Consider the following 57,671-nt stretch of genomic DNA (forward strand, 5'->3'; position numbering starts at 1 on the left):
TTTGACGATTCTGACGATTGCTTGACAACTTTTTGTAAGTCCCGCGAGTAATGTCAACAATGAATCGTCAATGACGATTCAGAATCGTCAAAGCTATTACTGACGATTGAAATGCTTACGGGGCAAGAGTTTTAGGGAATCGTCAAATCGTCAACACAAAAATAGGAGACTATAGGCGCTTGATGTGATTACCGTGAGTAACGTCAACAGTGAATCGTCAATGACGATTCAAAATCGTCAAAGCTATTACTGACGATTGAAGTGCTTACGGGGCAAGAGTTTTAGGGAATCGTCAAATCGTCAACACAAATTTTGGTGTTCTGCGAGTTTTCTACGATTCTGACGATTTTGAAAAGTCCAGCTTGGCAAACTAGCAGTTTGTAGGTTGCCGCTGTTACCAGTACGCTGACCTGCGGGCGATCGTAAATCTCTTGGGATGTGCCCAGGAATCGTCAATGACGATTTTCAATCGTCGAAACTGCTATTGACGAGGGAACAGCTTGTTCTGCGGGAGTTTCTTTCCTATCGTCAAATCGTCAACGCAATTTTTAAACTAGCGGTAATTAGGTATCCGGTGACAATTGCGATCGCCCACAACCGACTGGGCTTTATTGTCTTCCGCTCTTCTCTCAACACAGCTTCTTTCTGGAGGCAACAGACGAAGGTTTCAATGCTCAGCTTTAGCCCTGGCTGCCAACAGTTACAAATTTCGCCCAACGTGCAAGACGATTATAGTGAACTGTTCTCTCTGTAAAGGTTTTAGCTTTTAAGAATCATTGGTGATTTTTTACAAAATTTTTGACCACGACTCACTCCGCGACAAAAAATGTGGTGGTTTGATGCGTTACGCTATCACTTCGCACCTTACATATAGAGGTTTTGCGTAAGTCTGGTTGACGATTCTCGCGATCGAGTTCACTCCACATAAGGCAAGAGGGATGCGCTACCTGGTTTTGACGATTGAAGTGCAAGTACCCGCTAAGGTCAGATTTCTATCATGCGGTTTGAGGAATGCCCTACCTGGTTTTGACGATTGAAGTGCAAGTACCCGCTAAGGTCAGATTTCTATCATGCGGTTTGAGGAATGCCCTACCTGGTTTTGACGATTCTGACTCCGGTACGAGCAGCCCCACCGTGTAGAGCGCTCCAGGCGGGAAGCGCGATCGTCAATGACGGTTGAGAATCGTCACAACTGTCATTATTGATAACGTAATCGCTTACTCTGGAAGACTTTGGAAGAATCGCTGCTGTCGGAGGACGGCATTTTTTGCAAGTTGCCACAAATACCCTGGACTGCACTTGCAACTCGGTTCGCGCGATCGCTCTGCGGGCTTGCAACTAATACCATTTCCGAAAAATTCTGCAACAGTAGCAACTTTTTTGTTGGCTTTGACTTGCGAATCAACCCAACGCTCGTGTTTGTAGCAGGGTTTTTATGAAATGAGATAACCGCCAAAACGTGGCCGAGCAACAATTATCTTAAAATCCGCCACTTGAAAGACTTGCCGACCTTTTTCGTTTCACCGAGGTTCATCGAAACCATTTGATTGAAGACCGCAGCCGTAAAGTCGGTGTTCGACATCTGGCGCAGTTTAGCTCCTGCAACGAGTTCGCGACAGTTGCGGTATGCTTCGCGGGTGCTGATCCAACCTTCAGCAACCGTGTCCCGCAACTCTTCTGATTTCTGAATCAGTTTCTGGATGACCGGGACTGTATCGTCCTCATCTTGCTGCTGCCCTTTGTAAAGCACTTCAGCCTGGTTGATGTAGAAGTAGCTGGTGGCGATCGCCTTTTGAATGATGTCGGCCCCAATCGAGGTAGGAATTTCAATCTCAAAAGGCTTGTCGGAATGTTCCCCGCCTGAGAGCTTCCACTCTTCTTTCAACTGCAAGTAAGTTTTGAGGGTGCCGTCCGGGTTTTTTAACTTGCAGATTTCGTGCAAGCAATGCAGGATGAGGGCAATCCGCAGGCAGTACCCGCTCCACTTGGACATGGCTAGCTGGAAGCCTTCATTCAGTTCAGCTTCTTCGCGCTCGACCATCGGGTTGAAAAAGTGCTGTTCGTAGTAGTCGGCTGCCGAGTCGCTGAGGTGGTAAGTGATGGGAAAACCCTGGTAAACAGTGCGGTTCGTTTTATCTTTGAGCACTTCGCCTGTCTCCTCATTTTGAACGGGACGATAGTGCATTTTGAGGACGGAAAGTTTGTGGTAGATGTCTTTGAGAAAGGCGTCAATGTCGGGGTAGGGAAGTCGCGTCCGTCGCCGTTTGGGCATCTGGGCCAAGCAGATTACCCACCGGGCCATCCAGCCGCTGGAAATTTTGCGGGGCGTCATCTCTTCGTCAAGCGTCTTGCGTTGGATGGTGCCGGTGATGGGGACGCACGACCTCTCCACCTCGACTCGACGATCGCGGTCAATGAGGATGACTTTGGGACCGCCACCGTTGTTGAGGGTGAGGTAAAAGGCTTCGTCGTCCCCCTTGCCAGCCCGATATTTGTTGAGGGCTTTGAAGAAGCCGTCGATTTCGTCGCGGTGGACGAGGAAGCCGCGCGGATTTTCGTTGATGGTGCGGATCAGGGCTTCTACAGTGATGTGTTCAACCCAATACTCGCGGGGCACGGGTGGGGGCGGGAGTTCTTCTGGCGGCCCGATGGGGTCTCGATTTTGCTGGGTGGCTTTTTGTGCTTCTTTGTAGCTTTTGAGGGCAATGCAGTATTCGCTGTTGGCGTCCTGCTGCAAGAGCCGGATGGGGTTGACCATAACTTCTTGAGTTTGACTTTTGAGCTTCCCCGACCGGGCGGTGCTGATCGTCCACAGCACGCAGGACTTTTGTCTGAATCCAGGCCAAGCAACAATTTCAGCGGCCGTGCCGATCGCGCAGCCGAAGGTTGACCAACCTACTGTCATCAGGTGTTCGGCGCTGGTAGGCATTGCAGCAGCGATTTGTGCCAGGATGGAGGCAATTTCAGGCGGTAAAATTTGGTGCAAGTCGAGACTCTGCTTGCGCTTGCTAACTAAATCTTCAATAAGGGTTTTTTCGCTTTCGACTTCTGCGAACTGCCATTCTTGCAGTCGGGTTAAAACGATTTGTTCGACGTATTTGGGGTCGAGTTCCAAAGCTTGAGCGATTTGGGCACACTCGGATCTTCTTTCTGACAGGGGAATGTTGCCCCGTTCGAGGAGCCGATCGATATATTTGAGGAGCTGGTTTTCTTTCTGTTTACTGTCAGAATCCGGCGGGTAAAAATTATCTGTAACCTCACCGTTGTTTGGCGGGATGCTCTCTGGCGCATCTGCTTGTAACTTTTGAGAATTGAGCTGCTGCTGGCTCGCTGTCGGTGATGCCCTGGGGCGCTTGTCGATACCCCATTCTCCTAAAATCCTGTCTTTAATGTGAGGGGGGCATTTCGCCTGGAAGGTTTCTGGCTCCAGCCGGTAAATCTTTTTCCAGCAATTGTCAGAGTCTCCGCTGCGATATTCGGCGGCGGTTTGGCAAGCGGAGGGGCTAATGGTTTTGAGGATGCGCTGCCATTTGTAGGGATCTCGGCTGCTGTCTTCCATTTGCCCCCAGGCGTACTCGGCTAAAATTTCAGTGGTGTCGGAGTAGGAGATACTGTAGCGGTGGCAGAACTCTTGCCAGCCGTAGCATTCGGAGGCGAGAGCGGTCAGGGCGTCGGAGCGATCGCCTGTTTTGGCACCACCTGTCAGAATTTCAAGGGTGCGGGGGGAGATGAGGTCTTCTAGGCGAATTGCGCCGGGGACGTAACTTCCTACAGAACGGGGCGAGGTGTTGGCAGGAACAGACGGGTGCTGTTGCCGTGTTGGGTAAATACCAACATCTTCCGGTTTGGCAACTGTAGGCGGATATGCAACAAAATACTCCCAGCGGTATGGGATGCCGTTCGCGCCGACAGTAGGGGGCAGCAGGGTGTGACCGCCGTTTCGGGCAAGCAGTTCGCCCATTCGGGACCTGTCTCGATCTAGGCTGAAGGCTGTCCAATCTGGTTCTTCTGTGAAGGCGAGGATGACTCGGTATCCGCCCGAAGGGGTGCGAAATCGAGGGGCGACATTCAGGAGGGGGTAGTCGTTGAACCACTGTTCAAGGCGCGCCTCAAAAGCTTGTGGCGAGGAGAAGACTTTTTCTTTGCGATCTAGATCGACAAAGGCGATGTAGTGGCCCTGTGTATTAGGTCCGCCGCCGAGAGTGCCGATGCCAGTGGTGTGGGCGAACCACTTCGCTAAGTTTGCCTGAGTTGGCAATTGCTTTTGATAGGGTTTCCAACTGACTTTGACTGCTTTTCCTTTCTGGTTTATCCAAGCAGGCGCTTTGCCTCCGGGAACGTTGCAGTCCCTTTCGCATTCCTTGGGACATTCCGGCAGCGCAGGTCTGCCCAAGCAATTGTGGAGCCAGTCGATTGTCTGGGCGATCGTCTGGGGAGCCTGATTAATGTCGCTCATCGGTGCACCTCCAAGCGATATGAGAGGAATTGGGCGATGCCTGTTTTGACATCTTCCAAGTCCCTGCGAGGGTTACCGAGAAGTTTTTGCTAAAAATTTGGCAATCTGTGTTGGCAAACCTCCTAATTTTGCTAAAGTTAAATAGCATCCAATTTTGCCTCCCCAGCCAAAAAGCTTTATGCAGCTGTGGATGCAGGTCAGTCTTCATCAAAAACCTCCATTTTGACCCCAATCATTTACCAATAGTAAATCTAGATTCACCCACAGTGAATTAAGGTGACAAATCTTAATGCTAATTTATGAAGCCTTCCACAATACTTTGAAACGTTATGACATCAGTGGCAAAGCCCTAGCTCGAGTTGCTGGGGTCAGCGAGAGTCTTGTGTCGCAGTTTAGGCACGGCAAGAAGGGTGTAACTGACGAGATGCTCGACAACCTGTTGCAGGCGATGCAGAAGATTGCTCCGGGAGCACGCAAACATTTTTGTTCGCTGGTAGCTGGGGAGCTGGTGGAAGGAGCGGGTGTGGAGAATGCAATTAAGGAGATTTCTGCTGAGGATATTCCTGAATTGTTGATGGCGATCGCGCGTTGCTGCAAATCGGGTGAGAGTCAAGTTTTGCAAGTGTAGTAACGCAGCACTTTCGATCTTCATTGTGACAGCTTAAAATACATCTGTTATAACCCTGTCAGCTTTATTGGTTTAAATATTATTCCTACATATATAGATATATCTTCCCTGTGGCATAGGCAGATTTGATGGCAGAGTAACACATCGCAAACCTGCACTTTCTATCAAATTTTTCATGTGAGTATCTTTAACAGGATAGAGACGCCAACCGAACAAATATTCTTGTTGCATTTGAGATGTTGGAATGAGTTTAAAATTTTCCTGATACGCACCATTTTCCCATTTGCCTTGAGCTTGTAGTATCCATTCATGGTTAAGTTGTTCTGATTTTTCTGTCCTGTTGTACTCAGATTTTTGCGAGAGGTTTGAATTGGATATAACTATAACACCTTCGTCAGCAAGCAAACAGCGACTATTGTTCAAACAAGAAAGCCTTTGCTCGTCGGTACTGAGATGCAGAAACTGACTACCGCCGAAAATAATTAGGCAAAATTTCCTTCTATTAATAGGTGGAGCCGTCATATCGCCAAGTATTAATTGAACCTTCTCTTTCAATCCGGGTTTGGCATTATTGAGTTTTTGCTCAAAGACGCCCAACACTTGATGGCATTACGGCAGAAATCTAGGGCATTGTTACCCACATCCCGCACCCCAACTGTCACAACACCGTTCACCGATGTTGAAAGTCTTGCGTACATCGCGTTCGTAAGCACGGTCTTTAAGTAAAAATACGCAGTTCTTTGAGGTAACTCGCGATCGATCGGGACTACCACAAATACCTCCACTTGACAAAAAGGATCGAACTGCTGCTGAGTAATGCCTCCCCTATCGGGGAATAGTCACCAGAAGTATTCTAACCACTCAAAATGTACCAACCACTGCACCTCAAATACCGACCCAAAAACCTGCAAGAATTAGTTGGTCAAGACACCATCAAAACCACCTTGACCAATGCCATCACCGACTCTAAAATTGCTCGAGCTTACCTGTTTACCGGACCCAGAGGCACAGGCAAAACCTCAACCGCTCGCATCCTTGCTAAATCCCTCAATTGTTTGAATAGCAAAAAACCAACCGCTACTCCTTGCGGCGAATGTTCAAACTGCAAAACTATTGATTCCAGTTCCAACTTAGACGTAACTGAAATCGATGCTGCCTCTCACAATGGCGTAGATGATGCTAGAGAATTAATAGAACACAGCAACTTTGCTCCAGCAATGAGCCGCTACCGCATTTGGATTTTAGATGAGTGCCACCAACTCAGTACCAGCGCTCAAAATGCTCTCCTCAAATGCCTTGAAGAACCTCCGGCTCATGTGGTATTTATTCTCTGTACGACTGAAGCACATAAAGTGCTGCCGACAATTATCTCCCGCTGCCAAACTTTTAACTTCCGAGCCTTACCAGTTGATGCTATTGTCGGACAATTGCAGAAAATTAGCGATGCTGAATCTATTGCAATTACAATTGATTCAATGCGCGCGATCGCTCGCATTTCTGACGGGGGGTTAAGAGACGCCCTGCAATTACTTTCTCAGCTTTCGTTACTCCATTCAGAAATTACCCTAACTCAAGTTGCAGAAGTATCTGGCAGCATCAGCGAGCAAGACTCGATCGCCCTTCTTAAAGCCATTTATTCTGGCGATACCTTAAGCGTATTGCTATCTGCGAGAACCCTCATTGACAGCGGCAAAACCCCGAAAATTATTCTCAGTAGTTTGCTAACAGTAATGAGAGATTTGCTCGTTGTCAAATCAACGCGCCAATGCCAGAATTTAATTGCAGGAGCGGTAAGCTACTCACAACTGCGATCGCTCGCTCTTCATCTTGATTTTGAAACAATTAATGCGGCTTGTACGCAATTGCAAAAATCGGAAATTCAATTGAGAACTAGCACAAATGCAGCGACTTGGCTAGAAGTTTGCTTGCTGAACTTGATGCTATCCAACAAGTCCACTGTTAAGGAAACGATATCGCCGGCAACTTCCCAATCTAATCGGCATGACAAATTCGATCGAACCCCTCAAAAACTAGAGGCAGATTCTCCCGACTTCGATACAACTTGGGCGCAAGTAGTAGCAGCAGCAAAACCAGGCAATCGCGCCCTCTTAAACCGCGCTAAGATTGCCGAACTTTCTGCTGATTCGTGCGTGTTAGCAGTAGAAAGAAAATACGCGAATAAGTTTCAGAGTCACCTTGAATCCGTGCAGCGGATCGTTACTAAAGCTTTAGGTCGTTCTGTTACTGTAACTGTCAAACAGCAGGAGAAATTAGCAGCATGATTAGCATCCTAATTGGAAATGATGCCTACGCAATTGAACGAGAAGTTGAAAAGTTTAAGACTCAAACTCATTCTCTTTGGCGAGATTTCAACATCCACCGCTTCGATGCTTCTTTCCTAGATGCAGCCCTTTCTGCTGCTGTTTCAGTTCCTTTCGGCGGCGGAAGCAAACTTATCGTTGTTGAAAATTGCGATTCAAGCATTTTGGAGAATTGGGACTAGAATTGCTGCAAATCTTGCCTCAGTTACCTACCACAACGCACTTAGTCTTCACTGCTGCTGTTATCGACAAACGGCTTAAAGCAGTCAAGCATTTGTTGCAGTTTGGTAAACTTCTGGAATTTAATCTCATTCCCCCTTGGCGTACCGATTTAATTGAAAGTGCGATCGCTACTACTGCTAAACAGATGAATCTCTCAATTGCTAGAGATGCTGTCAGCTATTTAGCAGTAGCCATTGGCAACGATTCTGCTAGAATGGTCTGTGAATTGGAGAAATTAGCTATTTATGCAGCGGGAGCTCGCATTACGAAAGAAGCTGCTTTTGCCCTCGTTGCAGCCACTAAAGCCAGCAGCTTTCAACTTGCGGAAGCTCTTTTAAAAGGTCAAGCATTGGCGACAATTAAGCTGCTTGATGAATTGCTGTCTCGGGCCGAATTTCCTTTGGCAATTATTGCGACTCTCCAAACTCAGTTTAAAACTTGGCTGTGGGTAAAAGCTACTCTGAATTCTGGCGGCAAACTTTCTGATAGTGAAATTGCCAGTATTTGCGGAATTAGTAATCCTAAAAGGCTGTATTTCCTCAAGCAAGAGGTTAAGGAAGTATCAGCTAACTGTTTAAGTCGATCGCTCTCGATTTTGTTTGATTTAGAAATCGCTCTCAAAACAGGAGATAAGCCTGATTCGATTTTGCCTGCTTTGCTCGGGATTACTCAACTCACTCAGCTTAAATAACAGGAAAGTGCTGCCGAGTTAATTCGGCAGCCTTTCATTAACAATCCTGAAAGTTGCGATAAACATCTGCTGGTACAGCCCAATACAAAACTCGTTAGGGTTCGAGTTTTTCCAACGCTATCCGATAGTTATAGAACTGACCGACAGCCGTATGTAATTCTGAGAGTGTCGATAAACTGACAGGGAAAAATAGTCAGAACTCCAGATAGATTTCCGGTGTTTAAACAGCCTAAAAATTGGGTAAATTAACCGTTTAAGCTAGCCAGCAAAGCAAACCTCAATCTTGCTTCGGATGGAAGAGGTTGCCCTGATGAAGCCATGCCCGAGAAGCCGGATCTCGCCGCTTGCTCCATTCCAGAAGTGTGATTAAAGTCAACAGGAGATTAAGTGGTCAAGACCGGGAGTAGCTCGCTATCACTGCGGTGGAGATTTTTGTAATGCTTCAGTCTCTGTGGCTGACTCATCCCAGATTAATTTGTCTCGCTACTTATACACTATCGGATCTGGTTAAGGTTGGGGTTAGCAGAAAATTTCATTTTTTAGGTAAAATGTGTCGGAAAATTTCATTATCTATGCGAATTCTCAATTTGAGGCAACCCAATTTCATTTTAATTTCATTTGATCTGCAAAATGCAAAGGCTGGAACCCTTATGGTGTCATTACCTGAATTTCATCTTTTCTGCAAACCCACAATTACGTCAAAAAAATTTCACTTATTCTGCAAACCCATATCAAATTGGAGACTAATCTTAATCGTTGATTCTCAGGATAACTTAGGACTTTTACCGAGTTTCGACTCAAGCGTCCCCGGCAGCAGATATCTGACCCAGTTCTGTCTTACTCCTGTCAAGAGCGATCGCAATCTTTCAGTTTTAACTTCTGGCGATCGCCGCTATTGCGAGCGCCTTTTATGCTCGCTCGCAATGTATCTTCTTACTCTGTCCGATCTCGATCGAACTATTAATAGCAACCAACTACAAGAGCCACCTCTTGTCCCTTACTACATACAAAAACGCTTGCAACTGCTTGTCAAGCAAAATTTAATGGGCTTACCTGTCGAGCCAATTCTCAACAGTTACCCCCAGTTCAAGCAGTGGGTTTTCCAGCTCAAAGAACTATCGCCCTCACTATTTTTACCGCAGCGAAAACTGTTTGTTGACATTCCTATTCAAGCAAAAATAGACCGAAAAAAAAGGAAAGTAACAGAAGAAAAGTCTGCCCTTTCTCCTCTTTTTAAAGCGATCCAAGTCCGTGCAAATGTGGGTTTAGTCAAAGGAACACCCAAACTAATTGAATGGGCTATTCGCCATCCTGCACTGACTTGGCAAGACCGAGTAAAGTTATGGGTAGCTGCCGAATTCTTCGAGCTTGAGCCTCACAAGCTGCAACTGATTGTTTTGGCACTGCACCCGACTCAAAGAGCACAAAAAGTTCAGTTTACCTGGAATAGCAAGCAACACCGACAAACTCAAAATTGGCTTGTGACTGCCATTGAACGAGAGACAGAACAACCATCGATCGAGCTCAATGCTTATCTGAAATCTCAACCGAAGAAAGTAGCGACAGCTATCAATTTGGATGCGATCGATTTGGATGAAATCAACGAAGTATCGATCTAATTTGTTCAGAATTGACTCAAAGCTACCCCCTAACGGGAGAAGTTAACCGATAACCAACTTCTTGCCGTTATGGACGCTAACAACCCCATTATAAACCCCCACGACACCTTTCCTGAATCAGCCAGCCAGCACTCCGCTCAAATCCAAGAAGTGATTGCAGTAATTTTCCCTTTCCTCGCGGACGCACCTGCTGAAGAACATCCCTTCAAATTAAACGATATCGTAAAAACAGGCAACCAATACGGTATTGTTACTTCTCTCAACAAAACTGAAAAACCTGTGACAATTACTTGGGACGCAAGTTCCGGCACAGATTCATTTTCTTGGACTTACAACCTCGACGAAATCCGCGCCCTCAAAATCTCCATCGTCCCTCAGTTTATCCCTCAAAAAACGGCTGGAGAACTTCCAACTTGCACAACCGTCGTACTCGCTAATTCCGAGCAAATACAATTTAGTAATGCAACTCCTTTCAAAGTAGAATCGCTCACTGAAGAACACATCCTCATCTCTACTCTCGATCGATCTTATCTCTTTCCCATCAACTTGTTTCCCGGCTACCCGACAAGTTGTACTATAGATATTCCTGCACCCCAGCAATTAAAAGCTGCCAGCTATTTGTCTGTTACTGACCTCAGAATCCGAGCTAAAACGCATTTAGCTCTCGAAATACCCGACAACTTCTTAGAACTCGCTATGCCAATTCAAAAACAGCAGTTAAAAGAAAAACTAGCCCGACAATTGAACGAAGAAACTTACGAACTTCTCGACTTTGACATAGCTTGGGAGGAAGCCTGGAAGCAGCAGTTAGAAAACCTAGCAAAGAAACAAGGATTCTACGGATTTAGAGAAGGAGATTGCATTTTACAACACCGAAAAGGAGTTCAACGAATGGGAACAGTCCAACACTTAAACGTTGAAGAGCCGCGTCCATTTCAAATCCAGTGGAACAGCGGAGAAATCCAAAGTTACAGCTTGACAGAACTCAAAGGTTTGGGTATTGCCCGAATCGAACCCCTGGTTAAATTATCGCCCAATGTGGCTTATCAAATTAGCGAAGATGGCTCCTACTTTACAGCTTGGATTGGGTTCCGCACTAAAGCGTTAGCTAAGGCGTGGCTAATACCTGTCAAAAAGCTAGTCGGCCATCTGAGCAATTTAATTGATTGCCAAATTTCCGAATTTCAACATACGGGTGCTAAATACGAGTACGCTGTAGAATGTCCCCGACATAAAACATTAAACAAGCGTTTAGAAGCTCTGAGAAAAGTTGTTGAACTTGATTTAGAAAGGATGCCCTTTAGAAGATGAGTGGGAAGTAGCCATTGCTCCGTAGGGGTTAAATGGTGCTTTTTTGCTGAAAAAAATAGCGGAAAAATTTCCTATTTGTCTTAAAAATTTTATTAACAGGACTTACCCGAAATATAGAGTATGTACGTCCAGAACTATACTTAATAAGCGTCGCATTCTCCACCCCTGTCCTCTCAAAAGTTTTTCACAATTAGAAAATTTTGGGCAAGTAAGAGGCGAATTTTAAAGGCATAAAAAGTCGAAATCCGGGCTTTTTCGCTTCTCCCCGTCTCCCCCTCTCCCCCTCTTCCCCTCTCCCCCTCTTCCTTGCCCGGAATCTAAAAAACCTACTCTTGAAAGACTCCCCCACCAAGCTAACGCTTAATCAGAGGTTGACAAAATTAGTAATGGACACTAACTAATGATTCAAGCCTTACTAGAACCACCCCAAAAACTTACACAATTTCCCTTCACGCTCAAACCGCAACAGCAGCAAGCCCTCGACAAATTGAGAACCTTTCTAACCACTACCGAGTCATTCTTCTTGTTGTGCGGCTACGCAGGAACTGGAAAATCCACAATCGTCTTCCAAATTATCAAAGAACTCTTGAGTCAAAGCAAACGCATTGCCCTCACAGCACCTACTAACAAAGCAGTCGGCATCCTCAGAAAAATGGCAGCGTCTCAAGGCATTTTCGGAGTAGATTTTATGACAATACACCAACTTTTAGGATTGGGCATGGTCAGAAAAGAACAAGAAAAAGCCTTGTCACAGACAAGTTCCAGCAGCCTTCACCTCTACGATATCATCTTCCTCGACGAATGTTCGATGGTTGGAAGCGAATTGTGGAAATGGATAGAACGCAATTTTGAACGCACGTTCTTCAATCACCGCAAGCTAATTTTAATGGGCGACCCCGCTCAACTCAATCCTGTAGGAGAAAAAAAGTCGCCTGCTTTTAGCGTTGCCAATAAAGCTGTACTGACCCAAGTTGTCAGGCAAGCAGGGGAAAGCCCTGTGCTCGATTTCATAACAGAATGCCGCTCTTTTGTCAATAGCAAAACCGACATATTTTTGCCGCATTCCAAATACAAAAAAGGAGACAAGTCAAACGGTGCATTCAAAGTCAAATCAGAAACGCTGCTGCAATATGCAGTCAAAACTATCGATCGAGAATTTAGTCAAAATCCCGATCGCTTCAGAATTTTGTGCTGGACTAACAAACGAGTCAAATACTACAATCACCTTATCAGAGAACAAGTCTACGGTCAAGCTGCACCCAGATTTGTACCGGGAGAAAGGTTAATTACCAAAAAGCCCGTTATGGCACCCGACGGCAAAACTGTAATTTTGCCTACTTCAACAGAATTTACCGTCAAGGAAGTTGAGATTAACCAGCACTGCGGCTATCGAGTTTGGCTGTTAAAGATTGTGACTGATGGCGGTTTCTTGCGGCAAATCTTTGTCCTGCACGAGTCCGAAAATAAGCGCTACCAGGCTGAACTTAAAGAAAAGCTCAAGAGTGCCAAACGGAATGGATTCCTTTGGAGGAAATACTACTGGTTCAAAGATGACTTGTTTGCTGAAATTGACAATTGCTTTGCTTTGACAATTCACAATTCGCAAGGCAGCACTTTTGATGAAGTTGGTATTGACGGAAGCGACCTTTTTAGCAGATTGTTAATCGGCAAAGATTTGAGCAGCAAACAGAAACTTAAAGAGTACCACCGACTTTATTATGTCGGTGCAAGTCGCTGCCGCGATCGCATACTATTTGTGCCTCCAAATCTCAAACAAGTTCAGCGAGTAGAAGCTTTACTAATTTAGCATAACTTTGGGGAATTGTCAACTCTTCAATTCCCAGAGTTATGGCTGCTAGCGCAGCACGCAATCAGACCCGTGAAACCTGACTGATTATGACAAAATTTCGACTTTCTGAATCAACCGCTAAAGAGGCAATACCCCAGAAAGCTTCTCAGAAAAAAAGCTCGACAGGGATTAGAGCCAGAGAAACAGCTAACCTTGATAACATCGCCAATAATCCGCACTCAACCGACAACTCACAAAAGCTGGCTGTTTTTCCAGATAAGATTTCTGAGGTAACTGCTGCAAACTCTTCAAAAAGTGTCAAAAAAACAGGCAAAGACAAAACCAATGTTGCTCCACTTAGCGAACCAGAAACAACAGGTTCGCAACAATTAGAAACCTCTGAAACTCTCACAAACTCAGCAGAACTTTTACCAACCCCAACTCCTTCTCTAGAAACTCCTGTCCGGGATGCAACAGCACCTTCCCCAGCACCAACCCCAACGACTGTTGAAATAGTTTGCGACTCCAGAGAATTCAACGATTACATACAGGCTCTCAAAGGCATCATTCCTAACAATAGCACCCACCCCATCTTGCACAACGTGCTGATAGAAGCTGACTTAAAAGCTCAACTTTTGCACCTGACTGCCTACAACCTAGAATTTGGAATGCAAGTGAGCTTTGATGCCAATGTCAATCAAGCTGGAAAGCTTACCCTCCCCGCACCCATACTTGCTGACATTCTGGGAAAATTTCCTAACGGCAGCCTTACCTTAAAGAGTTCTTCTGAAATTATTAAAGAAAGCGACGTTTCATCAGTCAGTGCCACTCTGAGTGCGTCAAGAAGCAAACACGCCATTCGCGGGCTAGCTGCGGGCGAATTTCCTGTTATTCCAAGTGTTGAACAGAAACTTGTAACGCTTCCGGCCAGCGTGTTAATTGCTGTCCTCAAAGCTAGCTTATTTGCTGTCAGTTCTGAGGAAAACAAACGCATATTAACAGGGGCAAACTTTCAACTCAGTCGCGATGAAGACAGGGGACTAGACAAACTAAGAATCTGGACAACTGACGGACATCGGGTAGCAATGGTTGTAGGATTGAGCGAGAACAACAACTCCAACCCTTCGATCGATCGACCCGTGCAATTTACTGTACCCGCTAAGGTACTTCGGGTATTAGAGCGCAATTTGAATCCCACTGACCGAATTGCAATATATTATGATGGCTCGGCTCAACAAAGTACCAATATTGTCATATTTCAGTGGGAAAATTGGCGACTGACAGCACAGTTACTGGAAGGACAATATCCGCTTTGCGATCGAATTATTGCTCCCCACAGACACCTATTTAGCAATCAATTGATAGTTGAGAGGCAAGCCTTGCTGAAAGCTTTAGAAAGATTGGCAAGTCACAGCGATAAATCGCACGTTACGGTAATTTTGGAATTAGATTCAGAGTTTCAGCAAGTAATGGCATCGATTAACAATACTATCAGCTCTGGCAATGAGACAATTGATGCTAAAATTAGTGGGGGTAATTTTCGGGTTAAGTGCGACATTCGCTATTTGATAGATACAGCAAAAGCTATCTCTAGCTCGGATTTGCGGATATTAATGACCGCTCCTACTGCCCCCTTGCTGATTGTGCCTTTTGGTATCCCCTCTTTAGGAACAGAAGCCCTGGATTGTGAATATATTGTGGCACCCCAAGAATGATGAAGTGGGGAGTAGAAAATAGAAACTAAAAAGTGGGGAAATCTCGACAAAGTTTCCCTACTTTTTATTTTTTTATGAACTCTTAATTTCTCTATTTCTCCTTTTATTATGTCTCCATCATAAAATGGGCGTAGTGTTAACGGAGGGTTGAAACCCCGTGCTTTGAGCATCGGCTTTACAGATTAATTGACTACACGCCACTTCTGGTAAGATAAAAACTTACAATCTGCTGGCGATGCGTTTTGACACAATCGCTTGCTAGTTTTTAAATCGTGCAAGCTAATTGTTTTTCGGTGTGGGTCTTTCTTGGTTGGCGACTCTTGCCAACCCCCAACGTAACAGAACCGATATGAGCGGGTGTTTAACGATTGAACCGCGCTTAAACCCCGCACTTAAAGTTCCACGCCAACCGAGGGCGGACATGACCGATGGAATGTTGTAAGCGATGCAGTTGTCGCCGATGAAACTCCAAAGAGATTACTTCTATTAGTTGGGTGTTATCGGGCTGGAGCGGATTGGGGCAAGTATGTCCACAGATATACCAATTAGCTAATACCCAAGAATCAAGGCAATGAGCCTCAAACTTGTTTGATAGCTTCTGTTTGGATTTTTTGAGTCCTAAATCTTGACGCATTTTACAGGTGTCAAAGCCCTGCCTAATTTCCAGGTGGGCAATTTTCTCAATTTCCGAGTAGAACCATCGTTTACCTACCTCCATTCGTTTAAAGTCCTTGGGCGTTGCGGGCCCCTACAGGTTATTGAGAATGGTGCAAGATCTTAGATGGAACGAAACGGAGGGTTCGTTCCTCCCTCCGGGTCTAACCTACGCACGATCGGTTCTCGGTCGAGAAATGAACCGTATTTAGTTATAAATCTCTTCATTCCTCTTGTTTGCTATTAAAATTTAAGCTTTAGTCGCTCCATTACTGATGCTCAAAAAAATCATCCTATAAGAGGATGGCGCTCTTCGGGTCAAAATTCAACAATGTAGTCAGGATGCCAGCTTTTTGTCAAATCTTGGCAGAAAGTTTTTGTCCTGCTGTCGCCCGATTTTAGATGTTAGATTCAGATAAAAAACATCTCAATTCTGCCATCTAAAATCTCAAATTGTTTGTCAATTTGGAGAAGTAAAAACGATGACTGCAAAAAGTGCAACCAAACCGTTAACCATCCTGATTGTTGAAGACGACCCCATGATGCAAATGGGGCTGTCGCGACTATTAGCTGCACAGCCCCATTTCGCTATTGCAGGACAGGTAGAAGACGGCAACTCAGCAATAGCTTCAGCCCTAGAACTAAAGCCAGACATCGTACTGATGGATATTGGGTTGCCCGATATCGACGGCATTGCTGCTGCCAGCCAAATTAAAGCAGCACTACCCGATACCCGCATCGTAATGCTAACTTCTCACAGTAGCGATACAGAAGTCCTGGCTTCTCTCTCCTGCGGTGCCGACGCTTACTGCATTAAAGGTACTAGCCCAGAACAACTATTGCTAGCTATCAATGCGGTCAAAGAAGGTTCTGCCTACCTAGATGCCAAAATTGCCAGTTGCGTCATTCAAAACCTCAGAATGCCGGTTCAAAACTGCGAGAAATCCCAGTTTTCCAAACGAGAAATGACCGTCTTGAAGCTGCTGGTAGAAGGCAAAAGCAACAAAGAAATTGGCGCTCAACTGAGTTTAAGCCCCAATACCATTAAAGGTCACGTTAAAGCGATTCTCGGCAAAATGGAGGTCAACGACCGGGTGCAAGCTGCAGTCATTGCTATGCGAAATGGTTTGGTTTAACTAAGGGGGTTTGGGGGTGGATAAGTCCCTCGCTATAAATGAGAGCGATACAAAACAACGCAGTTGTTGCGCTCGACATTTTAGCGACGGGATACAGCCACCCCCTTTGTTAATTTCACTCTTGTTCAATACCCCTGAAATTAACAATAGATCTAGACCATTAGCACGTCACAGTTTATTTGCCAACGGGCAAAGTAAACCAAAAAACAGTTCCCTTACCCAACTCGCTTTCTACACCAATTTCCCCGCCGTGCGCCGCGACAATCTGTTTCGAGATATAAAGTCCTAATCCCACCCCAGAAGTGCGCTTAACGCCGCTGCCCCGCACGTACAGGTCAAATAAAGAAGCCAACTGCTGTGGTTTTATCCCCACTCCATTATCTGCTACCGTACAGCACAGGTAAGATTCTCGATCGAATGACGCATCGATTGTTAGCGTAAATCCAGGCTGATTGTATTTGAGAGCATTGCCAATCAGATTTTCAAAGACTCGCCAAAGCTGGTCGATATCGGCACAAACATTGGGCAAGTCGGGAGCAATTTGGTGCTTGAGAACAACTTGGCGTTTCGCCAGCATCGGTTCCCATTCAGAGAGAATGCTGCACGTCAAAGCGTAAAGCGAAATAGACTGCAAATCTAAAGGAACGCCCAAGATTTCGTGCTGCTGCATCTCAATCAGAGAATTAATCAGCTTGAGCTGGCGCGAACAACTTTGCACGATGCGCTCAAAACTCAACCTGTCAATTACAACATCATTTTCTCCGGCTACCCTTTGGTGTCCCGCTGGCTGTTCCTTAAGGTAAGTTTGCAGCACCATTGACATTCCTGTAACCGGGTTTCGCAAGTCGTGGGAAACGGCGTGCATAAAAACTTTCAAACTAGCTTCGGCCTGCTGCCGCCCTTTAATTTCCTGAGTAAGTTGGGCATTTTGTGCAGACAGTCGATCGTTAGCACAGAGAAGCTGCTGCTGCAAGCGGCGCATCTTAAGCTGCACTTCCACCCGCACCAGCACTTCCCTCGGTTCAAAAGGTTTGATAATGTAGTCAGCGCCGCCCGCTTCAAACCCTTTTACTTTGTCAAATACGTCATCTAAAGCGCTGATAAAAATTATTGGAATGCCTGCTGTATCCTCTTGTTTTTTTAAGGAGTGACAGACTTCATAGCCATCCATTCCCGGCATCTTAACGTCTAGCAAAATCAAATCAGGAGGGAGAATGCTGACCGCTTTTAAGGCTCGCTCTCCGCTAATTACCTTCCTGACTTTGTAGCCGTTTTCACCCAACATTTTAGACAACAAGTGGATGTTGTTGGGAGTGTCGTCAACAATCAAAATATCGCCTTTAACTTCCATAGTTTAACTTGACCTACCAATATCAGCATCTAGCAGCTTTTTCCTGAAACTGCTAAAAATTAACGATTCCGCAGTCTGAGATAATGGTTCATTGGCAATACTCTTGTCCTCAATATCCGCAACCGTCACAGGTTCATCCGGGTCGTTGGGGTGAGGCAGCATTTTACAAGCCGCTCGAATCCGATTTTCCAGTTCTTCATCAATGTTAATTGACTTGCCAGTCCCTCGGTCAACCGAGAGCGACGCCGCTCTATTTTCGAGCTGCGGTCGAATGCGAGTGTCCCACAAACTCTCAGAATCTTTAGCTCGCTTGAGGTCGTTATACCGCACGGGAATTTTTAGCGGATATGGAAACAAAGCTTCAGTACCCGTTCCGTAAGCAGGAGAAGTAATGACGCACTTGCCTTGGGGAAATCGCAAAATTTCGTCAGCACTAATCAGCGGTTTCTTTTGCAACTGTTCGCTCCAGTTAACAGAACGGCTCGTTTGCTGTCCCATTGAACTGCCTGTGGAGCGACTTTTGATTAAAACTTCGACCTCACCGTAGCGCTTGGAATATTTCTCGGCCGTCTCCAAATCGCCGGGGTTGAATAGGATGTGGGTTGATAAAGCACTGGCGATCGCAGCCCCTTTTTTATCCCCATAGAGATTGTAAAGCTGATTGAGCGATTGAATGCCAACAATCGGCACGCCTCCTGCTGAACGGTACTCGTTAGCCCACTGATCCATTCTGTCGAACTTGAGAGAGGGAAATTCGTCCAAACAGTACACAAATGGGTCAGAACGCACCCGACTCAAATTAGATACCACACACAGGTGAATAGCGGCTGCCAGCAGAGGTCCAACTACGGCTCGTCTTTGGTCGTCTAGTTTGAAAATAATGCACTTTTTACCTTCAAGTACAACGGGAATAGTGCTGCGGCCGATAAACGCCCGCAGCAAATCTTTTTGAATGAAACTGGAGTAAGTTGCCTCTGCGGTTGCCTTGATGCCTGCCACTGTTTTTTCAGCATCTTTTGAACTTAATAATTGCGAAAAACTAGAGGCAATCCACCTGTCCATTTTCAGGGGATGATTGTCAGGGCGATGAACGGCGTGGTAAATGCGATCGACCAAATTAGGAAGCTGAATAATTGCATACACAAAAGCTAAATCTGGGTAAGAACTGCTTTTTGCTAACTGCACTAAACCCTTCGCCATCAACTCGCCTGCTTTCTCAAAAAACTCATTACCTTTGCTCTCCCCCGGACTAGCATTTCGAGCAATAACTTGCCCAATTTCTGCTGCCATTACTGCATCTTGTGCATCTCTCATAAAATCGAGAGGATTGATAACGCCGCTGTAAGCTTCCCCCGGCGCAAACACTTGCACGTCGTAGCCGTAGCGCACTGCCAAGGGTGCGTGCAGCTTCATCTGCTCGCCTTTTTTATCGTAAATGATGACAGGAAATCCTTGCTGAAATGCACTTTCAACCATCCGATCGATTACGCTAAAAGTCTTGCCAGAACCCGGAGCGCCAATAACTAAAGTGCCGCGTTCTGCGTTGGGAAACCAAACTGTTGGAGATGCACCTAACAGAGTTTGCAATCGAGCACTCAATCCTTTCCACTGCCCGTTAAACCAATAAGTCGGCTTACCGCTCCACAAAGTAACAGGTTGCCGCTTTTTGTCTTTCATTTGTTTGATAGCCAAACCCGTCGCTGCCATCTTTTCAGCAGTGTCGCACAAGCGCCCCGAAGTAACTTTACCTTTGCCGTTTCCGACTATCTTGGAGAAAACTGCTAAACCTAGCAGTATACCCAGCATTGAGAGTCCTTCGGGATTCATAAATTGACCGATTAAGCCACCTATATCTATGCCAGTCAACGGGCGTTTGGCGGCGGATTGAGTAGTTCCTTGTAGCAATAGTGGGTGACGAATTTGAGGTAAAAATTGATATGAATTCATAAATTTTAGCAACTAGATAATTGTGGGTTTTACAGTTTGATAGAGCGCGACTTAACAGACAAAACGAACAGCCTTTTGGTGGAGGTGATATCTTGTACGAGCAAATGCCTATCCCGGACGATGCTTTTACAGCAAGGTTTAGAGGCATTTTTATTAATGGTGATTGACCGGACATGATATGATTGGTAGCTAGCGTGGATTGTTTGATTAAGGCTGTCCGTTTTGTCCGGTTGTTTCCACGGGGTGACAATTGCAGCTACACGAATAAAAATAGACTCCCTATCTAAATTCACTAAACCCGGTTGATTAGGCTTAAGTTTCCGAAAAAAGCTGTCGGTAACTACCCCTAAAACGCACCTCGTGGAAACTCATAAATGGTCTTCATAATTTGCCGACCGCGACAAATTATCGGTAGAGAACCGATGCCTAAAAAAATTGTCATTTGAGGGTGTCAAAAGAAGAACAGTCTTATTTACCTAATTCCTAAATCTAAAATCCTTGGCTTGCGTGTTCCGCATTCCTACTCATTTCCTTCATTTCATTACCCCTCTACCCTTCATTTCCTTTTCCTTAACTTGACACGATTTGCTCTTGATTTTATTCATTTCCTGAAACCATCTCCTTTTCATTCGATTTTTTTTTAGGCTACCGCCTCAGAGGAAAAAGAACAACGAATCATTCATCCAACAATGGTTAAAAGTAATAACGCCCAATCCACAACTCAATTGCCAGGCTCTAGCGATGCGAAATTTCGCCCTCAAGAGAATCGAAAAGCATTAGCCTTCAAACAAGAAGTAGATCCGGATTTGCTCAGTCATGATTACAACCAAACCAGGCGGCCTTCTTTGCCATATGGCATCATCATTAACGATAACCCGGCAGGCATTCTGATTCCCTACGACCAACTTGTGAAAGCAGAATGGAAGCAGATACCTCCTGTAGAAGAGTTGACAACAGTAGAGCTAACAGAAGCCGTGAGCGGCCTGTTTTTAATCGAGGCTCGGATGCTCGTATTAGCCTTTGTCCCAGAGTACATTCGCTACAAAGATATTGAAGAAAACGGTGAAATAGCTGGTACATTTGTTGGTCTTTATGACGATTACCGCCAGAACTTTGACAAGAAAATTCACGATGCCTGTTCGGAACACGCCCTGATTTTTTTAGACCCGAAAAACCAACCCTTACATCAAGTGCCAATTGTCGTGCGCTTCAAAAATGTAGCTCTTTGGAGCTTTAAAAGCGCTAGAGAAGAGTTTTACCGCAACTTAGAACGGGCATTTGCAGATTATTTCAATGTAGATTACAGCGGCAAAAATGACAAGTGGCGTTCTTTAGGAGTCTTGAATATCGAGTTTCGAGCAGTAAAAGAAGGGGAAGGCAAGAACAAATCGTTTTGCTGCAAAACCCACAGCATTACTAAGCCAACAGAGACTAATTTGCCTAAACTGTACCTCGGAAAGCCGCAGCAGAAAAAAACTATTTGGGGTCTGCACAACAGCATTGCTGGATTTACTGAAGCTGGAGAGGCACAATTGCCAGCTTTGGCGGCTGGTACTGAACCCGAAGTTCAAGTATTGCCTCCTGAGAACAGTCGCAATGGTAAAGGCAAATCCAAACCCCCCCGCAAAATTGCACAAGTTGAGGCAGAACCAGATGCTGAATTAAAGGAATTAGATAACTTTGATGTCGCCGCAGAGGTTGAAGTTGAAGTAGATGCAGAAGCGGACTGAAACAGTTAGGGAGTGTTAAGCCAGCCTGCATATTGGTGGTGAATCAGCCCTGAAACAAAGCTTGGATTCTGCCCTCAGTGGCGAGTAAAGAGTAGGGATTGAGGACAATTCTTTCTCTCTATTAGACATCTCCCATAATTATCGCTTCACAGGCATAGAGCCTGTTCTTGACTGTCTTTTTGGGAGAGGTCTATTCTTTACTGCCTAATCCCCGTTCCCCTTCTTTAAAAAGCTGACTGTCAGCAAGCTGATAGGAAATGCCGTTGAAGCAAAACTTAAGGAGGCGGCGCCCTGCACGACCTTGCTGATTGACAAACAAACATGGCAAATTATTCTGTGTTGACTCAATTTCTGCTTGAAGAAAAGGAGTATTTGGCGGCACATTCTGGTCTAGATAAGCTGTAAAAACTTCGGTTGGCAACTGAGTTTTACTGTTAGGAATTAAGTAACCAGCATAAAGGCAGCCCCTTGCACCGCACAGGCGAGAATTGTTGAAATCGTACAGGTGCAATTGACCTTTTTTGCCGGTGACTCGCCACAGTCGCAATTTGGATATCGCACTTTCTGGTTTAAGCAAACTGCTGTGGGACTGGATAACCTTAACTAAAGTTTGCTGCGGCACAACCCGCCAAGCTTCTTGCCAAGAAGCTTCTGAAAAAGCTGCTGTTGAGGAACTGCAAGCCGCAGTACCCAGTAATACACTCAGGAGTACGAACAGCATCAAGCCAAACCGAAACCAATAGCCAATCCAATTGAGCCAAGCTGGAGGATTTACAACCTTCTTAACGCGATATTGACTGTTGTCGCAAGCCTGAATTGAAGAATCGGCTGAGTGTGGAAATAGATTGGCAGTGCTGTTAACAAAGGGAGGAGAAGTAGATGGGGAAGGGAAAGGCTGAGAATTTTTCGCTTTCCCTCCGCAAGCCAAACAATCTGATTCCTCTTCTAATCTACAAGATTGAGAGAAGTTAGTAAAAGTTGCGGTAAATTCCTCGACTTTGATTCCTTCCGTTTTATCTTCACCTTTGACTTTAAGACTTTGCTGTTGACGGCCTGAGTTTCGTTGATTCGATCGAATCATATTTACCTCCTTGTTAACCAGTTAGTAACGCATTTGACGGTAATTATTAGGAACGCATTTTAACGTAATTATTAGGACTGATAAATGTGCTATAATCTTTGGATTTAGAGTCGGGCTAGTCTCAAATTTTATTCCGAGCTAAAATCCCAACTTCCCCATCGAGAACGCTGCTGCTGCACCCAAGCCAACTAGCACGAGAAATGACTTGAGCTTGGGACTGGAAAATAGAACCGAAACCCCGCACGCCAGCAGTAAAGAAAACGCAATGCCGATCGCAAACCCGCTCAAATTAACTAAAAATGAGTTCCCTCCTGGTGGTGAACCGTATCCCACTTGCGTTCCGCTGCTGTCAGAATTGCGAGAATTACTCGCGCAATTGCCGACATTAGCATTGCTGTAGAGTTCCCGCACTTTTTCTCCGTACTGTTTGAGAGAGTAACTGCCTAAAAAGTCGGAATAGCTGGCATCAATTTTGCTATCGCGGCCGCCAAAGTGTTTCTGAGCTACCCGTTCAATTAAGCGATCGCCCCTAAACAACTGCCCTGTTTTCGGATCTATTTCCTGTTTGGTACTAATTACGCTCTCAGCTAAATAATTTTGAAATAGCTTATCCTGAAGGGCTGGGGGGAAGTATTGAAAAAGCTCCTCAGAATTAGGTTTTTTACCGCTGCTGAGCTGTTTTAAGAACTCAGCGCCCCCTGGAACTGAACTAATAGCTCGCTGCACGTCTTCCCGGTAAGTCATAAACTGATAGCGGCCGAGCGATCGCCCGCAGTTGCGAGCTCCTCGGGTACAAACGAGCTCGCCGATTGCTTGATAGTCGCCTCGAACTGTACTTTCAAGATTGGTGATCGCTTCGGACAAAGCAGCTACATCGACATCACTGACGTAAGTGGCAGGTTGCACGCACTCTCGCTTTGATTCAGGTACCTGCTGAGTTGGTAAAGCGTTTTGTTTAGCGGCAGCAAGCTGTTTATTTGAACCCGATCGCTTGAAAAATTTCGGTTCAGATGCCACGCCTTTTGAACGGGAAACACTATTAGAAGAACCGCCCTCCAATCGACCGACAAAGATAGGCGAATTAGCGCCATAACTGAGGAACGGAACCGGGCCAATAATGTAAGGCGAATTGCCACAGGGCAAACTAAACCTGAAGTACAAAGCCGTATCAACAGTATCGGCAGTTTCTGACGGTTCCATCACGACTACTTTAAAAGCTTCGCCGAACGGATGGCGGCCCGTCGGTTCCCAGCCGGTCAAACAGCCAGAACCCCCTCGAACTTCCTGATATTTACCGCTGATCCACTGCTTGCCTTCCAAATGCGAGATCGCTTTGCGACCGATATTTTCCAGGTCATCCAGCTCTATATAAGCGCAATTGCGATCGCATTTGACCGCAAATCCTTCTATATTAGAACCTGAAATTGTGTTAGAGCGCTTGCTTTCAGCCGTACTGTAAATCGCGTCAATTCGCATCACAGTTGAACCCAATTCTCCAACAGGAATCGGAAAGTTGCTCAAAGGCATTCGATCGAGATTGGGAATATCGGCAAGCCGCTCTCCTTGCCAACTGTCGAACTGTTCGAGGTTGACATTTGACAAAGAGGGAATTTGAGTTAAAAAAAACTCGGAAAGGTCGATTTTGTTGAGAGAAGCTTCAGCAAATTGAGGAAATTCAGACACAATTTGGCTAATAAGAACTTCGCTGAGATTAAAGCCACCTCTCGGCAATACCTGAGATGCCAAAGACGCAAAAGGTGCGACATCTCTCAACTTTAAATCACTTAAGTTTGGGACAATTTGAGCAAGTTTTGCTACTTTTTGTTTACCAGCTAAGGGAAATGCTGCTAGAGAAATATTTTCGAGATTGGTTGGGCTAACTGCTAACTGTTCAACGCTTGCAAGAGAAAGAAGTTCTGGTTTGAGAGCCTCGCTGATGTCTCCAAGCTGCAAAATTTGGTCGGGAGTGTTGCCTTCCAACCAACTGCGACCTCCCCAACTGCCAGAATTAGGAACCGCTGGCAAATTGCTGAAGGTAATTTGACTCCAGTCCGGCAATAAAACCCTGGCAGCAGAAGTTTGTCTGTCAATTCTAGGAATTTCCCAAATGCGAGTCGGTACAGAATTAAATTCAGATTGAACACTGGCAATAGCTGGAAATCCCAGCACTGTGGAAACCGAAAATAGCCCGATTGCTGCGATTTTTATTAAGACAAAACCTAACCGATATGTGGGGAATCTAATCTTCTTTTGCGCGTTCATAGCAGTGCGAGCGCCACGACACCTGAGCGGGAATGGTGGCAGTAAACTTGGGGTGGAATGCAGCAGTAAATACAGTCGTTCGGGAAGAGTGGAAGTAGGCTTGTGACGTGTTTTCAAAGCCTAGATCCCCCCCAACCCCTCTTATAAAGGGGGGAAAAAGAGTGTCATATTTCTCCTTTTTAAGGGGGAGAAAGAGTGTCAAAGTCCCCCTTTTTAAGGGGGATTTAGGGGGTTCTAGAGCTGGTGGAGTAGTTTTAAAACACACCCTAGAGGTGAAATATGGCAGCAAATACACCTGCTATTCCTTCCACTCTCAACTTTTAAATCCAGGTGAAGAAAGGGGGCTTTGGGTAGGGGCATATAGGAATACGCCCGTACTTTTGAAGGGGTGAAATCCTCTTCCTCATTGCCTCTCTTTCTGCTTTATTTAAAGTTCTAGTTCTAGCTGGGGATTGGGGCGAGTGGCGGTGTCAGTCCAAGCGTTATCAGCCAGATTGGACTCGTCACAGACATTTTCTTGATAACCATCCTCAAAATTGCCTTGTTGAGATTTTTGAGGTGACGAATAACCCGAAGATTGATAGCCATCTGAGCGATAGCCAGAGTTGCTGCATTCTGATGGTTTTTCGCCTGGATAGTTGGTGTTCATGACTTTTAGAAAAATACAGAATACTTTTACACTAAGTTAAAGGCCAAGGTAGTGCCTTCACCGCAGCAGGCAATCTTTGACAGCTAAACTGGATCGATCCAAATGGAGGGGGTTTTAGGTTTTAGGCATTGACTGAACTAAAGCAACCGCTCTAAATTTTCGTGAAATAGAGCAAGGAAGGTAATTTAGAGAAATTCCGTGTTGAGAATCCGCTTAGTTTTAGCCAACAGCTCTTGCACTTCGCCGAGTTCGATTAAAATATCTACTTCTAACTGAGATGCTAGCTTTTCTGCTGCCAGTTGGAGGAGTCTTGCTTGAATGCAAGGCGGGAGTCTTTGGGACGCTCGCAAAGTGTCTTTTGTTGTCTGTGACGATCGTTTTAATCGATCGCTACCGATATTTTCTATGCGTTCTAAAAGTGGTTTGAGTTGAGAGGAAATGTCCCAATAACGGTAAATCTGCTTGAGCGTTCCGAAATAGGGTTTAAGTTCTTTTGCAACAGTTTTAGCGCCCACTTGAGCGTAAATTTGACTCACCAGTCCGTCTGCTGAGAATTCGCAGTCGATTTTGATGCTATTGCATTCAAGTTTGGGATTGATGAGTACGGGAATTATGTTTTGTACGTTTGGCGGCAGAATTTTGTCGTACCCATTTAGTTGGTTGATGCTTGCTGGGGGGAGATTTTTCACTAGAAATAGGTTGTTAGCTGTATAGAAAATTTGTTCTCCTTCTTCTCCCAATTCGTCCGTCATTTTGTTTTTAATTGCGACTAAAATTTTCTTAGCTGCGTTGAGTTTACCTGTTTTTATTAATTGCACGGCTGACTCAAAGCTGGCTGTTTCTTCTTCTGTTAAGTCCGACAACACATCGGGATTTAAAGAAATTTTTTCTGGTGGTTGTGTTGGGTCTACTTGTTCTGTTAAGGTGGTCGTAAGTGAATTGTCTTGAGGAGGTTGGAAGGGCTTGCGGGCGACTTGATATATTTCTTCAGAAATTGAGAATGAATGACTGTTTATTTGCTCAATTTTAGAGGGTGTTAGAATATCCTGAAACTGTTGGTTTTCATCTTGGTAATTTTCGGTATTCTGGCTGTATTCCACATCGGACGATCGCTCTAAAGGTGAAGGTGGCCAACTATTTTGTCGCTCGGGTTGAGAAAGTGTTTGAGTATCCTGCAACTGTTCGTCTTTATCTGGGTAATTTTCTAATGTTTGCTCGCCTTCAATATCTTCGGGTGTTTCGACATCCAAAGATAGATAAGTAGTTTCTATATCTGGTTGAGGGAGCGATGGAGAAAAATCTAACTGTTGTTTTTTTTCTTGAATAGTTTCTGCTCGATCGCTATCTTGAACGTCTTCCGATTCTTCTGAAGGCAAAGGAGGAGTAGTTTCTACTCGATCGCTATCTCGATCGCTATCTTGAACGTCTTCCGATTCTTCTGAAGGCAAAGGAGGAGTAGTTTCTCGATCGAGTTGAGGGACTGTTTGAGAAGAGTCTAATTCTTGTTGGTTATCTTGGGTAGCAGCTCTTTGTTTGCTGTTTTTAATATGACCGTTTTTCTCAATTGAATGAGAGGCAGGAAGATTTTCTTGAAAAGGGATTGAATCTAAGAAAGGCGAGGAGTTGTTAATAACGGACAAAATCTCTGGTAAGTGTGAGTCCATCATCGTTATATTGGTGTAAACTAAATTTTTGATTTGAGTCGTGCTGAGGGTGGAGTCTGAAACATCAAGGCTGGTTTTGTAGCGAATTTGTCCAGATGTCAGATTGAGCTGAAAGTTACCAATAATTAGATCGTAATTGACTAAAGTCAGAAATTCTGCTAAGGCTTTACGCTTAGATTCGGGTGCTTCGATCGGGCAAATTGAGTAAAATATAAATAGTGACTGTTCTTCTATAACTTGGGCATAGCAAGTCAATTTTTCATTTTGACCCTCGACAGCCATCTGTAAAATTTGCTCATCTTGAACCGTGACAAAAGGCCAGTTTTCTGCTGTAAAGAAATTGGCGATGGTTTGCAAAATATTAAGGGGGGTATTGGTGCTTTGGCTGGGTTCCTGTTGACGGGATGACGCTAACTGCTCAAAGGTTTTGGCTATTTCTTCTAAAGTTGATGAAATAGATGTCTCATCGATATTTAATAAGCTAGGAGCGAGCAAGTTTTCTAATCGATCGGTTACTTCATCAATTGCTCGATCGATTGCCTCTTCGCTGAGGAATTGCAGGTTAGCTTTTGTTGAATCAGTGAAAAAATTAGTTATGGCATCGTTAATTTTTTCGGGTTCGATGCGATCGATCGTGATGGCGTCGCTAGGGAGATAATCCCAGAAGGTGCGATAGCCTGTTGTTTCTTGGTTGACTTGCAATACTAACCAAGACGAAGTAGATAGCAGTGGATTGTCGGGTTGCGAAGAGTTGAGGTTTTTGAAGTAGTCTGGTATGTTATCGAGGTAGGGTGTCAGGTTTGGCAGTAAATCGGGTTTGAGACGGGCTGCTATTTCGATGTTGGCATTTGGATGAAATTCTGAGAAATCGGGGCAAGCGCGCAATTCTGGTAAGAGGTTGAACAATCCTTCATTGTCGGCGCGTTGGTAGATAATGGGGGTGATTTCAAAGGTGAGAATTACCTCGATGAGGGTATTGTGTTGTTGGGTTAAAGTCAGGGCGATCGCGCGGACTGTTACGCCAGAAGAGGATGGCGAGAGTAGGGTTAGTGAATTGTCTAGTTGATAAGTTTCTTTATGAGTATTCATTTTTCTGTTTTACTTATGCGCTTAGCTTGAGAAGTGGCGATCGCGTTCAAGTTTTTGATTCCAGATTGTGAATTTTTGACAGTGTGCTGTTCGCGCGATCCAATAGAGTTAGAGAGAGCCTGCTTCGCTCGCTTGGCAGCAGAACTATGTAAGTTAATTATCCGATTCTGGATGTTCATATTTCTTCCGATCGTTTGATGGTGGCGTTTGGCGTCATTGGCGTCGTTTCCTCCCCTCTGGTTCCAACGTACTGCAAGAGGCTCTTCGCGATCGACATCATAGTTAACCCTTCATAAATAGCTTGTTTTCAATTATCAACGCCTCTTTAATTTCTGCTTGCACCCACTAACTGGTAGCCCGCAGGTATATTTAATTACCAGTCTGTAAAATATCGCTCACATTCAAAATCGATACAATTCCGTCATCTCCACCAGAAATCAGTTTTTTCCCATCTGGAGTAAAGACTAAATCCCAAACCCTTCCTTCGTGTTTTCTTTGTGAAAAAATTGTTTCCCCATCGCTGAGCCGATAAATTGAGACGTATCCTACTAGAGAACCAATAGCGAGGTATTGGCTGTTTGGATGAAAACAAAGACACCAAGACCCATCTGATTCTGATAGGTAATTTAAAGGCAAATGTTGCTCGCCACTTCTAAGATCCCAAATATAACCTCCCTTGGCGAGGTGACCGATAACAGCAAGATAATTAGAGTTAGGACTCATACTAATCCAATGAGCTTGAGAAGGACTATCTTCGAGTCTTTGGACTATTTGGTTGTGTTCCAGCGAATAAATCAATACTTGATTAACGCCTGCACCTGCGACAGCTACTAATTTACCATCAGCCGAAAGAGTTACAGGAGCGGGTTTTCGATCGAAAATATCCATCGCAACGTAATCTTGCAAAAACCAGATTCTCTCTTGAGTTTCTGTGTTCCAAACTTCGCTGGCGATCCCCGCAGCACCAAGATAATGACTTCCTTTTGAGGAAGATAATTTTGCAAATCCAGCTATTTTTAATTGTGAAAAGATTGAAGTATCTACGTGGTAAAGTTCTACGTTAGAGCCACTTTTAGTGTAGGCAATCGTTTTGCCATCAGATAAAAAGCAAACCGATTGGATGCTTTCACTTTGAAGGCTCTCAATTTCACGCAGCAACTGTAAATTAGACAAACTCCATAAGGTCAGGTTAGGTAAACCAACATGACTGGGAGGCGACCCTACATAGCTAAAGGATTGTCCCACTACTAAATATTCTCCTGTGCGGTCAACGTCTAGTGAGAAAATAGCCATACTATTTTTCGGACGAATTTCCTGAATTGTCACTGTTGTTTTCCCTTAAATTAACTCTTTTCCAGAGGCATCAACAAATGGTTTTCCATCAATACGCAAAGCTCCTTGAATTCCACCGTCAGCAATGCTGCTCGTGAAATTTGGTCCTACGTAGGGCTTGTAAGTTACCCTACCCGACCCTGGCACCTCTGAGCCTTTGGCAGTATTATACGCACCCGTAACTACTCTCAAGTTATTTGTTTCTAAAAGTTGACGAGCGCGTATACTATCGCTGCTATCATATCCTTCTGCGTTCCATCGCGCACTTACAGGCTCTATATGATCGACATGATATTGCACCTTATCGGGATTATAGGTTTTAATATCAGCACCCGGATCGACCAAACCATCACGTTCAAGTTGTTTCCACATATTTGTATCTTGCTTTTGCTGTGCTGAGCGAACTCTAGCGATAACTTCAGGCTTTTTCTGAGCAATGATTTTATTTCGAGTGCCTTGCCAGTTATGCTTTTCATCGTAAAGCTTTTTACGAATAAACTTGCCAATCTCTGTCTGGTTAGCTCCTGGAATAAATCGTTGAGAAGGAGGTAGGGCGTAGAAATCATCTAGACTTTTAATACCAGCCTTTTCAGCTAATAATTTTAGTTGATTAGCTGCTAGTGCTAATTCTCTATCAATTGCCAGTTCTAATGCTTGTCGTTCACTTTCAGGATCTGTAGCAACTCCTTTTAAGTATTCGCCTTTAGTTTTAACAATGTGTAAAGCGTCCTTAGCATAATCTAAAACTTGGTTCAAAATCCCTATGTAATAACTTTTGTCTGGTCGATTAGATTTACTCACCTCTGCGATCGCTCGGTTTAAAGCGGGGATAAGTTGCTTTGGATCGCTAGCAATAAAAAGGTTTAAATTTCCTTGACGATATTTTGCAATTAAATGGTGTTTTTTGCCAGACATATAAAACTCTTCTTGAGTTGTAAAGTTGGGAACTTGAGTTCTTTGACGCTGTTTGTCTTGTTGATTGCCGGATTGATTAGTCGGTACGGGCTTAGGTTTAGTTTGCTGTGGATTGGGACGATTAGTCGGTGTTCTCCGATTGTTTAGTACAGGATTCGATTTAGTTTGCTGGTTATTTGATGAAGCTCGATCGCGCCTACTTCCACCACCAGATTTAGCCAACCAGCTATTACCCTGCCCGATTACGTAATCGACCAAATTATTCACCGCCACATCTACTCTAGCTCGCACTCTCCCAATAATTTCCCGCACTTTTTGACCAACATTCCCCAACCCCACAATCCGCGCCAAAAAACTAATCGCCACCGACAAACTTCGCGCCAACGTACTTTCAATATAATTCGCCGCTTGCAATACTTGCCCCGCCGCAATATTACCGATTGAAGCCGCCACAGCATCCACCAAAGCCTGTATCTTATTTGCTTGCTCGATCAAAAAGGCGATCGCATTATATATCCCTTCAACCGCCACAGCGATCGCCCCAAACCCCGAAAAAGTTGCCACTAACTTGCTAATTGCAGCCCTAACAACCGTCTCAATTACCCAATTGCGAACGCTTTCTATTACCGTCGTTTGCAACTGTTGCAGCGTTTGCCCCAACTCCATCACCTGCTGTACTGCTGCCGCCAATCCACCGCTAGCCAGCCGCTGCATTAAATCGAATCCGCTTTCTAATTGCTTGACTTTGGCACCGCCGATGCGCTGTACTAAGATGTTTCGCACTCGCCCGTAGTTAATTCCCAATACAGAAAGGACGATCGATACAATTCCCTTAGCATCTAGCTGGTTGGGTACGCTCAATCCAGTCGCCGACAAAGTTCCGGTTAACCAAGCAACTAAGCCAGTTTTTAGGTGGTTGACAATGTTGCCAGAAAATTGTTTGAATCCTGTTTGCAGCGCGTTAACTAAGTTGGTAAGAAACCCTTTTGGATTGCCTACTATTGCACCGAAGGCATTTCCGGCGCGTCGCAAAACAGCTACTACCTGAGTCGCCGCAGGGCCGCCCACTCTCTTCATTAATTCTTCAAAAGCTTGAATAGCCCGATCTTTCAACCAATTACCTTGAATTTGAGGAGCGGTTTTGCTTACCGATAACGGTTTATTTTCTGCTGTTGGCGACAACGATTTAGCCGACAGGCTGGTTGTTGGGGTCAGTTTCTCCCAGATATGTGGGGAGATTTTGTTAAAGTTTTCGGGGGTGTTGTCTGGGGTAAATTGTTTGGCAGTTACGCTCGATGTTGGAGTCAGTTTTTCGGAAATATGCGGGCTGATTCTGTTAAATTTTGCGCCAGTGCGAGCGCTGGTAATTTGTTGAGCAGTTAGAGTTGAAGCTGGTATTTCATCGAGGGCTACTTGTCGCTCGATTTGATGAGGCTTAGTAAGATTAGATGAGGAGGTTTTAAGGCTGTCACTGGCAGATTCTACTGGAGGAAATTGACGCAGTTGTTTGTTGTGATGCGGGGTAGTAATAGTAATTTTTTTAGCAACTAACGATGGAGAGGGTGCGGGCAGTTGCCGTGTTTGCTTGTTGAGTCGTTTGGTGGCACCTTGTTGGATGGTATGGGTTAATTCGTGGGCGGTTAATTCGTTGTTTCCCGGTGCGTATCCGGCACCGTAGTAAATGCGGTTGCCGACTGCAAAGGCTTTAGCACCCACTTCTTTACACATCTGTGCTGCTGCACTGTCAGTATGCACCCGAATTGCGCTAAAATCAACTCCAAAACGGGGTTCCATGAAAGATCGCACTGATTCGGGTAAAGGACTGCCTCCCGTTGCATTGTGGATGCGATTTTCTAATTCGGGGCTGACTGTTTTGTCTTCAGCACCGGCGCGCTGTACGGCATCCGTTGTAGGATTGGATTGTTTGGATGCTGACTGTTGGGATAAGAGCGCGCTATCGGGCATTGCCATAACTTTAGCTGCCGTGGCATCTGCTTCTAGTTCGTATTTGTCTCCCGGCGTGCTGACGGTGAGTTTGGCTTGGATAGAGAGAGGGATTTCTGGTGTCTTGGATGAATTGGCTGCTGCTTCCTCCCGCGCCCACCTCAACAGCACTTGGTCATTTTTCATCCAATCTGATGTGGGCAACCGAGATAGATCGATTCGTCCGTCAGGCGTGGTGGGGGCGGGTAATGGTTTAAAATTATCCGAGGGTCGAGGAAACAACCTGTTGTGTTGCTGCCGTAAAGGAGTCTCGGAGTTCGCTTTTTGCACTCGCTGGTAAAACATACAAGCCTCGATCGCACCGCACGGTTTTAGCACTTAAGCGCTCTCAGTATATCCCTATGGGCGATCGCTGGCAAGACCCCCCACAATTTCTACCAACAGGAAAAAGCTTCAAACAACTATGACACCAAGCAGTGAAGAATGGCACAAAGCTAACTATCGCTATCTGTTAGCCCAAATCGAGCAAGTGCGTCAAATTCTCGAACATCATCTTTCTGCCGACGCAAAACAATCGACCCCGCAGTTACCTTTACCGCACGCAGTTGCCGCCGACTCCCCTACCGATCCCTTATTTCGGTTAGATGAACTGTGCGCTACTTTTCACCTGAAGGCGATCGAACGCAATATCCTGTTAATGTGCGCCGGCATGGAATTAATGCCCGATTTGAGATTGCTGTGTGCTGCCATCCACGGCGACCCGCAATTAAACTATCCTACATTCGCCCTAGCTGCAAAAATCTTCCCCTCTGTTGAGTGGAGCGTTATTTCTTCTTATTCTCCCCTCCAACAAAATCACTTAATTGAAATTGGTGCCAGCTTTCCTTTAACTCTGAGTCCTTTACGAATTGACCAAACGCTCCTCTGCTACCTCTTGGGCGAACCTTGTTTGGATTTATTCTTGTCAAGCACAATCAAACAGATAACTTTATCTCAAACACCTGGAATTAAGTTACAGCCAGTGCCAGAAACAATCGCTGTGGAGCTGGCAAAATTTTTAGCAAATCATACAATATCTAAAAATACTATTGTCCAGTTGTGCGGCTTAGAAGCAGCAGTCATTCAGGATATTATTGTAAGTGCTTGCTCTGTTTCCGGCTGCCATCTTTTTACAATTAAAGCTTCCTGGCTGCCGGCTGTTACCAGCGAACTTAATTATTTAATCCAGCGCTGGGAACGCTTTGCCATACTTTTTAATGCTGTTCTATTGCTAGACTGCCATCAAGACAATACAGTAACGGGGGCCGTCCTTGATGCGATGCAATATCTATTTCAAACCATCAAAAGTCGATTAATTGTAACATCTGTCGAACGCATCTCCGGTCTCAAAAATTCAGCGCTGACTTTCAACGTACCTAAATTAACCGCCAGCGAACAACTAGCTATCTGGCAGCATAATTTGGGAAGTGCAGCAGCGAAACTTAACGGAAAAGTAGAAACGTTAATTACTTATTTCAATCTCAGTTCGAGCGCGATTCAAGCAGTTTGTACGGAAGCATTAAATGCGTCAATAGTCAACAGTTCAAACCCCGAAAAATTTGAGGCAATTTTATGGAATACCTGTCGGGAGATAGCGCGTCCCCAACTCGAAGATTTAGCAGTGCGCGTCGAGTCAACAGCAACTTGGGACGATTTAATACTGCGAGCCGAACAAAAACAACTGCTGCAAGAAATGGTAGCCCAAATCAGGCAGCGATCGCAAGTTTATTATCGTTGGGGATTTGGCGGTAAAAGCGCGCGGGGATTGGGTATTAGTGCCTTATTTTCTGGGATGTCCGGGACAGGAAAAACAATGGCAGCGGAGGTGGTAGCCAACGAACTCAATTTAGATTTGTACCGGATAGATTTAAGTGCGGTGGTGAGCAAATATATAGGCGAGACAGAAAAGAATTTGCGGCGGATATTTGATGCGGCAGAGAATTGCGGTGCGGTGTTATTGTTTGATGAAGCAGATGCTTTATTTGGCAGGCGTTCTGAAGTTAAAGACAGTCGGGATAGATATGCCAACCAAGAAGTCAGCTATTTGTTGCAACGCATGGAATCTTATCAAGGTTTGGCAATTTTAACAACTAACCTGAAAGATTCGTTAGATAATGCTTTCAATCGCCGCATCCGTTTCGTTGTTAAGTTCCCATTCCCGGACACTGCTGAGCGTATTCTAATTTGGCAGCGGGTATTTCCCAAGAATACACCTACAGAAGGATTGGATTTTCGCAATCTGGCGCGCTTGAACGTAGCGGGGGGAAATATTTGCAGCATTGCTTTAAATGCGGCTTTTCTTGCAGCAGAGGCTAAGGAACCAGTAATGATGAAACATATTTTACAGGCAACTCAAAGCGAGTATATGAAGTTGGAAAGGACGCTGACGGGTTCGGAAATTGGTGGATGGGTTTGAAATTATATTGGCAACCAGTTATGTCTGAGAAATCAAAAGATCGTAAGTACAAAAAGCAGGTTTTTCTCGCTCAATAATATCTCTAACTAATCGTTCATCAATTGGCTTATCCGGTTCGGGACGCAAACGCACAAAAAAATGAAACGGACGCCCGCCACCCAACATTGAATCCCTGCCGATAATCGTTTCTCCCATCACAAAACCGCGCGTAAAAACTTCTTCAATGCTGATATGTTTTTCGGCTTCAGGTAAGTTTTCATCTAATGGTAAGTCCGTGTAAAGATGCAAATAAAAACGCAAACCCCGCCGGGTTCCATGCCAGCGATAAAGCTCTACTGCATTGCGAATTAGACGGCGCTGCTGTTTAATATCCCAACGGCGATCGATCGGCCAAGCAACCCAATGCGCGAGAAAAGGAAGTAACGCGGACGGTGCTGTCAAAGGGTCTAAATAAGCCCATAATACGTCGATTGTTTGGACAGCAGGGTCAAATGCTTGTTCAAAAATTGTTAAAAATCTGCCGATAAAGTCTATTTCGCGGTAAATTCCGGGGAGAAAATTTAGGTAGGAAGTTGAAGGGCGCACGCAAAGGTTAAACACTCGATAAGCAACGAGTTGCCGCGAGGTTTGAGCTTCAGCATAGACATAAACTTGAGTTTCATAATTAATTTTTAAGCGATCGCGCCCGCGATTTAAAGCATACTGATTTTCAAAATAATCTTCAGGAATCTCGAAACATAGCGATTTATCCACTTTTTGATTGGGAGCAATTTCTTCGGCTTCTTCCTGTTGCCAAGTACACCAACCAAGAGGAAAATCTCCTTCTATTTCCAATCGCCATCGCAGCGGGCGGCCTCCCAAGTTTTCTAACTGCACTAACATTTCCCCCGGTTCCCCAGGTTGGAGGAGGAGATTGTTGGCGATCGCCATTTCTGTATTATTCCCGGCAAAACCTGCTAAAGCTGACGAATCTGCTGCTTCTGGAGGTTGCATTGAGGCTAATTTAATCGCTAAAGTTGGACGGTAATTAGATTGAGACATTCGATTTTAGATTGTAATGAGTAATGGGTAATGGGTAAGGAGTGCGTGAATGCGTGAGTTTTGAGTTAAAGACAGTTCTTAATTCACGTACTCGAAACTTAAAACTCACGCACTCCCTAAGAACTCCCGAAAAACCTATCCGTGTATCCGTGTTATCCGTGTCGTGCTGTTAGGAATTGGGAATTGACCATCAGTCCTTTTTATTTCCAATTCCCTCCGCAACGCTTAGTCCATTACCTTTTAATCAAAAAACTCGATACTATGGCCCGATCTTAATCGACTATTTTCTTCATCTGCCCAAGAACAGATTAAACCTAAAGAACCAGGAGCGATCGTATCTAGGGGCAATTCTTCGCGAAACCATCCCGAGGCATATTTTCGCAACTCAAACAATTCTGCCATTCCTAAATAGCGAACTCCGGGAATTTTTTGACCTAAAGCAAAGATATCCGAGCGAGATACGGGACGACCTAAATCCCAACCTTTTCCCTCAGTTCCACCAGTTAGAGGATTGAGAAAGCGGTATAAAGCTATCAGCAATTGAGTGCGGATCTGCTCGATAGCGCGAGGATTGTTATATTTCGGCTCGATGATAACTTCAGTTGTAACACTCACTCCGACATATTCTGGTTCTTGTAATTTCACCTGAACTCCCAAAGGCTTGCGGTCTTTCATGTATTCGAGAATTTCTGTTTCTAATTGAGAGTTGAGGGCAAAATATCGATCGGGGTGCATCCCCAACCGAAAATCAATCGTTTCCGTATCAACTTTCGGCACAATTAATAGCGTAACTCGACCGGGTGTCGCATTAGTTGCATTGGTAAGACAATGAGCGCGAGCGACAGCTCTGCTTGCTGTTTTCGCGACATTTTCAAAGTCTTCTGGCGTTACGGCAGATTCTCTAGTCCGCAATATTTGCGGGACTCTAATTACGGCTTCATCCAGCGATTCTGGATCGATTCCTCCCACTGCTGGTTGATAATTTATGACGCTTTTAACGTAAGGAATTGCTTGTTTAATTACGATTAATTTTTCCGCTTGCACGTTGCCGCGACTTCCTCCTCCCGTGCGGTAGACTACCATATAAATTTCCGCACCTGGGGGAGGAACTTTGCCGTACTGTCGCTCTAATGCTTCATTAGGAGCGCCACTGGCATAGTCTGGTTGTATGTTTGATAAATTGCGGTTTTCTGTGGAAGTTCGCCGTACAATAGTGCCGCCTGGTTGATTTTGCGATCGATCTCTGGTTCTTTGCTTAATTTGCATCGGTTCTCGAATCAACGGACCGAATTGAATCGTACTTGTTTGGGAATCAATAGTATAGTGAAGGTCATCAGGACCGGAGTTAGAAAAATCCTTAACTTCTTGCCAGATTTCGGCCGGGCTATTAATCGGCCTCACTTCAATATGTTCGCCTGCTTTTCGGTTTAAAATTGGTTTGGCTTGTAATTGAAATAACTGTCCCGGTTTGCCATCGCTGACTCCTAAAAGTTCGTTTTCAACCCGAACGCATTCGCTAGCATTTACTGCACCCCCGATCGATCGAACTGCTATGCCGACAATGCTAGGGGAACTGCTATAACTTGATTGCAATTCTTTGGGAGTGGTGTAAACGCAGCGTATCCAATGACCGCGATATTCTGTGCCGAAATCCGCGATCGGAAATTGTTGGGGTAAATGCAGTATTACATCCGCTCCATCGATTATAGGATTAGTGCTTTGCTGTCCTAATTCGCTAAAACTAAAGCCTTTTGTTCGATCGTGTTCTTGTTTTCGCAAAATCGTTGACTGCCAATTTGTACCGTTCCAAGCTTCCCATCTTAAGGGGGGGTCATCTGGATTAATCCCGGTGCTTCTAGCTGCTTCTCCTCTAAAAGTGAAAGCAATTACGTTGCCGGTAATCGGATTTTCTCGGTCTTCTTGTAAAACTAAATAAAAGCAGTTTTTAGGTCGCGCTCGCTCGAAGAGCAAGGTTTCTTCTAAGTTCCACCATTGGCTGTTAACGGGAGTGCGCTCGCGCAAATTTTCCGGTCTATCTTCTTCTGTTAGTCCCGTAAGAAAATGCCGGATTTGAGGGTTGGCGATCGTGAATTCCTCATCCGTGCTGAAAATAATTGATTGCTGAGTTTCGGTTCGCACCGTTGCCACTTCGGTGGCATAGGGAATTTTAATTGCTTCGGGTTGTGCCTTAGTTAAATAAAATGTTAACTCGCACCAAGCGGGTGCAGGTGGTTGCAAGCGAATTCCCAATAATTCTAGAAATGCAACATAATTTCGTCGGGGAACTTGGTTAAACCGCATTAACATTTGGTCGGTTAACCAAGCAAACAATTCAATCAAAGTAATTCCCGGATCGCCTGGGTTATGATTAGTCCATTCGGGACAGTAACGGGGAATACGCAGGATACATTCTTCTACGAGATCGTTAAAAGTTCGGTCATCGAGATCGGATTTGGGGAGTTCGGGTAAAAAGTCAAATTTCACGGTTCTTGACCTGTTGGGGATAAGTAAAATGGATAAACTAAGCTGCGAGGATCGGGACTGTTTTTGGGTTGGTAAATTATTTCGATATCTACTCTACCTCTAATCGGGTCTGGATCGGCACGCACTTCTTTTAAAATAATGCGAGGTTCCCACATTTCTAATGCTTGTTCTACGTATAAACGGATCAGAAGTAGAGTTTGAACGTTCATCGGTTCAAAGACTAATTCTGACAGTCGCGAGCCGAAATTTGGTCGGTACACCCGTTCTCCTAAATCCGTTCGCAGGATTATGACTATAGATTCTTCGATGTTGTGGCTACTTGAGCTGAGTTGGACGCCACCTTGTACGTTGACTTGTAAGGGAAATGCAAGTCCGGCTCCGATGTAGTCTTCTGGTTGAGGGTAGTAATAATCTTCTGGCATGGTTGTGAGTTTTTTGCCTTCGTATATTTTACTGCAAGATTGGGTAGGAGCGATCGCTTGTTGGCTGGGGTGGATGTTGCAAATTGATACAACGCTGGTAAGTAAAGGGAGGTATGTGAATGCGATAACTCTCAGGTACTATTTTTTAGTTGTTCGAGGCAATAGGTCAATTGTTCTGTTAATTGTTCAATTTCAATTAAACATTCTATCTCTAATTTTGCGTCTACATAACTTGCGACAATTTGTGCTATTCGGGCTTCAATGCGATGGGCTAGTTTTTCGACAACCAATAATGTCGGAGTAATTGCTTGTCTAATTGATGGTGCGTTATTTTCCCCCCCTTCTATTAGTTGCGTGCTTCGTTCAAACAAATTCCAATAACGACGAATTAGGTTCGCTGTTTTTAAAGGTGTCTTGTTCTGATCGAAGAAGTTCTTGCTATCCGCAAAAATCGTTGAACCATCTGCGTTGAGTCTGGCTGTGAGTTGTTTTTCCAGTTTTGTCATAAGAGTTTTGGCTGCGAAGGGTTGTTTGGTATGTAACATCACCCTAACTCGATCGAAATCGGCTATTTCTTCTAAGGTTAACAGGGATAATATTTCGCCTATAGGTTTGGGTTTTTCTGACGGCGAATTAGTCGGTAATTGCTCGATATTATTGACAGGAGTAGCTGCCTGTGGTAAAGGAGGAAAAGAATTGTTGTTGAGGTTTGGTTTTGGCTCGTCGGGAAGTATAACGGTGCTGGGGGGAGTATTTTTAATCTCTACTGGTTGCGAGCGAGCATCGGGTGAGGGGGGATTTTCTAGTGGGGATTCATTACGGGCGGGAGCACCGTCCGATTGCGTTGTTGGTGGGGATTCTATGGATGCGATCGCATCTTTTACTTCCACATCGCCATCGATAACAGATAAAATTCCTGGCAAGTATTCATCCATCATCATCACGTTGGCATAAACCAACTGTTTTATCTGGGTAGAAGCCAGCGTCGAACCCGATATATCGATGCTGGTTTTGTAGCGAATTTCACCGGTTGCAAAGTCTAGTTCAAAATTGCCAATAATCGTGCCATAATTAGCTCTCGTGATGAATTCTGCAATAGCTAAGCGTTTCGATTCCGGCACGCTAACCGGGCAAATAGAGTAAAAGACAAATTGCGTTTTTTCGGTTCTTGCTTTGGCGTAGCAAGTCCATTTTCCATTTTTACCTGCGAATAACGCGCGCAAAACAGGCTCGCCGTCAATTTTGACAAAAGGCCAGTCATCTGAGGCGAAAAACTCGATCAGAGCGGACAAAATATCGCGCTCGGTTTCAGAAGAACTAGATGCGGCTAATTCTTCAAAACTTTTGCCGATCGACTCTATTGTCCCAGCAATACTTTCCTCGTTAATATTTGAGAAGTTCGCATCTACCCATTCTTCAAATTCTTTAGTTACTTCTAGCAGTGCTTGAGAAATTGTTTCGCCATTCATTGACAGAAGATTCGCTTCAGCACAATCTTTAAAAAAACTCACGATCGCATCGTTAACTTTTTCGTTATTGATGTTGCCGACAGTCATTGCTTCTAGATTGAGATAATCCCAGAAGGTGCGATAGCTGGTTTCGCGTTGCTTTACTTGCAAAGCCAACCAATTTTTAGTAAATAACAGTGAGTTGTCTTGTTGTTCACTGAGGGTTTTGAGGTAAGTTGGTATGTCGGCGATTGGCGTTATTAATTCAGGTTTTAAACACGCTATAATTTCAATGGGGGAGTCGCTGGTAAATTCTGTACCCGTGAGGGAACATCGCAATTCTGGTTTGAGATTGAATAGCGATTCTGTGTCGATGCGTTGGTAGGTTTCAGGAGTTACTTGAAAAGTGAGGCGCGACTCGATCGGTCGGCGGTCTTGTGTAGTTATGCTGAGAGTTAAGGCGTGGATGGTTAGAGGAGATTGGGAGGAATCTCGCAGGGTAAATTCGGTGTCTAGTTGGTAAGTTTCGGTTTGAGTTGTCATGGGCAGTCATTCCTACAAGGAGTCTCAATCAATATATCACCAACTTTCTCAAACAACCAATCTCGATCGGCGATCTGTTATGGATTCTACAGATTATAAGTTTTTCTAATGACCCCTCCAAAACTTTAGGGTAGCTCTGCACCATGAGTTGTTTTTGCTTTCACCAGCGTATCAGTGCGGTTCTGATTTAGAAAAGTAGTTTGTTAGCTTGCGTTGTACTACTTCTCCAAAAAGCTGCTACAATATAAACTTACAATAAATATAGCGATCGCAATTTAACTACTCCGGTCGCTGTTGCACGAATTTGGAGAAACTGTATTACTTGAGGGCGATCCAGTATAACATTAACTTGCTCGGCTCAGTTGACAAACTACACAAGTTTCAATACTGCTAGGGCTAACTGCCATAGCGTTCGTCTAGATAAGTTTTTAATTTCTGCCCCTCTTGATACAAAATTGGAATTCCACCATTGAGCATCTTATCAAATTATGAAAAATCGATCGTATTTCTTCGATCTAGAGCTTTTCAATATCACTGAAATTATTGAAGAGCTATCAGCCACTGGAGCAGTTTCCATTCCCCTTCTCCAGGAAAAACCAAGGCTAGCTTTACTCCAAGAAACGAAGCTTTTCAGCTTTACCCCAGAACATGGCGTATTTGGCAAAGGAGAAAACACTGTTGTCAAAGCTTTTAGTTCCTTCGAGAGTTTCTCACCTCACTCACTTTATCTGAAGCTAGTAGCTGCTTTTCAAACTCTGATAGCTAATAAGTTAGCGGACTTATCTTTTTATCCCTTCAGTTCTGTGCTTGATTTCAATTCGGCGGTGCTCCAATGCTATCAGCCAGGGAAACTGGGTATTTCACCCCATCGAGATTGGCGTAGTGCTATTAATTTAGTATGTATTTTTAATATTGATGGAATAGGAGATTTTTATTTATGTAGCGATCGTCAAGGAACTAATGCTGTTAAGATCGCTACAAAACCAGGCAATATCATTTTCTTAAGGGCACCGGGCTTTCTAAGCTCTGAAAATCGCCCCTTCCATTATGTTGCCAACATTCGCTCAATGCGATACTCTTTTAGTTTAAGGCAGAGAATTAGTAGTTAAGTCAATAATATCGCGTCCGATCGATCGATTGCAAAACGTGACGGTGTTATAAAGTGTTATCATCGCTTGAACGATCGCCATCGCTAGGTATCGCTCCTTTGATTTTATAGTTCGGGTTGCAAAATTCCGAGTCTATATCTAACATTCTTGGAGTCTCGGATTGATTCTTTTCAATATGTTTTCGTAGCTAGCTCCTGTTTTGGGAATCGAACTCCATTATAATTTGAGAGCGATCGGTCAACCGTTTATTTTTGGAAGATGTCTATTAAATAAGCGATTTTGTGAGTGAAGTTATTAAGCTACTCGCCAGCGACTGTTGCTGTTGCTGATTCATCCAAAGTTCCCGTAGCGTTCGTCCAGGTATTTTTTTAATTTCCTTCCCTGGGAGACTAAATAGGGAATTTCACCATTGAGCATCTTTTCTTGCAAAAGTCTAGCTGCATTAACAAGCGGATCGTTGGCGGGGAGTAAGGAATCGTCCAATGAGTTAAATTGTGATATCAAATCATCTGCTATGACATTGACCAACTCAGGAGCTTTGGCTAGGCTAGCTATGTCAGCATTGCAAGTAGCTTCTACTAGATAACTCCAACGGTTGAACGCTTCTACATCTGTAGCCGGACAATCTAAGTCTGAAACATACCAGCGAATAAAAGCGAACTGAAACTCACTCATAAAGGAGAGGGAACTACCTTTATGAGTTTCAAACACTTCTCTTTCCCAGTCGAGTTGAGATGGTTGACTGGGGCTAAGGTGTTGTGGTGAGGTATGAAGAGTGACAGGAAAATATTTGCGATCGATGTGGCACGTGAGTAATCCCCAACTGCCCCATTTTTTATGGTCGTAAGGTATCATGTGGTTTTTTAGTAATCCAACGGATAGTAGCTCCTGATACTGAGCTGTACCCACTGGATCGCGATCTTCAAACTCTTGACTCCTTGCCCTGAGCATCTTCACTACCACTTGATCTGATTTGACGTAGCACCAAAAACCTGGGTAATTGTTTTGAGTTTTTACGTTAATGTAATGAAGTCCGTAGGGAACTTCTCGAAATCCCGCGAATTTGTCATCAATAGGGGTAGATAAAAAATCTATCCGCGCCTGGTATGGGGGTACATTTAGCATAATAATGTAAGAGTAATCATACATAACGATCGTCAACTCCTTCAACTTTAACTTCTGTCTGAATTTTATCCCTTTACTCTGATTTTGGCTGGTTAAGCAAAGAAGGGATTCTAGCCAGCACTTTTATAGCTAGCTCTTTCCAGCTTGACTGCATTACCTCTAAGTCTAAATTTTGACCTTTTCTTAAGTCTTTACTGACAACTCCTGCCGCTTGAACAGCTTGGGACACTTTTTCTTGAGGAGTTCCATCGCTTGCCTTTTTGACGAATTCCATTTCCAAATCGGCTACAATACTTTTTGCAGATGTGTGACTCAGGTCAAAAGCTACACCCGCGTCCTTAAAACTCTTATCGAGTTCGTTCAAAGCCTCTATGGCACGGTGACCGTATTTGGCAAATAAAAGACCAACTCGGTCTAATTTGCGCGCTTTTTGTCTTTCTTTGCTAACGTTGTGGAACAGGTGTTCGTAGTGCTGAATGTGTTGCAGTTTATAACCGATCTGCATCATTAATGATTGCAGATATTCAATTCGCAGAATTATGTAAGCAGACATAACAGTTCCTCAGCGCAGCTAAATTATCGTTCTTCTAGATAATTTGCAAACTCGCACCCTTTCTCCGCCACTTCTTCAATTTCTGAATCAATCATGTCTTCAGCAAGATATGTGGCTTGACTGATAATAAAACTGTCAGGTGTAAATATGGCGTCATCCAAACAGTCGAACTGCAACATTAGCAAATCGATTGATTTGACAAAGAGAGCCGGAGCTTTGGAGATACCGCGATCGCCTGCATTGTATAGAGCTTGCAAAAGGTGACGCCATCGATTTAATGCTTCGATGTCTCGCTCGTCGATGAACCAACGGATAAAAGCAAACTGGAGCTCTGCTAGGAAAGCATTTATATCACCGTCGTGGGTATCAAATAAGGCTTGCTCAAAACGGGTTTTTTGCTGCTTTCCCATCCAATCGGCAAGCTCCTCCGAACGTAAGTTATCTGGAGGATTGATAGATTCTTCTTGATGGAGAGTTGGGGGGAAATCAGCCGCATTGATGTGGTTAGTCAGTTGCTCCCATATTGTCCAACAATTACGATCGTAGGCGATTAAAGCTTGGCTCATTGCTCCACCTAATGCTAATTGTTGATACCGAGCAGTGGTTTCTGGTTCATCATCCTCAAATTGCTGTAAAGAAGAGTTAAAAATTTTAACTATAGCTTCATTTGGTTGCAAGTAACACCAAAAACCTTTATGTTCTCCATCAACTTCCACGCTGGCATAATGAACGCCAGCCGGAACCAACTGAAATCCACGAAATCCACCTTCAATATCAGAAAAGAATACATCTATTCGTGCTTCCTTTTTGGGCACATCGCGCAAAATAATAAACCCATACTCTGTTTCCATTAGCATTTATCCTTGAATATGTATTTTTAAGTGTTTGTCCCTTTTAGTTAGTGAACTTGGGTGCTATTGTGTATTGACTATTAGTCTAAGAAGGGACAGTTCGATACAGGGACAAGGAGGAGAACAGAGAAAATTGTTCTCCGAGAGCTTGTCCTTCCTTAAACTAATAGCCTGTATATTTATTCCTCATTCGCTTCCGGACTTCAGCGTTTATTGTCAGGTTCAATTCCAACACCTCTTTTCTCAGACTTTCTTTGGAGGTATATCCCTCTTTTGCTGCCACAGTCACAGCATCTTCCGATTTTTGTTGAGCTATCGACTTTTGCTCATTTTCTTTGTACTTCCCTTTGTAATCGTTCTTTTCTTTCTTAATATCCATCAGTGTTAGGCTCATTTTCAGCATACTTGTGTTTTTTGATGGCGGATTGAAATCCTTTAATTTGATTTTGCTCGCTCCGTAACAGATCCGTTCCAGGTACTTGCCACTTTTCCAGAAAGCGGTGCCTAAGTCTTCATTATGTTCGATTTGTTCTACAAAAAAGCCAGTGTTCTCATTGATTGACTCCAAGTACCGCTCAATCCGAAGAGGCAACTTCAAGTCTAGCTGTTGGTTAAGCACGACTGCCTCGACAGCTCCTCCTGTATGATAGGCTTCGTTCGCAAACACAAGAGCGATGCTACGCATTTTTTGCAAATTTAAGGTCAGTTGGTTTAGTTTAGTTTTCTCATCCTCAGTATTATTCCATTGCCTCTTGGTTTTCTCAATTTCAGTTAATATTTTCTCAACTTCGTCAAGATAATCCTCATAGAGTCGATTGTTAGCTTGCATCTCAGCGTCCAGATTTTTATCCTTAATCTCCTGGACGCGCTTTTCGAGATATTCGAGTTGCTGAGCGGGTATTTTGCCCTTGCTTCGCCGATCGAATCCCTTGACTTGCTTATTGAAGCCCTCACCAATAATTTCCACCTCTTCATTGTTATTAACCAGAATTCTAGAGTCCAACTTCCTTTGAGCATCTTTGTATATCTGATTAGCTTCTCGGAGACGACGTTTGGTTTCTACCTTAACCGCCACGTCCTTTTTGTCATCAAAGAGATTCAGCATATATTTTGTATAATCATGCCATTCTTGGTCTGTCATAAACCGTCGTATCTTTATTAAAGACATCACGTCCAGTGTAGCCACATAGGCTTTTTCTGACCCTTTTGTCAGTTGCTCTTGCGTTTCAGATTGATTGTCCTTTTGAAGTTTTCGTGCTTCACGTCTGATCTGCGACTTCTTCTGAGCTATTTGCAGGATTAGCGCTCTTTTTTGGCCTGGAGGAGCATTCTCTAGTTGTTTTTTCAGTTGATTTAACTCTTTTATTTTAAGCTCTCCTACCCCTGGCGGCATATGACCAGTTGTATAGACATTCGTATCGAAAACGGTGCCAGACTCCTTACCCCACTCAAGGCGGAAGAGCCTATTAAATTCTTTCACTGCTTGGATTTCGACTGTGCTGTTTTTTCCTGCATCGAAAGTGACATCGTAATCTGAAGTAAGCTCATCGCTTCCTGCGATTAAAGAGTTGAAATCTGCGTTCAAGTTTTGTTTAACCAAAGCGGTTATACGAGCAACTTCCTGTTTGCGGTAGTCAGTGATTCTCTTCATCGTGGTTGTATCTTTGAGGTATCGTTTCTTTACCTCTTTCCAGATACTGCCTGCTGCTTTAACTAACTCTTCTGGCGATTTACCATCAAGTGACTCCTGTTTCTCGACTTTCTCTGTCTCTTTTTCAGGGTTAATAGAGTTTTTTTCTGCTTTCTTTGCTCCTGACGCCTCTTCTAGGGGACTGGCAACGTAAGCATAATCCCAAGTTTCCTTGTTATCAGCCACTGTAATTGACTTGAAAACAGGGTTTTCTGCTTTGACTTTCGCCGCAACTTTCTGGGCATCTTCTTTGGCGATCGCATCATTTTTCAGATAGCGAGCTTGCTCTTGGTGAAGCTGCTCCAACCCTACCGTAACCTTTCTGTCGTGTTCTAAATCGGAAGTTTCAGAAACTTGAGAGTCTCGATCGTCCTTACTGTCAAGGATACTCTTATCCTTATTGCCCTTGACCTTCTCTTTCAGAAATACATCCTTAGCCTTCAGCAGCACCCCATCAATAGCCCCATCAACCCTAACGCGCACCTTCTTGACAATTTCCTGCACCTTAGTGGCCAAACCGTTAATTCCCAACAGCGAAGCCATAAAACCGATCGCTACCGGTATGCTGCGCGCCAGGGCATTCTCTACCATTGATGCCGCACCGCCGACGGAACCCGATGCCACAGCCGCCACTGCCCCGGTTGCCGCTTGTGCCAGCTCTACCACCGAGCTGGCTCTTTGGGTAAAGAATGTCACGATGTCGTAAATAGCGAATGCTGCTTTCACCAAACCCGAAGCTGGATTTAGCAAACTCATCATCCATTTGATACCGGCTTGGATTACTTGGGTGGCGATGGTATTTTTGATTTGGTCGATCGTCGTTTCCTTGAGGTCGTCGAACCGAGCTGCTGCTTGTTCCCACAGTCCCATCGGTCCTTTAGCCAGCATCTGGAAGATTTCTGAGCTCTTCTCCATCCGGGCAACCGTTCGTTCCCCGAATTGCTTGACTGCTTTTGTGCGAATGTAATCCCAGGTTACTCCCAGCACTTGAGTTACCATGCTGAACGCACCCTTGAGGCTGAACACATCCTCCGGTATCTGAATGCCCATCGGCCCGAGGGTTCCTGTCAGCCAGCCCATCAAGCCTGTTTGCAAGTGGGTGTTGACGTTGGCGTAAAAGTTGCCGAATCCTTGCCTCAAACCCGCGACTAAATTGCCCAGGAAGCCTACTGGATCTTTGACGATCGACCAAATTACGCCCCCCGCACCGGATAATACTGACTGCAGCTTGCCTGCAATTGCTTTGACCTGACCTAACTGCTCGAACATCCCAAAACCGTTTTGCTTCTCTGGTGCGTTGGCGTTTTCGGCTTTTTCCGGTTGGGGTGCTGCTGGTGGGGTGGTTTTTTGTTCCGGTTGGGAAGGGGTGGTTTTCTCGCTCTCAGGCGGTGATTTTTCTGGTTCCGGGAGCGTTTTGGTGGGAGTATCGAGAGAGGGTGGTGCGATCGAGTTGCCCTGGAACGTTTCTTTGTTCGATCTCAGACTGACTGTTGGCGAAGCTGATAGCTGTTTGCCCCCTGTTTGCTGGATGGTGTGAGTCAGTTCGTGGGCCGTCAATTCATTGCTGCCCGGAGATTTTCCAGCCCCGTAGTAAATATCGCTGCCACGAGCAAATGCCTGAGCTCCCAACTCTTTGTTCATTTGCACGGCATTCGAGTCGGAGTGTACTTTAACGTTGCTGAAATCTGCCCCAAACCGCGGCTCCATAAAACCGCGCACTTCTTGGGGTAAAGGGCTGCCTCCACCCTGCGAATCAGCGAGGCGGCTTTCGATGCTCTTGCTTGCTTGAATGCTGCCGTCGGCTGCTTGTCGCGTCCCCGACTTCATCTGGATTTCTGCTTCCTCTCCAGTCGCCGAGCGTTGCACCGCAGGAGCGTGCGAATTTGTTGGAGAATTTGGCTCGCTTCCGTTTGAGAGGGGATTTTGGCGTTGAATCGATTCTTGTACGGCGGACTCTGGCATTGCCATGACTTTCGCTGCCATGCTGTCGGCTTCTTGTTCGTAGGGATCTCCCGGCTTAGAGACCTCCACAAAAAGAATGATCCAATAGCTATGTGGGTTTAGCGAAAATTTCTACAAACCATTTGTGAAGATTGGGGAGACGATGAATCTGGGTTTCAATTTCTGCCATAGCTAACTCCGAAAGTTTAACTCCTGTGGAGTAAATTGTTTCTACCAATGTCACCACTGGATTTTTATCCTTAAATGTGAGAGTTTTGGCGAAATTTACAACAGTCTCAACAGTGTCAAGTAAACTACCATTCCAATGCTTTTCTAACCAACCAAAACAACGTTCTATTGGGTTATATTTACTATGATAGGGCGGATAATAAGCTAATTGTAACGTCAGTTGAGATTGTTGGGAAAAATCTAAAATTCGTTTCATAAACTGAGTACGACGAGAATGATTTTCCGGTCCATTATCCTGATTGATGACCAATTTTTGAATGTGACTAAAACGGTGTTTAACAGTTTGCCACCAACTTTCAAGTAAGTCAACTATACAATCAGCCGTCAACTTAGAAGTAACGAAGAATAAAAATAGCTCATTGTACTCAGGCAGAAAAATACCATAGGGAATCACACTTGATTGAGTCGAAAAATCGTGGTCAACTGCAATAGTTGGCGTCCGATTTTTACCACCTCTATCAAATTCTCCAATCTTGACGGAAGCTTTGGCATCAATGGAAATTCGGAGAGTATTTGGGTTATTATCGGCTGCTGTATTGACTTGTTCAAGTTGTTCAAAAATGGCTGAGGTCTCGGGGATTTTTTGACTGGTTTAGTTTTCAAAACTCGTTTTAAGGTATAACCCAAATCATTCAATCTTCTTCTAATTGTTTCGGCGCTCGGTAGTTCTTCATCACTATAACCAAATTGTTTAATTAATTGACGACGGACTTCATTGGCAGTCATGCGCGTATATAGCATTTATCAGAAAGATGAGGTATGATATAACTGACTTGAACGGAGTGAAAAATATAGAACCCCAAAATGTTATGCAGCTCTAATTAAATGGAGCGCGAGCGAACAATCGCTCGACCCACAGCAGTCACTCGAATGACAAATATCAAGGATTTTAGTAAGTATCACACATTAGTAAAAATGAAAACTTATTCGATTGATTTTAGACAAAAAATTATGGATGTGTACCATAATGAACCGCTGTCACAAAGAGCAATAGCTAACCGTTTTTGTGTGGCCCTAAGTTTCGTCCAAAAATTGGTTAAGCAGTATCGTGAGACCCAAAACATTGCTCCTCGAACTGAGCGATGCGGAGTCAAATTGAAACTCAATGCAGAACAACTACTGATTTTAGCCGAATTGATTGAAGAAAATAATGATGCAACTCTCGAAGAACTCCGTTATTTACTGTACCAGAAAATTGGTTTTACCATCAGCGTGGCAACGATGGGAAGAATGGCAAAACTCTTAAACATGACTTTTAAAAAAAAACTCTCTTTCCGAGCGCGAAAGGCACTGACCGAGTTCAGGGTCTGCGATATGAGTTCTGGCAAAAAGTCCGAGAAGTTTGTTTTAAAGACTTAATATTCATTGATGAATCAGGAGTCAACTTAGCAATGGTTAGGTTATATGCTCGTTCTCTAAAAGGTTCAAGGGCTCGGGGACAAAAACCAAATAAACGGGGGAAAAATGTCTCAATAATTGGAGCTATATCAGTCAATGAAGTCCTAACATCAGTCAACTTAATAGGTACAACTGATACAATTACATTTGAGGCTTTTATCATCCGAAAGCTCGTACCAAAACTCTGGAAAGGTGCTTGTGTAGTGATGGACAATTGTACTATTCACACAAGCGAAGAAATAGAAAAAGCCATCAAAAGTCAAGGGGCAAAAATAATATACTTATCACCATATTCGCCCGACTTCTCACCAATTGAACATTTATGGTCAAAACTCAAAAACATTCTCCGTTCTATCAAGACGACTAATTACCGAGAATTAGCAAAAGCGATAGAGTTTGCCTTCAATCAAGTTACATTATCCGATATGAGGAATTGGTTTACTCACTGCTGTTATTGTACCTCATCTTTATGAGAAACGCTATATAATCGTGTACTCTTAAAGCTAGGATCAGTTTGACTGTGTGGGTCTACTAACGATGTAATATCTTTCAATAAGTTGGGTAATTTTGTTTCAACCCGCTTTCGTCCACTGCGCTTGAAACCATCGACAATTGGCTCACCACTTTTCAATTCTTTCATCCCTTTACGGATGGTCCGTCTATTCCATCCTAACTCCCGTTCTACTAACGTTTGTCCACCTATTCCTAAATCTTTGACTACCGATGCCATGAATTGTCGTCTGTCTGTCCCCTTGAGTTTTTTAGCTGTTTCGATGTAAAGAGATTTGGCGTGTTCGGTCAGTTTCATGATAGATTTTAGAGACATAAGATAGGCTGCACACTGAAATTATATTTTGACTATTATAGGATCAATCATTCTGTGGCGTTCTCTTACCGACTGTCAGTTTTGTTTGTACCTGTTCTTCTGAGTCCGATTCTGGCTGTTCTAGAGCTTCGAGTTGAACGGACGAAGCATTTTGGTCCGAGCGAGCTGGGGCAGAGTCTGCCGCCTTTGTTTGTACCTGTTCCTCTGCTTCCGATTCTGGCTGTTCTAGCGATTCGAGTTGAACGGACGAAGCATTTTGGTCCGAGCGAGCTGGGGCGGAGTTTTCCGCCTCTTTGCGCTCAAAGCCTTGCATGGTTCTCATGACCAAATCGCTTTGCAGCCACTGTGCCGTTGTCATAGGACTGAGCTTTGCGGAAATTTCAGGCACGCGCGAAGCTGAAGGCTCCTTTAATTTCCGTTCGATCGAGACAGCGCTGTTTTCTCTGGAAGCTGGAGTCGATGAGGCGGATTTCTGTACTCGATCGAAGCTCATATCTGCTCCTGACAAAGGTATTGCAGTTAGATTCGATTAGTATAATACTTGAGATTTAGCTTTTTGCTGCGATCGGTTAACAAAACTTCAGAGAAAATTGAGTCGCAACCTACCCCCCACATCATGCCATGAACGCCAACACGATCGATAACTGGTCATCTGGTAACTATCGCTACCTGATAGCGTCGGCTGCTGGAGTACGCTTAGTATTAGAAAATTTTGTTGCACGACGGCAAGATGAGTCGCGATCGAGCGAAGAAGCCGCCATTCAAGCAGCAATTGAGGTCGCCGAAACCCTGCTTCCGAAACCATCAGCCCTGCAACAGCTCTGTCGCGAATTTAAACTATCAGATTTTGAGCGTAATGTGTTGCTGCTATGCGTTGCTACAGAGTTAGATCCTTGTTTTGCCGATTTGTGCGCCCAAGCTCAGGAATCTGCGGCACTGAGTTACCCTACATTTAATCTGGCAATGTCAGCTTTGAGTATGCCTCATTGGGATGCTATTTCTCCAGATAGTCCGTTACGCTACTGGCAGTTAATTGAAGTAGTGCGCCATCGAGAAACTCTCAGCAGCAGCCAGTTGCAAATTAACGAGCGAATTTTGCACTATTTAATGGGAGTAGATTGTTTGGATGCAGCATTTAAAGGTATTATCGAACCAGTGTCTATTAGTAGTGGAAAAATGGTGCGATCGCCCAGCCTGTCGTTAACTCAATCGCACTTCACGCTAGCATCCCAAATAGCAGGAATTTGGACGGAGAACAGAGTCCGCCAGTCAAGCAATTTTGCTTTTGACTCATTACCAATTACCGCTCGCCCGCTACCGATCGTACAATTATGCGGCAGTGAAGTAGCATCTAAAACCGAAATTGCGCTCGCTGCCTGTGAACTAGCCAATCTGAAATTAGCAGCCGTATCTACCGCTGTAATTCCGACCGTTACCGCCGAATTGAACGAGTTAATATTACTGTGGCAGAGAGAAGCGAAGCTGAATCAATATGCTTTGCTATTAGACTGCGATGAAATGGAACTCCAAGACGCAGCTAAAGAAAATGCTATCGCTCAATTTATTGCCAAGATTTCCAGTCCGTTAATTATCGCAACGCTCGATCGGCGCAGAGCCTCAAGAAATCCTTTCATTACTTTTGATGTCAATCCTCCCACAAAACAAGAACAACTAGAAATCTGGCAAAATGCTTTGGGAAAAATCGCTCCAATTCTCAACGGACAAGTAGAATTATTAGTAGAACAATTCAACCTCAATGCTCCAACAATTTATGCTGTTTGTGATGAAGCGATCGGTTTTACTTCAGAAATAGTCGGAACGGATTTTACAGATAAGTTGGCCCCACAGGAAACAATTAAGATCGATCGGTCTGCCGCCATCCAAAATCGATTGTGGGACACCTGTCGCGCTCAATCCCGTCCACAATTAGATGACTTAGCGCAACGCATTTTACCCGCTGCAAGTTGGGACGATTTAGTATTACCAGCAACAGCGCACAATACCTTGCAAGAAATTGCCGCTCACGTCAGACAGCGCACCAAAGTTTACGGACAATGGGGATTTGCTAGTAAAGGAGGGCGGGGTTTGGGAATTAGCGCTTTATTTGCCGGAATGTCTGGCACTGGAAAAACGATGTCAGCAGAGGTATTAGCAACAGAATTGCAACTGGATCTTTACCGGATTGACTTAAGTTCTGTAGTTAGCAAATATATCGGCGAAACTGAGAAGAATTTGCGCCGGGTTTTCGATGCTGCTGAAGGTGGAGCGACAATTTTGTTATTTGACGAAGCTGACGCGATTTTTGGCAAACGTTCGGATGTTAAAGACAGTCACGATCGCTATGCTAATATGGAAGTTAGCTATCTGTTGCAGCGGATGGAATCCTACCAAGGTTTAGCTATTTTAACGACAAATTTAAAAGATTCTTTAGATACAGCTTTTCTGCGCCGCATTAGATTTGTAGTGAAGTATGCTTTTCCAGATACTAAGGAGCGGGCTGAAATTTGGCGACGAGTTTTCCCGAAAAATACGCCGACAGAGAGTTTAGATTTTGCCAGATTAGGACGGTTAAATGTAGCAGGTGGAAATATTCGCAATATTGCCTTGAATGCAGCTTTTATGGCTGCTGAGGCTGGGGAAGCGGTGATGATGAAACATTTATTAACAGCAACTAAGGCTGAGTATATTAAGTTGGAGAGAACTTTAACCGATGAGGAAATTAAAGGTTGGGTGTAACTGAGACCTTGCAGCAATTCCAGAAACCGGGTTTTTGGCTCATACTCTGCATAAAAGCGACTATTTTTCGTCAAAAACCCGGTTTCTTGCGAGCTTATTGAGAATGATGCAAGATGTCAGGTGTAATTAAGTTACTCTACTCGATCGGTAAGCAAAATCAAATAGTCTGCCAAATTTTCAGGTGCGGCATCTGTGAGAGCTGTCTGGAGCAATTTTCTAGACACACGCCCATTTACAGATAGAAGGAATGGACGCAGGTCTTGTTGCTGGCGAACTATTTTTCCGATTAGTAATACAGCTATTTCAGGAGTCTTAATGACTATATCGCCAGCCTTCTCAAACAACCAATCCCGGTCAGTGAGAAACAGTGCAATAATTGTTGACTCGCCACAGCCAGGACGGAGTGCTTCTCGTCTTAAAGTCTCACGGGCTAAAACATCACCAGTTTTCGCTCGCTCTGCCAATGCGCGAGCAAGTTGGAACTGTAGATCCCCTGAAAGCTCTTGTGGATCTGCTTCTACTCCAATAAACAATGGCGATCGCAATTCAAATGCTTCTGACAAAATATTACCGTCCGGTACGTCAGGGCGTTGCTGAAAAAATTGGATAGCGCCACTGCGAACTCGAACATCCTCATCCATAACAAGAGCTGCAATTAACTCCGCCAGCTTGGCTTGGTTTTGTGCAGGTTCAATATCGTCAAAAGCTCTCGCTAACTGAGCAGCTCCAGTATCTACTCCAAAAAGACCGGGTTGCTCTGAGTGGAAGATGATACAAAGCTCATCTTTTGAAGGAACTCCTTGACTCCACTCAAGAGTGTCAGGTGAAATAGAGTGCAAATTTAGTGTTGCTGGGGGCGGATTTGAGTTCAAAGCTTTCCTCCAGGTAATAGCGCCTCCCTGCTGGTACAAATAATCCCGCAGCCCGTCCAAACCAAAGACAAAATTTGGAAACTCAGTGTTCTCAATCAGCGTGCGGAGCTGCCAATTCCGATCCGGCAGAATGCGTATAGATAGTTGAAAGTGAGGAGCTTCACCGAGGGCGACTCTAGCACGCCGAATAAATTCCTGCTGAATTCTCTCTGAGTTCCCAACAGCACTTGCAAATTCAGATACCGTGAGTGCGTTAGTTTCATGACGAGGATCGTAATAGCCACTTTCAGCCGACAGATCGAGCTTGTCAATACCAACAGGAAATCGGTTAGAAAAGGCAGATAGAATAGGAATGTCTTCATTAAGCTCGACTCTAATTAACCAGCCAATCGGCCAGCGATCCTTCCACTCAAGCTCATCAGGATAATCGGAATAGAAATTACTGCGAAAAGGAACAATACTCCATTGAGTTGGCAGGAGGTTGATTCCCAAAGCGCGAAGGCAATGGGAAATCCAATCTATTGTTCCGTCTTTCAAAATGCCAACCTCTGTTGGTGTTACATCGAATTCCAAGACACGTGGTGCGATCGCGTAGGGATTCCATAAATTAAATGCGTCCATGCCTGTCTCCTATGGGTTATCATCTGGTCCTCTAAAATTAGGGCCAACTTCGGGGTTGTATGCTGGTGCGTTACGCGAGCCATCACTGCTGTTATTTTTGTGTGCAACCAACCTCATGTTGCTGGTTTCATTATAGAAATCGGCTCGCTTATCTTGTTTTTGGTTATGCCCTCCATTATCCGTGTTCCAGTGTCTTGATACTCCTGGACTTATATGATCTATTGTTACATTTGTTGCCAAATTTGAGACATTAATTGGTTCAAACTTTCCGGTCATTTCATCTTTAAAATGACCGGAAGGTGCACCTATTTTTAGGGTAGCTAATCGTGTCTTCTTCCATTGCTCCACGTTAGACCGATATGAATTTGGGTAGAACCAGGTCCGAACCTTATTGCGATACTCTTGTTTCAGCCTAGTTTTTCCATCTGAATCTTGCTCTGCATATTTCGAGGGATGTCCTAGAAACTCCAGGTCGCTAATGCCAAATTCGGCACCAAGACCTGTAAGCACTGTGGCAATGGTTTCCAGCATTTGTAGATATTCGTATCGGATTTGTCGCTCCTTTTGAGAGTTTCCATCATTAGCTTCCCAAACCCACTGCATACTCGCAAGCTTTGCCTGGATCTGTTTCAAAGGATTAAGTAATTTAGGGCGACGCGCTCCTTGCTCCTCTTGTTGGATCGCTCTTCGGACTTTATTCTCAAGAACGTCACGCCTGCCAGTCGCCATCTCAACTTTGGGGGTTTTAGGTTTCTTAGCTTCAAAGTAAAGGTGATGTGCCTCTGAGACCATTGTGAAAGCCTTTTCAAGTTTGACTTCACCATTAGAGCTTCTCCCATTGTTATTTCCCTGCGTTGATGTATCCGGTTTATTTTTCCCTCCACCTCCAGCAAGCAAACTCTTACCCTTCTCGACAATAAAATTCGCCAACTTATTTAAGGCATTTTCTACCTTGTCCTGAATCTTCTTAATGACATTCTTAATCTGCTCGCTCACCCCGGACAACCCAATCAATCGCGCCAAGAAACCGATCGTCACGGGCAGAGAGCGCCCCATCGTTTGTTCCACATAATTAGCCGCACCAGCCACATTTCCTTTAGCTATATTCCCGATCGAACTAAATACCGCTTCAGCCAGCGCTGCTATCTGCGACCCCCGCTCGACAAAGAACATGACAGTGTTGTAAATTGCCATCGCTGCCTGTATAATTGCCCCCGCCGGATTAAACATGGAAATCAGCTTAGCGATCGCAGCGGTAATTACCTTCGACATCACCCATTCTTTAATCGAACCGATTACTGTTTCTTGCAGGTTGCCAGTAAATTCCGCTATTTTCTGCCAAGCTGCTGCTAACCCACCCGTAACGATCGTCCTGAGAAAATCAAATGCTTTCTCCAGGCGCGCTACTTTCTGTTCGCCAATTTTATTAGTTAATTTCCCCCGCAATCTTGCATAAGTTGCTCCCATTACTTGCAGGACAATAGAAACAATTCCTTTGGTATCTAACTGTGCGGGAACTGTTAAACCCGCACCCGTTAATGCACCCAACAACCAACCTGTCAAGCCATTTTTTAAGTGAGTTGCAATATTGCCGGAAAACTTCTGGAAGCCTCCGCGCAGCGCCGAAACGAGGTGGCCGCAAAAGCTTACGGGGTCTTTGATAATGCTGCCAAATACGCCGCCCGCTTGCCGAAGGATTCCCATTACCTTTCCACTAGCACCGCCTGCCATATTTAGGAAGCCTTCAAAGGCAATTTCCATTACTTTTGTCCCCGCAGCGGCGGCCAAATTCTTGATGCGTGCGAGCGGTTCGAGGATAATGTTTTTAATCTTGGCAAACGCGCCAATAGGATTGAGCGCATCTCCGATTCCTAAGGAGCTTAAAGCTTTGCCAAACAGGGTTTTAATTGCGTTGAAAGTGAGATTCAGTTTGGCAATTTCTCCGTTAAACCAACTAAAAGCTTTCTGTAATGCTCCTGATTGTTGTAAGTTATTAAAAATCTTATCGCCGTTTGGTACTAGACCGAGCAGGGCGCGAATTAGGCTGGCTGGCGTGCGCTCTACGGGTCGATTGCTAATCGGGTCTTTTCCTAAAATTAATGTCAGGATTGAGTAACCTGGAAGCTGGCTGGCAAATCCGGCTAATGCTGCTGCGATTTTTTCGCTCGGGTTGCCGATTCCTAGAAAGCCTCCTTGGATGCGCTCCCTTGTGGTACTTACTGTTAATGGCTGGCGTTGGATGCTTTCTTGATTGTTAAAGGAAGAAGAATTAGTAAGAGACCTCCACAAAAAGAATGATCCAATAGCTATGTGGGTTTAGCGAAAATTTCTACAAACCATTTGTGAAGATTGGGGAGACGATGAATCTGGGTTTCAATTTCTGCCATAGCTAACTCCGAAAGTTTAACTCCTGTGGAGTAAATTGTTTCTACCAATGTCACCACTGGATTTTTATCCTTAAATGTGAGAGTTTTGGCGAAATTTACAACAGTCTCAACAGTGTCAAGTAAACTACCATTCCAATGCTTTTCTAACCAACCAAAACAACGTTCTATTGGGTTATATTTACTATGATAGGGCGGATAATAAGCTAATTGTAACGTCAGTTGAGATTGTTGGGAAAAATCTAAAATTCGTTTCATAAACTGAGTACGACGAGAATGATTTTCCGGTCCATTATCCTGATTGATGACCAATTTTTGAATGTGACTAAAACGGTGTTTAACAGTTTGCCACCAACTTTCAAGTAAGTCAACTATACAATCAGCCGTCAACTTAGAAGTAACGAAGAATAAAAATAG

The 57,671-nt window shown here is 44.4% G+C and carries 39 protein-coding genes and 3 pseudogenes (1 of these 42 running past the window's edge); 15 read left to right on the forward strand and 27 right to left on the reverse strand.

What is annotated here, in order from left to right; translation table 11 throughout:
- The first annotated feature begins 436 nt into the window (after positions 1-436).
- The gene (locus OSC7112_RS33885) at positions 437-754 is read left to right on the forward strand and encodes a hypothetical protein (protein WP_041624002.1); all 318 of its coding nucleotides are present in this window, start codon (positions 437-439) and stop codon (positions 752-754) included.
- Between the two features lie 720 nt (positions 755-1,474).
- On the opposite strand, the gene OSC7112_RS33895 is transcribed toward OSC7112_RS33885, so the two are convergent.
- On the reverse strand, positions 1,475-4,456 hold the full coding sequence (locus tag OSC7112_RS33895; RefSeq protein WP_015211819.1) for a DUF3987 domain-containing protein: 2,982 nt from the start codon (positions 4,454-4,456) through the stop codon (positions 1,475-1,477).
- 289 nt (positions 4,457-4,745) lie between these two features.
- Here OSC7112_RS33895 and OSC7112_RS33905 point away from each other — a divergent pair, with 289 nt between their 5' ends.
- Entirely contained in the window at positions 4,746-5,084 is a 339-nt protein-coding gene (locus OSC7112_RS33905) for a helix-turn-helix domain-containing protein (RefSeq protein ID WP_015211820.1), read from the forward strand.
- 72 nt (positions 5,085-5,156) lie between these two features.
- On the opposite strand, the gene OSC7112_RS33910 is transcribed toward OSC7112_RS33905, so the two are convergent.
- Positions 5,157-5,684 (reverse strand): SAM-dependent methyltransferase, encoded by a 528-nt coding sequence (locus OSC7112_RS33910; protein ID WP_015211821.1) that lies wholly within the window; start codon positions 5,682-5,684, stop codon positions 5,157-5,159.
- Positions 5,685-5,950: 266 nt separating this feature from the next.
- On the opposite strand from OSC7112_RS33910, the gene dnaX reads away from it, so the two are divergent.
- Genes dnaX through holA form a run of 3 tightly spaced genes read left to right on the forward strand, consistent with a single transcriptional unit; the run spans position 5,951 to position 8,318 of the window.
- The gene (gene dnaX / locus OSC7112_RS33915) at positions 5,951-7,366 is read left to right on the forward strand and encodes a DNA polymerase III subunit gamma/tau (RefSeq protein WP_015211822.1); all 1,416 of its coding nucleotides are present in this window, start codon (positions 5,951-5,953) and stop codon (positions 7,364-7,366) included.
- Positions 7,363-7,587, forward strand: a complete 225-nt coding sequence (locus tag OSC7112_RS42085; protein ID WP_263053647.1) for a DNA polymerase III subunit delta — start codon at positions 7,363-7,365, stop codon at positions 7,585-7,587. Before dnaX ends, OSC7112_RS42085 begins: the two co-directional genes overlap by 4 nt.
- Positions 7,554-8,318, forward strand: a complete 765-nt coding sequence (gene holA / locus OSC7112_RS33920) for a DNA polymerase III subunit delta (protein WP_263053648.1) — start codon at positions 7,554-7,556, stop codon at positions 8,316-8,318. The genes OSC7112_RS42085 and holA overlap by 34 nt, the downstream gene beginning before the upstream one ends.
- A 97-nt stretch (positions 8,319-8,415) precedes the next feature.
- Here holA and OSC7112_RS41525 read toward each other — a convergent pair.
- Positions 8,416-8,490 (reverse strand): annotated as a pseudogene (locus tag OSC7112_RS41525) (fatty-acid oxidation protein subunit alpha); the annotation flags it as partial.
- Between the two features lie 751 nt (positions 8,491-9,241).
- Here OSC7112_RS41525 and OSC7112_RS39140 point away from each other — a divergent pair.
- The 4 genes from OSC7112_RS39140 (at position 9,242) to dnaN (ending at position 14,752) form a co-directional block, all read left to right on the forward strand.
- On the forward strand, positions 9,242-9,937 hold the full coding sequence (locus OSC7112_RS39140) for a hypothetical protein (protein ID WP_150111776.1): 696 nt from the start codon (positions 9,242-9,244) through the stop codon (positions 9,935-9,937).
- 69 nt (positions 9,938-10,006) lie between these two features.
- Positions 10,007-11,248 (forward strand): hypothetical protein, encoded by a 1,242-nt coding sequence (locus OSC7112_RS35035; protein WP_015211824.1) that lies wholly within the window; start codon positions 10,007-10,009, stop codon positions 11,246-11,248.
- Positions 11,249-11,648: 400 nt separating this feature from the next.
- Positions 11,649-13,055, forward strand: coding sequence for an ATP-dependent DNA helicase (locus OSC7112_RS33935; protein ID WP_015211825.1), 1,407 nt, complete (start codon positions 11,649-11,651; stop codon positions 13,053-13,055).
- A gap of 89 nt (positions 13,056-13,144) precedes the next feature.
- Positions 13,145-14,752, forward strand: coding sequence for a DNA polymerase III subunit beta (gene dnaN, locus OSC7112_RS33940; protein WP_015211826.1), 1,608 nt, complete (start codon positions 13,145-13,147; stop codon positions 14,750-14,752).
- Positions 14,753-15,131: 379 nt separating this feature from the next.
- On the opposite strand, the gene OSC7112_RS40580 is transcribed toward dnaN, so the two are convergent.
- The gene (locus tag OSC7112_RS40580) at positions 15,132-15,470 is read right to left on the reverse strand and encodes a hypothetical protein (RefSeq protein ID WP_051041652.1); all 339 of its coding nucleotides are present in this window, start codon (positions 15,468-15,470) and stop codon (positions 15,132-15,134) included.
- A gap of 418 nt (positions 15,471-15,888) precedes the next feature.
- Here OSC7112_RS40580 and OSC7112_RS33950 point away from each other — a divergent pair, with 418 nt between their 5' ends.
- Positions 15,889-16,542: a response regulator gene (locus OSC7112_RS33950; protein ID WP_015211828.1), complete on the forward strand. Its 654-nt coding sequence runs from the start codon at positions 15,889-15,891 to the stop codon at positions 16,540-16,542.
- Positions 16,543-16,717: 175 nt separating this feature from the next.
- Here OSC7112_RS33950 and OSC7112_RS33955 read toward each other — a convergent pair whose 3' ends face one another.
- A complete protein-coding gene (locus OSC7112_RS33955) occupies positions 16,718-17,893 on the reverse strand; it encodes a hybrid sensor histidine kinase/response regulator (RefSeq protein WP_015211829.1) in 1,176 nt (391 codons plus the stop codon).
- Between the two features lie 3 nt (positions 17,894-17,896).
- Positions 17,897-19,840 carry a type IV secretory system conjugative DNA transfer family protein gene (locus OSC7112_RS33960; RefSeq protein ID WP_015211830.1) on the reverse strand — a complete coding sequence of 648 codons (1,944 nt, stop codon included), beginning with the start codon at positions 19,838-19,840 and terminating at the stop codon, positions 17,897-17,899.
- A 689-nt stretch (positions 19,841-20,529) separates the two neighbouring features.
- On the opposite strand from OSC7112_RS33960, the gene OSC7112_RS33965 reads away from it, so the two are divergent.
- Positions 20,530-21,570, forward strand: a complete 1,041-nt coding sequence (locus OSC7112_RS33965; RefSeq protein WP_015211831.1) for a DUF5895 domain-containing protein — start codon at positions 20,530-20,532, stop codon at positions 21,568-21,570.
- A 190-nt stretch (positions 21,571-21,760) separates the two neighbouring features.
- On the opposite strand, the gene OSC7112_RS33970 is transcribed toward OSC7112_RS33965, so the two are convergent.
- The 7 genes from OSC7112_RS33970 to OSC7112_RS34000 all read right to left on the reverse strand — a co-directional run bounded on the left by OSC7112_RS33970 (position 21,761) and on the right by OSC7112_RS34000 (position 32,884).
- Positions 21,761-22,651, reverse strand: a complete 891-nt coding sequence (locus OSC7112_RS33970; RefSeq protein ID WP_015211832.1) for a hypothetical protein — start codon at positions 22,649-22,651, stop codon at positions 21,761-21,763.
- A 138-nt stretch (positions 22,652-22,789) separates the two neighbouring features.
- Positions 22,790-24,913 carry a leucine-rich repeat domain-containing protein gene (locus tag OSC7112_RS33975; protein WP_190274488.1) on the reverse strand — a complete coding sequence of 708 codons (2,124 nt, stop codon included), beginning with the start codon at positions 24,911-24,913 and terminating at the stop codon, positions 22,790-22,792.
- A 427-nt stretch (positions 24,914-25,340) separates the two neighbouring features.
- Positions 25,341-25,562 (reverse strand): hypothetical protein, encoded by a 222-nt coding sequence (locus OSC7112_RS33980; protein WP_015211834.1) that lies wholly within the window; start codon positions 25,560-25,562, stop codon positions 25,341-25,343.
- Positions 25,563-25,747: 185 nt separating this feature from the next.
- Positions 25,748-28,315, reverse strand: coding sequence for a type III secretion system chaperone family protein (locus OSC7112_RS36740; protein ID WP_015211835.1), 2,568 nt, complete (start codon positions 28,313-28,315; stop codon positions 25,748-25,750).
- The gene (locus tag OSC7112_RS33990) at positions 28,312-28,494 is read right to left on the reverse strand and encodes a hypothetical protein (protein WP_015211836.1); all 183 of its coding nucleotides are present in this window, start codon (positions 28,492-28,494) and stop codon (positions 28,312-28,314) included. Before OSC7112_RS33990 ends, OSC7112_RS36740 begins: the two co-directional genes overlap by 4 nt.
- 190 nt (positions 28,495-28,684) lie before the next feature.
- The gene (locus OSC7112_RS33995) at positions 28,685-29,641 is read right to left on the reverse strand and encodes a WD40 repeat domain-containing protein (RefSeq protein WP_150111777.1); all 957 of its coding nucleotides are present in this window, start codon (positions 29,639-29,641) and stop codon (positions 28,685-28,687) included.
- A 12-nt stretch (positions 29,642-29,653) separates the two neighbouring features.
- A complete protein-coding gene (locus OSC7112_RS34000; protein ID WP_150111778.1) occupies positions 29,654-32,884 on the reverse strand; it encodes an eCIS core domain-containing protein in 3,231 nt (1,076 codons plus the stop codon).
- Positions 32,885-32,969: 85 nt separating this feature from the next.
- Here OSC7112_RS34000 and OSC7112_RS34005 point away from each other — a divergent pair, with 85 nt between their 5' ends.
- On the forward strand, positions 32,970-34,961 hold the full coding sequence (locus tag OSC7112_RS34005) for an ATP-binding protein (protein ID WP_015211839.1): 1,992 nt from the start codon (positions 32,970-32,972) through the stop codon (positions 34,959-34,961).
- Between the two features lie 18 nt (positions 34,962-34,979).
- On the opposite strand, the gene OSC7112_RS34010 is transcribed toward OSC7112_RS34005, so the two are convergent.
- From OSC7112_RS34010 to OSC7112_RS36745, 4 genes are all read right to left on the reverse strand, one after another.
- Positions 34,980-36,002 (reverse strand): phage tail protein, encoded by a 1,023-nt coding sequence (locus tag OSC7112_RS34010; protein WP_015211840.1) that lies wholly within the window; start codon positions 36,000-36,002, stop codon positions 34,980-34,982.
- 240 nt (positions 36,003-36,242) lie between these two features.
- Positions 36,243-38,486, reverse strand: coding sequence for a putative baseplate assembly protein (locus tag OSC7112_RS34015; protein WP_015211841.1), 2,244 nt, complete (start codon positions 38,484-38,486; stop codon positions 36,243-36,245).
- Complete coding sequence (locus OSC7112_RS34020; protein ID WP_015211842.1) at positions 38,483-38,908, reverse strand: GPW/gp25 family protein; 426 nt, start codon at positions 38,906-38,908, stop codon at positions 38,483-38,485. The genes OSC7112_RS34015 and OSC7112_RS34020 overlap by 4 nt, the downstream gene beginning before the upstream one ends.
- A 131-nt stretch (positions 38,909-39,039) precedes the next feature.
- A complete protein-coding gene (locus tag OSC7112_RS36745; protein WP_015211843.1) occupies positions 39,040-40,899 on the reverse strand; it encodes a type III secretion system chaperone family protein in 1,860 nt (619 codons plus the stop codon).
- A gap of 488 nt (positions 40,900-41,387) precedes the next feature.
- Between OSC7112_RS36745 and OSC7112_RS34030 the strand changes: the two genes are divergently transcribed.
- Entirely contained in the window at positions 41,388-42,008 is a 621-nt protein-coding gene (locus OSC7112_RS34030) for a hypothetical protein (RefSeq protein WP_015211844.1), read from the forward strand.
- A 330-nt stretch (positions 42,009-42,338) separates the two neighbouring features.
- On the opposite strand, the gene OSC7112_RS34035 is transcribed toward OSC7112_RS34030, so the two are convergent.
- The 5 genes and pseudogenes from OSC7112_RS34035 to OSC7112_RS34055 all read right to left on the reverse strand — a co-directional run bounded on the left by OSC7112_RS34035 (position 42,339) and on the right by OSC7112_RS34055 (position 49,158).
- Positions 42,339-43,133, reverse strand: coding sequence for a hypothetical protein (locus tag OSC7112_RS34035; RefSeq protein WP_190274485.1), 795 nt, complete (start codon positions 43,131-43,133; stop codon positions 42,339-42,341).
- A gap of 73 nt (positions 43,134-43,206) precedes the next feature.
- Positions 43,207-43,686 carry a hypothetical protein gene (locus OSC7112_RS34040; RefSeq protein ID WP_015211847.1) on the reverse strand — a complete coding sequence of 160 codons (480 nt, stop codon included), beginning with the start codon at positions 43,684-43,686 and terminating at the stop codon, positions 43,207-43,209.
- A 23-nt stretch (positions 43,687-43,709) separates the two neighbouring features.
- Positions 43,710-44,537, reverse strand: a complete 828-nt coding sequence (locus OSC7112_RS34045) for an AAR2 pre-mRNA splicing protein (RefSeq protein ID WP_015211848.1) — start codon at positions 44,535-44,537, stop codon at positions 43,710-43,712.
- Positions 44,538-44,700: 163 nt separating this feature from the next.
- Positions 44,701-48,258, reverse strand: a complete 3,558-nt coding sequence (locus OSC7112_RS34050) for an eCIS core domain-containing protein (protein ID WP_015211849.1) — start codon at positions 48,256-48,258, stop codon at positions 44,701-44,703.
- 19 nt (positions 48,259-48,277) lie between these two features.
- Positions 48,278-49,158 (reverse strand): annotated as a pseudogene (locus OSC7112_RS34055) (ISAzo13 family transposase).
- A 174-nt stretch (positions 49,159-49,332) separates the two neighbouring features.
- Between OSC7112_RS34055 and OSC7112_RS37630 the strand changes: the two are divergent.
- Positions 49,333-50,288 (forward strand): IS630 family transposase gene (locus OSC7112_RS37630; RefSeq protein WP_150111637.1). Its coding sequence is split into 2 segments (ribosomal slippage): positions 49,333-49,675 and positions 49,675-50,288, totalling 957 coding nucleotides; the frame shifts between segments, so codons are not numbered across the junction.
- Between the two features lie 8 nt (positions 50,289-50,296).
- Here the strand turns inward: OSC7112_RS37630 and OSC7112_RS34070 are convergent.
- Positions 50,297-50,623 (reverse strand): annotated as a pseudogene (locus tag OSC7112_RS34070) (ISAzo13 family transposase); the annotation flags it as partial.
- Positions 50,624-50,684: 61 nt separating this feature from the next.
- The gene (locus OSC7112_RS34075; RefSeq protein WP_150111780.1) at positions 50,685-51,149 is read right to left on the reverse strand and encodes a hypothetical protein; all 465 of its coding nucleotides are present in this window, start codon (positions 51,147-51,149) and stop codon (positions 50,685-50,687) included.
- A 113-nt stretch (positions 51,150-51,262) separates the two neighbouring features.
- Between OSC7112_RS34075 and OSC7112_RS34080 the strand changes: the two genes are divergently transcribed.
- Entirely contained in the window at positions 51,263-53,377 is a 2,115-nt protein-coding gene (locus tag OSC7112_RS34080) for an ATP-binding protein (protein WP_015211854.1), read from the forward strand.
- A gap of 131 nt (positions 53,378-53,508) precedes the next feature.
- Here OSC7112_RS34080 and OSC7112_RS34085 read toward each other — a convergent pair whose 3' ends face one another.
- The 3 genes in view from OSC7112_RS34085 to OSC7112_RS34095 are tightly spaced (at most 17 nt apart) and all read right to left on the reverse strand, a layout consistent with a single transcriptional unit that may run on beyond the window.
- Complete coding sequence (locus OSC7112_RS34085) at positions 53,509-54,870, reverse strand: hypothetical protein (RefSeq protein ID WP_015211855.1); 1,362 nt, start codon at positions 54,868-54,870, stop codon at positions 53,509-53,511.
- Between the two features lie 9 nt (positions 54,871-54,879).
- Positions 54,880-57,159 carry a phage tail protein gene (locus OSC7112_RS35045; RefSeq protein WP_015211856.1) on the reverse strand — a complete coding sequence of 760 codons (2,280 nt, stop codon included), beginning with the start codon at positions 57,157-57,159 and terminating at the stop codon, positions 54,880-54,882.
- Between the two features lie 17 nt (positions 57,160-57,176).
- Positions 57,177-57,671, reverse strand: partial view of an ISAzo13 family transposase gene (locus OSC7112_RS34095; protein WP_083888119.1) — the final stretch only. Its footprint extends 705 nt past the window's final position; the window shows 495 of its 1,200 coding nt (coding positions 706-1,200); the start codon falls outside the window, past its right edge; the stop codon is at positions 57,177-57,179.

Source organism: Oscillatoria nigro-viridis PCC 7112 (genome assembly GCF_000317475.1).
Taxonomy (GTDB): Bacteria; Cyanobacteriota; Cyanobacteriia; order Cyanobacteriales; family Microcoleaceae; genus Microcoleus; species Microcoleus nigroviridis.

Coding starts and splice junctions, on each gene's coding strand:
- dnaN (WP_015211826.1), top strand. CDS start 13,145: ATGACAAAATTTCGACTTTCTGAATCAACCGCTAAAGAGGCAATACCC.
- OSC7112_RS34045 (WP_015211848.1), bottom strand. CDS start 44,537: ATGGAAACAGAGTATGGGTTTATTATTTTGCGCGATGTGCCCAAAAAG.
- OSC7112_RS34005 (WP_015211839.1), top strand. CDS start 32,970: ATGACACCAAGCAGTGAAGAATGGCACAAAGCTAACTATCGCTATCTG.
- OSC7112_RS34080 (WP_015211854.1), top strand. CDS start 51,263: ATGAACGCCAACACGATCGATAACTGGTCATCTGGTAACTATCGCTAC.
- OSC7112_RS34030 (WP_015211844.1), top strand. CDS start 41,388: ATGAAAAATCGATCGTATTTCTTCGATCTAGAGCTTTTCAATATCACT.
- dnaX (WP_015211822.1), top strand. CDS start 5,951: ATGTACCAACCACTGCACCTCAAATACCGACCCAAAAACCTGCAAGAA.
- OSC7112_RS33970 (WP_015211832.1), bottom strand. CDS start 22,651: ATGATTCGATCGAATCAACGAAACTCAGGCCGTCAACAGCAAAGTCTT.
- OSC7112_RS34020 (WP_015211842.1), bottom strand. CDS start 38,908: ATGCCAGAAGATTATTACTACCCTCAACCAGAAGACTACATCGGAGCC.
- OSC7112_RS36740 (WP_015211835.1), bottom strand. CDS start 28,315: ATGAATACTCATAAAGAAACTTATCAACTAGACAATTCACTAACCCTA.
- OSC7112_RS33885 (WP_041624002.1), top strand. CDS start 437: ATGTGCCCAGGAATCGTCAATGACGATTTTCAATCGTCGAAACTGCTA.
- OSC7112_RS35035 (WP_015211824.1), top strand. CDS start 10,007: ATGGACGCTAACAACCCCATTATAAACCCCCACGACACCTTTCCTGAA.
- OSC7112_RS33895 (WP_015211819.1), bottom strand. CDS start 4,456: ATGAGCGACATTAATCAGGCTCCCCAGACGATCGCCCAGACAATCGAC.
- OSC7112_RS33990 (WP_015211836.1), bottom strand. CDS start 28,494: ATGAACATCCAGAATCGGATAATTAACTTACATAGTTCTGCTGCCAAG.
- OSC7112_RS42085 (WP_263053647.1), top strand. CDS start 7,363: ATGATTAGCATCCTAATTGGAAATGATGCCTACGCAATTGAACGAGAA.
- OSC7112_RS33955 (WP_015211829.1), bottom strand. CDS start 17,893: ATGGAAGTTAAAGGCGATATTTTGATTGTTGACGACACTCCCAACAAC.
- OSC7112_RS33980 (WP_015211834.1), bottom strand. CDS start 25,562: ATGAACACCAACTATCCAGGCGAAAAACCATCAGAATGCAGCAACTCT.
- OSC7112_RS33950 (WP_015211828.1), top strand. CDS start 15,889: ATGACTGCAAAAAGTGCAACCAAACCGTTAACCATCCTGATTGTTGAA.
- OSC7112_RS33975 (WP_190274488.1), bottom strand. CDS start 24,913: ATGAACGCGCAAAAGAAGATTAGATTCCCCACATATCGGTTAGGTTTT.
- OSC7112_RS34085 (WP_015211855.1), bottom strand. CDS start 54,870: ATGGACGCATTTAATTTATGGAATCCCTACGCGATCGCACCACGTGTC.
- OSC7112_RS33935 (WP_015211825.1), top strand. CDS start 11,649: ATGATTCAAGCCTTACTAGAACCACCCCAAAAACTTACACAATTTCCC.
- OSC7112_RS36745 (WP_015211843.1), bottom strand. CDS start 40,899: ATGACAACTCAAACCGAAACTTACCAACTAGACACCGAATTTACCCTG.
- OSC7112_RS33965 (WP_015211831.1), top strand. CDS start 20,530: ATGGTTAAAAGTAATAACGCCCAATCCACAACTCAATTGCCAGGCTCT.
- OSC7112_RS34040 (WP_015211847.1), bottom strand. CDS start 43,686: ATGTCTGCTTACATAATTCTGCGAATTGAATATCTGCAATCATTAATG.
- OSC7112_RS39140 (WP_150111776.1), top strand. CDS start 9,242: ATGTATCTTCTTACTCTGTCCGATCTCGATCGAACTATTAATAGCAAC.
- OSC7112_RS40580 (WP_051041652.1), bottom strand. CDS start 15,470: ATGGAGGTAGGTAAACGATGGTTCTACTCGGAAATTGAGAAAATTGCC.
- OSC7112_RS33960 (WP_015211830.1), bottom strand. CDS start 19,840: ATGAATTCATATCAATTTTTACCTCAAATTCGTCACCCACTATTGCTA.
- OSC7112_RS33905 (WP_015211820.1), top strand. CDS start 4,746: ATGCTAATTTATGAAGCCTTCCACAATACTTTGAAACGTTATGACATC.
- OSC7112_RS34035 (WP_190274485.1), bottom strand. CDS start 43,133: ATGCTAAATGTACCCCCATACCAGGCGCGGATAGATTTTTTATCTACC.
- OSC7112_RS34010 (WP_015211840.1), bottom strand. CDS start 36,002: ATGTCTCAATCTAATTACCGTCCAACTTTAGCGATTAAATTAGCCTCA.